At 45.2% G+C, this 57671-nt stretch carries 59 protein-coding genes, 1 tRNA gene and 3 pseudogenes (2 of these 63 running past the window's edge); 34 read left to right on the forward strand and 29 right to left on the reverse strand.

Annotation, left to right across the window (positions count from 1 at the left end):
- From C1A10_RS10200 to nagA (C1A10_RS10235), 8 genes are all read left to right on the forward strand, one after another.
- On the forward strand, positions 1–208 hold the end of the coding sequence (locus C1A10_RS10200) for a sensor histidine kinase (protein ID WP_101910164.1). It extends 1259 nt beyond the left edge of the window; only the last 208 of its 1467 coding nucleotides appear in the window; its start codon lies beyond the left edge, outside the window; the stop codon is at positions 206–208.
- Between the two features lie 207 nt (positions 209–415).
- Positions 416–1261, forward strand: a complete 846-nt coding sequence (gene licT / locus C1A10_RS10205) for a BglG family transcription antiterminator LicT (RefSeq protein ID WP_101910165.1) — start codon at positions 416–418, stop codon at positions 1259–1261.
- A 24-nt stretch (positions 1262–1285) separates the two neighbouring features.
- On the forward strand, positions 1286–1777 hold the full coding sequence (locus C1A10_RS10210; RefSeq protein WP_101910166.1) for a PTS sugar transporter subunit IIA: 492 nt from the start codon (positions 1286–1288) through the stop codon (positions 1775–1777).
- A gap of 35 nt (positions 1778–1812) precedes the next feature.
- Complete coding sequence (ptsP, locus tag C1A10_RS10215; protein WP_101910167.1) at positions 1813–3465, forward strand: phosphoenolpyruvate--protein phosphotransferase; 1653 nt, start codon at positions 1813–1815, stop codon at positions 3463–3465.
- Complete coding sequence (locus C1A10_RS10220; protein WP_101910168.1) at positions 3462–3719, forward strand: HPr family phosphocarrier protein; 258 nt, start codon at positions 3462–3464, stop codon at positions 3717–3719. Before ptsP ends, C1A10_RS10220 begins: the two co-directional genes overlap by 4 nt.
- 85 nt (positions 3720–3804) lie before the next feature.
- Positions 3805–5247 carry an N-acetylglucosamine-specific PTS transporter subunit IIBC gene (nagE, locus tag C1A10_RS10225; RefSeq protein WP_180951089.1) on the forward strand — a complete coding sequence of 481 codons (1443 nt, stop codon included), beginning with the start codon at positions 3805–3807 and terminating at the stop codon, positions 5245–5247.
- A 78-nt stretch (positions 5248–5325) separates the two neighbouring features.
- Positions 5326–6072, forward strand: a complete 747-nt coding sequence (nagB, locus tag C1A10_RS10230) for a glucosamine-6-phosphate deaminase (RefSeq protein ID WP_101910169.1) — start codon at positions 5326–5328, stop codon at positions 6070–6072.
- Complete coding sequence (gene nagA, locus C1A10_RS10235; RefSeq protein WP_101910170.1) at positions 6069–7190, forward strand: N-acetylglucosamine-6-phosphate deacetylase; 1122 nt, start codon at positions 6069–6071, stop codon at positions 7188–7190. Before nagB ends, nagA (C1A10_RS10235) begins: the two co-directional genes overlap by 4 nt.
- A gap of 196 nt (positions 7191–7386) precedes the next feature.
- Here the strand turns inward: nagA (C1A10_RS10235) and C1A10_RS10240 are convergent, their stop codons facing one another.
- Entirely contained in the window at positions 7387–7725 is a 339-nt protein-coding gene (locus C1A10_RS10240; RefSeq protein WP_101910171.1) for a hypothetical protein, read from the reverse strand.
- Between the two features lie 4 nt (positions 7726–7729).
- Positions 7730–8212, reverse strand: a complete 483-nt coding sequence (locus C1A10_RS10245; protein WP_145997724.1) for a hypothetical protein — start codon at positions 8210–8212, stop codon at positions 7730–7732.
- 298 nt (positions 8213–8510) lie between these two features.
- On the opposite strand from C1A10_RS10245, the gene C1A10_RS10250 reads away from it, so the two are divergent.
- From C1A10_RS10250 to C1A10_RS10260, 3 genes are read left to right on the forward strand one after another with little or no spacing between them, the layout of a single operon-like run.
- Positions 8511–8939: an ArsR/SmtB family transcription factor gene (locus C1A10_RS10250; protein WP_101910173.1), complete on the forward strand. Its 429-nt coding sequence runs from the start codon at positions 8511–8513 to the stop codon at positions 8937–8939.
- Positions 8940–8942: 3 nt separating this feature from the next.
- Complete coding sequence (locus C1A10_RS10255; RefSeq protein WP_101910174.1) at positions 8943–9422, forward strand: permease; 480 nt, start codon at positions 8943–8945, stop codon at positions 9420–9422.
- Positions 9419–9961, forward strand: coding sequence for a permease (locus C1A10_RS10260; protein ID WP_101910175.1), 543 nt, complete (start codon positions 9419–9421; stop codon positions 9959–9961). Before C1A10_RS10255 ends, C1A10_RS10260 begins: the two co-directional genes overlap by 4 nt.
- Before the next feature lie 92 nt (positions 9962–10053).
- Here C1A10_RS10260 and C1A10_RS10265 read toward each other — a convergent pair whose 3' ends face one another.
- From C1A10_RS10265 to C1A10_RS10285, 5 genes are all read right to left on the reverse strand, one after another.
- Entirely contained in the window at positions 10054–11340 is a 1287-nt protein-coding gene (locus tag C1A10_RS10265; RefSeq protein ID WP_180951090.1) for an O-acetylhomoserine aminocarboxypropyltransferase/cysteine synthase family protein, read from the reverse strand.
- Positions 11341–11742: 402 nt separating this feature from the next.
- Positions 11743–13026, reverse strand: a complete 1284-nt coding sequence (locus C1A10_RS10270) for a TRAP transporter large permease (protein ID WP_101910177.1) — start codon at positions 13024–13026, stop codon at positions 11743–11745.
- On the reverse strand, positions 13023–13526 hold the full coding sequence (locus tag C1A10_RS10275) for a TRAP transporter small permease (protein ID WP_101910178.1): 504 nt from the start codon (positions 13524–13526) through the stop codon (positions 13023–13025). Before C1A10_RS10275 ends, C1A10_RS10270 begins: the two co-directional genes overlap by 4 nt.
- Before the next feature lie 73 nt (positions 13527–13599).
- Complete coding sequence (locus C1A10_RS10280; RefSeq protein WP_101910179.1) at positions 13600–14676, reverse strand: C4-dicarboxylate TRAP transporter substrate-binding protein; 1077 nt, start codon at positions 14674–14676, stop codon at positions 13600–13602.
- A gap of 31 nt (positions 14677–14707) precedes the next feature.
- On the reverse strand, positions 14708–15727 hold the full coding sequence (locus C1A10_RS10285) for a zinc-binding alcohol dehydrogenase family protein (protein ID WP_101910180.1): 1020 nt from the start codon (positions 15725–15727) through the stop codon (positions 14708–14710).
- A 286-nt stretch (positions 15728–16013) separates the two neighbouring features.
- On the opposite strand from C1A10_RS10285, the gene C1A10_RS10290 reads away from it, so the two are divergent.
- Positions 16014–16679: a GntR family transcriptional regulator gene (locus tag C1A10_RS10290; protein ID WP_101910181.1), complete on the forward strand. Its 666-nt coding sequence runs from the start codon at positions 16014–16016 to the stop codon at positions 16677–16679.
- Between the two features lie 60 nt (positions 16680–16739).
- Here the strand turns inward: C1A10_RS10290 and C1A10_RS10295 are convergent, their stop codons facing one another.
- A complete protein-coding gene (locus tag C1A10_RS10295; protein ID WP_101910182.1) occupies positions 16740–17825 on the reverse strand; it encodes a mandelate racemase/muconate lactonizing enzyme family protein in 1086 nt (361 codons plus the stop codon).
- Positions 17826–18159: 334 nt separating this feature from the next.
- On the opposite strand from C1A10_RS10295, the gene C1A10_RS10300 reads away from it, so the two are divergent.
- On the forward strand, positions 18160–18435 hold the full coding sequence (locus C1A10_RS10300) for a metal-sensing transcriptional repressor (RefSeq protein WP_101910183.1): 276 nt from the start codon (positions 18160–18162) through the stop codon (positions 18433–18435).
- A 121-nt stretch (positions 18436–18556) separates the two neighbouring features.
- A complete protein-coding gene (locus C1A10_RS10305; RefSeq protein ID WP_101910184.1) occupies positions 18557–20428 on the forward strand; it encodes a heavy metal translocating P-type ATPase in 1872 nt (623 codons plus the stop codon).
- Between the two features lie 89 nt (positions 20429–20517).
- Here the strand turns inward: C1A10_RS10305 and C1A10_RS10310 are convergent, their stop codons facing one another.
- On the reverse strand, positions 20518–21489 hold the full coding sequence (locus C1A10_RS10310; RefSeq protein WP_180951091.1) for an ROK family protein: 972 nt from the start codon (positions 21487–21489) through the stop codon (positions 20518–20520).
- Between the two features lie 776 nt (positions 21490–22265).
- Between C1A10_RS10310 and C1A10_RS10315 the strand changes: the two genes are divergently transcribed.
- The 3 genes from C1A10_RS10315 (at position 22266) to C1A10_RS10325 (ending at position 25628) form a co-directional block, all read left to right on the forward strand.
- Entirely contained in the window at positions 22266–24338 is a 2073-nt protein-coding gene (locus C1A10_RS10315; protein ID WP_101910186.1) for a HelD family protein, read from the forward strand.
- 430 nt (positions 24339–24768) lie between these two features.
- Positions 24769–25161 carry a hypothetical protein gene (locus C1A10_RS10320; RefSeq protein ID WP_101910187.1) on the forward strand — a complete coding sequence of 131 codons (393 nt, stop codon included), beginning with the start codon at positions 24769–24771 and terminating at the stop codon, positions 25159–25161.
- Between the two features lie 161 nt (positions 25162–25322).
- The gene (locus C1A10_RS10325; protein ID WP_145997725.1) at positions 25323–25628 is read left to right on the forward strand and encodes an RHS repeat-associated core domain-containing protein; all 306 of its coding nucleotides are present in this window, start codon (positions 25323–25325) and stop codon (positions 25626–25628) included.
- 18 nt (positions 25629–25646) lie between these two features.
- Here the strand turns inward: C1A10_RS10325 and C1A10_RS10330 are convergent.
- Positions 25647–25757 (reverse strand): annotated as a pseudogene (locus tag C1A10_RS10330) (transposase); the annotation flags it as partial.
- Positions 25758–26043: 286 nt separating this feature from the next.
- On the opposite strand from C1A10_RS10330, the gene C1A10_RS10335 reads away from it, so the two are divergent.
- From C1A10_RS10335 to C1A10_RS18970, 7 genes and pseudogenes are all read left to right on the forward strand, one after another.
- A complete protein-coding gene (locus C1A10_RS10335; RefSeq protein WP_101910189.1) occupies positions 26044–26817 on the forward strand; it encodes a DeoR/GlpR family DNA-binding transcription regulator in 774 nt (257 codons plus the stop codon).
- Positions 26818–26968: 151 nt separating this feature from the next.
- The gene (locus C1A10_RS10340; protein ID WP_101910190.1) at positions 26969–27505 is read left to right on the forward strand and encodes a xylulokinase; all 537 of its coding nucleotides are present in this window, start codon (positions 26969–26971) and stop codon (positions 27503–27505) included.
- Positions 27506–27576: 71 nt separating this feature from the next.
- On the forward strand, positions 27577–28461 hold the full coding sequence (locus C1A10_RS10345; protein ID WP_145997726.1) for a xylulokinase: 885 nt from the start codon (positions 27577–27579) through the stop codon (positions 28459–28461).
- 13 nt (positions 28462–28474) lie between these two features.
- The gene (locus tag C1A10_RS10350) at positions 28475–28846 is read left to right on the forward strand and encodes a mannitol dehydrogenase family protein (RefSeq protein ID WP_101910192.1); all 372 of its coding nucleotides are present in this window, start codon (positions 28475–28477) and stop codon (positions 28844–28846) included.
- 105 nt (positions 28847–28951) lie between these two features.
- Entirely contained in the window at positions 28952–29095 is a 144-nt protein-coding gene (locus C1A10_RS18490) for a hypothetical protein (RefSeq protein WP_180951092.1), read from the forward strand.
- Positions 29074–29328 carry a hypothetical protein gene (locus C1A10_RS10355; protein ID WP_145997727.1) on the forward strand — a complete coding sequence of 85 codons (255 nt, stop codon included), beginning with the start codon at positions 29074–29076 and terminating at the stop codon, positions 29326–29328. The genes C1A10_RS18490 and C1A10_RS10355 overlap by 22 nt, the downstream gene beginning before the upstream one ends.
- Positions 29321–29758, forward strand: a pseudogene (locus C1A10_RS18970) (mannitol dehydrogenase family protein); the annotation flags it as partial. The gene C1A10_RS10355 and the pseudogene C1A10_RS18970, both read left to right, overlap by 8 nt.
- Positions 29759–30106: 348 nt before the next feature.
- On the opposite strand, the gene C1A10_RS18975 reads toward C1A10_RS18970, so the two are convergent.
- The 5 genes from C1A10_RS18975 to C1A10_RS10380 all read right to left on the reverse strand — a co-directional run bounded on the left by C1A10_RS18975 (position 30107) and on the right by C1A10_RS10380 (position 34949).
- Complete coding sequence (locus C1A10_RS18975; RefSeq protein WP_423241418.1) at positions 30107–30313, reverse strand: IS3 family transposase; 207 nt, start codon at positions 30311–30313, stop codon at positions 30107–30109.
- Positions 30314–30766: 453 nt separating this feature from the next.
- Positions 30767–32071, reverse strand: coding sequence for a TRAP transporter large permease (locus tag C1A10_RS10365; protein WP_101910195.1), 1305 nt, complete (start codon positions 32069–32071; stop codon positions 30767–30769).
- Positions 32068–32640: a TRAP transporter small permease gene (locus C1A10_RS10370; RefSeq protein ID WP_207654725.1), complete on the reverse strand. Its 573-nt coding sequence runs from the start codon at positions 32638–32640 to the stop codon at positions 32068–32070. Before C1A10_RS10370 ends, C1A10_RS10365 begins: the two co-directional genes overlap by 4 nt.
- Before the next feature lie 100 nt (positions 32641–32740).
- Positions 32741–33784 carry a TRAP transporter substrate-binding protein gene (locus C1A10_RS10375; protein ID WP_101910196.1) on the reverse strand — a complete coding sequence of 348 codons (1044 nt, stop codon included), beginning with the start codon at positions 33782–33784 and terminating at the stop codon, positions 32741–32743.
- 100 nt (positions 33785–33884) lie between these two features.
- Positions 33885–34949, reverse strand: a complete 1065-nt coding sequence (locus C1A10_RS10380; protein ID WP_101910197.1) for a LacI family DNA-binding transcriptional regulator — start codon at positions 34947–34949, stop codon at positions 33885–33887.
- Between the two features lie 238 nt (positions 34950–35187).
- On the opposite strand from C1A10_RS10380, the gene nagA (C1A10_RS10385) reads away from it, so the two are divergent.
- A complete protein-coding gene (nagA, locus tag C1A10_RS10385) occupies positions 35188–36384 on the forward strand; it encodes an N-acetylglucosamine-6-phosphate deacetylase (protein ID WP_101910198.1) in 1197 nt (398 codons plus the stop codon).
- Between the two features lie 24 nt (positions 36385–36408).
- Positions 36409–37149 carry a glucosamine-6-phosphate deaminase gene (locus C1A10_RS10390; protein ID WP_101910199.1) on the forward strand — a complete coding sequence of 247 codons (741 nt, stop codon included), beginning with the start codon at positions 36409–36411 and terminating at the stop codon, positions 37147–37149.
- A gap of 96 nt (positions 37150–37245) precedes the next feature.
- On the opposite strand, the gene C1A10_RS10395 is transcribed toward C1A10_RS10390, so the two are convergent.
- Positions 37246–37587: an integrase core domain-containing protein gene (locus C1A10_RS10395; protein WP_278309136.1), complete on the reverse strand. Its 342-nt coding sequence runs from the start codon at positions 37585–37587 to the stop codon at positions 37246–37248.
- Between the two features lie 458 nt (positions 37588–38045).
- Between C1A10_RS10395 and C1A10_RS10400 the strand changes: the two are divergent.
- Positions 38046–38558 (forward strand): annotated as a pseudogene (locus C1A10_RS10400) (TrmH family RNA methyltransferase); the annotation flags it as partial.
- A gap of 853 nt (positions 38559–39411) precedes the next feature.
- Here C1A10_RS10400 and C1A10_RS10405 read toward each other — a convergent pair.
- The 4 genes from C1A10_RS10405 to aroA all read right to left on the reverse strand — a co-directional run bounded on the left by C1A10_RS10405 (position 39412) and on the right by aroA (position 44496).
- Complete coding sequence (locus C1A10_RS10405) at positions 39412–40107, reverse strand: DUF554 domain-containing protein (RefSeq protein WP_101910201.1); 696 nt, start codon at positions 40105–40107, stop codon at positions 39412–39414.
- 16 nt (positions 40108–40123) lie between these two features.
- Entirely contained in the window at positions 40124–42028 is a 1905-nt protein-coding gene (locus C1A10_RS10410) for a TRAP transporter permease (protein ID WP_101910202.1), read from the reverse strand.
- 82 nt (positions 42029–42110) lie between these two features.
- A complete protein-coding gene (locus tag C1A10_RS10415; RefSeq protein ID WP_101910203.1) occupies positions 42111–43160 on the reverse strand; it encodes a TAXI family TRAP transporter solute-binding subunit in 1050 nt (349 codons plus the stop codon).
- Positions 43161–43191: 31 nt separating this feature from the next.
- Positions 43192–44496 carry a 3-phosphoshikimate 1-carboxyvinyltransferase gene (aroA, locus tag C1A10_RS10420; protein WP_101910204.1) on the reverse strand — a complete coding sequence of 435 codons (1305 nt, stop codon included), beginning with the start codon at positions 44494–44496 and terminating at the stop codon, positions 43192–43194.
- 126 nt (positions 44497–44622) lie between these two features.
- Here aroA and C1A10_RS10425 point away from each other — a divergent pair, with 126 nt between their 5' ends.
- Positions 44623–45519: a LysR family transcriptional regulator gene (locus C1A10_RS10425; RefSeq protein WP_101910205.1), complete on the forward strand. Its 897-nt coding sequence runs from the start codon at positions 44623–44625 to the stop codon at positions 45517–45519.
- 883 nt (positions 45520–46402) lie between these two features.
- Here C1A10_RS10425 and C1A10_RS10430 read toward each other — a convergent pair.
- From C1A10_RS10430 to C1A10_RS10450, 5 genes are read right to left on the reverse strand one after another with little or no spacing between them, the layout of a single operon-like run.
- Positions 46403–47272 carry a protein NO VEIN domain-containing protein gene (locus C1A10_RS10430; RefSeq protein ID WP_101910206.1) on the reverse strand — a complete coding sequence of 290 codons (870 nt, stop codon included), beginning with the start codon at positions 47270–47272 and terminating at the stop codon, positions 46403–46405.
- Positions 47269–49065, reverse strand: coding sequence for an SNF2-related protein (locus tag C1A10_RS10435; protein ID WP_101910207.1), 1797 nt, complete (start codon positions 49063–49065; stop codon positions 47269–47271). Before C1A10_RS10435 ends, C1A10_RS10430 begins: the two co-directional genes overlap by 4 nt.
- Positions 49055–50350, reverse strand: a complete 1296-nt coding sequence (locus C1A10_RS10440; RefSeq protein WP_101910208.1) for a hypothetical protein — start codon at positions 50348–50350, stop codon at positions 49055–49057. Before C1A10_RS10440 ends, C1A10_RS10435 begins: the two co-directional genes overlap by 11 nt.
- Before the next feature lie 14 nt (positions 50351–50364).
- Positions 50365–50823: a BglII/BstYI family type II restriction endonuclease gene (locus tag C1A10_RS10445; protein ID WP_101910209.1), complete on the reverse strand. Its 459-nt coding sequence runs from the start codon at positions 50821–50823 to the stop codon at positions 50365–50367.
- Positions 50820–51782: a DNA-methyltransferase gene (locus C1A10_RS10450; RefSeq protein WP_101910210.1), complete on the reverse strand. Its 963-nt coding sequence runs from the start codon at positions 51780–51782 to the stop codon at positions 50820–50822. Before C1A10_RS10450 ends, C1A10_RS10445 begins: the two co-directional genes overlap by 4 nt.
- A 296-nt stretch (positions 51783–52078) precedes the next feature.
- Here C1A10_RS10450 and C1A10_RS10455 point away from each other — a divergent pair, with 296 nt between their 5' ends.
- From C1A10_RS10455 to C1A10_RS10470, 4 genes are read left to right on the forward strand one after another with little or no spacing between them, the layout of a single operon-like run.
- The gene (locus C1A10_RS10455; protein ID WP_101909147.1) at positions 52079–52423 is read left to right on the forward strand and encodes a DUF6809 family protein; all 345 of its coding nucleotides are present in this window, start codon (positions 52079–52081) and stop codon (positions 52421–52423) included.
- Positions 52398–52748, forward strand: coding sequence for a carbonic anhydrase (locus tag C1A10_RS10460; protein WP_101909146.1), 351 nt, complete (start codon positions 52398–52400; stop codon positions 52746–52748). The genes C1A10_RS10455 and C1A10_RS10460 overlap by 26 nt, the downstream gene beginning before the upstream one ends.
- Positions 52749–52750: 2 nt before the next feature.
- Complete coding sequence (locus C1A10_RS10465) at positions 52751–53056, forward strand: DUF960 family protein (protein WP_101909145.1); 306 nt, start codon at positions 52751–52753, stop codon at positions 53054–53056.
- Positions 53057–53072: 16 nt separating this feature from the next.
- Positions 53073–53600, forward strand: a complete 528-nt coding sequence (locus tag C1A10_RS10470; protein ID WP_180950989.1) for a DUF1643 domain-containing protein — start codon at positions 53073–53075, stop codon at positions 53598–53600.
- 3 nt (positions 53601–53603) lie between these two features.
- On the opposite strand, the gene C1A10_RS10475 is transcribed toward C1A10_RS10470, so the two are convergent.
- The gene (locus tag C1A10_RS10475; RefSeq protein ID WP_101910211.1) at positions 53604–53984 is read right to left on the reverse strand and encodes a helix-turn-helix domain-containing protein; all 381 of its coding nucleotides are present in this window, start codon (positions 53982–53984) and stop codon (positions 53604–53606) included.
- 190 nt (positions 53985–54174) lie between these two features.
- Between C1A10_RS10475 and C1A10_RS10480 the strand changes: the two genes are divergently transcribed.
- Positions 54175–54366, forward strand: coding sequence for a helix-turn-helix domain-containing protein (locus tag C1A10_RS10480; protein WP_101909142.1), 192 nt, complete (start codon positions 54175–54177; stop codon positions 54364–54366).
- 26 nt (positions 54367–54392) lie between these two features.
- Positions 54393–54668 carry a hypothetical protein gene (locus C1A10_RS10485; RefSeq protein ID WP_101909141.1) on the forward strand — a complete coding sequence of 92 codons (276 nt, stop codon included), beginning with the start codon at positions 54393–54395 and terminating at the stop codon, positions 54666–54668.
- A 331-nt stretch (positions 54669–54999) separates the two neighbouring features.
- Here C1A10_RS10485 and C1A10_RS10490 read toward each other — a convergent pair whose 3' ends face one another.
- The 3 genes from C1A10_RS10490 to C1A10_RS10500 all read right to left on the reverse strand — a co-directional run.
- Positions 55000–56403 carry a DUF4417 domain-containing protein gene (locus C1A10_RS10490; protein ID WP_101910212.1) on the reverse strand — a complete coding sequence of 468 codons (1404 nt, stop codon included), beginning with the start codon at positions 56401–56403 and terminating at the stop codon, positions 55000–55002.
- A gap of 315 nt (positions 56404–56718) precedes the next feature.
- Positions 56719–56805 (reverse strand) — tRNA-Leu (locus C1A10_RS10495).
- Between the two features lie 80 nt (positions 56806–56885).
- Positions 56886–57671, reverse strand: partial view of a cofactor-independent phosphoglycerate mutase gene (locus tag C1A10_RS10500; RefSeq protein WP_101910213.1) — the 3' portion only. The gene runs 441 nt beyond the window's last position; only the last 786 of its 1227 coding nucleotides appear in the window; the start codon falls outside the window, past its right edge; it ends in the stop codon at positions 56886–56888.

Below are 57671 nucleotides of genomic sequence, written 5' to 3' on the forward strand. Positions count from 1 at the left end.
GTTTGCCCCGGAAGATGCGGCGCATCTGTTTGAGCGTTTTTATAAAGGAAAAGACGGGAATTTTGGGCTGGGGCTGGCAATTGCCAAATCCTCCGCCGAATATATGGGCGGAAGCATCCGGGCATTTAACGGTTCCTGTGGCGCCGTGTTTGAGCTGAAGCTGTTGCTGTGCGGCTCAGACAACAGGGAACGATTCGGCCGTCCATAAATTCATAACGTTCTATATATAATTAATGTATGAAATTCATACGCAAAAAACAAATTTTATATTGACATCATATAAGTCCGATGCTATAGTTAAGACAATAGATGTTGGGTTGTTACTGTTAAGTCAGGCAAGACCAAATTTTGCAGGGATGTGTATCTCTGTGAAATTTGGTCTTTTTGTTTTTTAAGGAGGTGAGCTGGGACGCCTATGAAAATTCTCAAACCGATCAACAATAACATTATCAGCGCATACGACGAAGACGGACGGGAAATTGTCGTAATGGGGAAAGGAATCGGTTATCGGGCCAAGGGCGGCGGAGAAATTCCCCGGGAGCAGATTGAAAAGATTTTCCGCATGGACAATCAGGATGAAACGGACCGGCTTAAAACTTTGTTCGCCAGCCTGCCGATGGAGCATGTGCGGGTTTCCGACAGCATTATCACCTATGCGAAAAACAGCCTGGACAAACGTCTGAATCAGAGCATCTACATAACGCTGACCGACCACATCAGTTTTGCGGTATACCGGTATCAGCATGGAATGGAGTTTCACAATGCACTTCTGATGGAGGTGCGCAGATTTTATCATCCGGAGTATCTGATTGGCGAATATTCACTGGACCTGATGGAAAAAGAGTTGGGAATCCGTTTTCCCGACGATGAGGCGGCATCCATCGCGCTGCACATTGTCAATGCGGAATATGACGCCTCCATTAGCGAGACAATCCATATTACCCGGTTGATTCAAACAATCCTGGAGCTTGTCAAGGGTACGCTCGGTGTGGTGCTGAACGAGCAGTCCTCCAGCTGTGAGCGGTTTGTAATCCATTTGAAATTTTTGGCGCAGAGGGTGCTCAAGTCCGAAACGCTCAAAGTGCATGACCCTGATCTGGTAAGGATCACTTCGAGCCAATACCCGGAGGAGTTCCGCCACAGCGAAAAAATTGCCGATCTCATCGAACAGCGGTACAGCCACCGCATTTCCGATGAGGAAAAAGCCTATCTGGCCCTGCATATCAGAAGAATCAGGACTGAGGAGCAGGAGAAAGAATAAACAATCAAAAGGGCAGGTTATACCATGTTTCAAACACTCAAAAAAATATTTGCAAATCCCAAACAAGAGAAGATCTGCGACCCTGTTGAGGGGGAAGCCGTTCCGATTACGGACGTCAGTGACCCCACCTTCGGCGAGGAGATTCTTGGGAAAGGAATCGCGATTAAGCCTTTAAAAGGGCGGGTGGTCGCTCCGGCTGACGGAACGGTGACGGTCCTGATCGAAAGCAGCCATGCAGTCAGTCTTTTGACCGACAAGGGCGCGGAGATTTTGGTGCATGTCGGACTGGACACCATTCAACTGGAAGGGCAGTTTTTCACCGCGCATGTCAAGGTCGGTGACCGGGTCAAAAGGGGGGATCTGCTGCTGGAATTCGATTTGGATGCGATCCGGAAAGCCGGCTATGATACCATTACGCCCGTTGTGGTTTTGAATTCCAATGAGTATGCGTCCATTGAACTGTTCCATGGCGGCCCGATCAAAGAGCTGGATCTTCTCATGCGCCTCATGAAATAATCTGCGCGCAAGAGCAACATAAAGGGGTACGGTGAATGATAACAGGAAAGGGCCTGCCGGTATTTTCCGGTATTGCCGAGGGCAAAATTTTTTATTTACGAAAACACGCTTTCAAGACGGAGCAGAATCTTTCCCTTCCGGACATGGAATCGGAGAAAGCACGGTTTTCAGCGGCTAGAAAAGCGGCGGACGAGCAGCTGTCGGCCTTGTTCGAAAAGGTACGCTCGGAAGTCGGCGAGCAGGAAGCGATGATCATCGATGTTCAGCGGATGATGCTGGACGATCCGGATTTCAATGATGCGGTTATTTCGAGACTTGAGGCCGGAAGCAGCGCCGAACAGGCGGTTGACAGGGCCGGACAACAGTTTGCGGAATTTTTCGGCAACATGGAGGATGCCTACATGCAGGCGCGTTCCGCTGACATTCTGGATGCGGCGAACCGGCTGCTGCATATTCTAAACGGCGGGACAGCCGCTGATTTCCAGCTGACAGAGCCCTGTATCGTGGCTGCGGATGACATTACTCCCAGTGAAACGGTTCAGCTGGATAAAAGCAGGGTGCTGGGGATTGTGACACGGCTCGGTTCCAGCCATTCCCACGCGGCGATTCTGGCACGTACGCTGGGAATTCCCACGCTTGTACAGGCAAAACTGCCGGACGGACAGCCGCTCGATGGGCGAATGATGATCGTCGACGGCTGTGACGGGCAGTTTTACATAGACCCGGATGAGCAGACATTTGACCGGATGCGGCAGAAGAAGCTTGACGCGGCCGGCAGGCGGTACGGCCTGGAAGAACTGCGGGGGATGGAAAGCGTCACCGCGGACGGCAAAAAAATAGAGCTGTACGCGAATATCGGAAGCGTCGACGACGTACAAATTGCTTTGGCGAACGACGCGGAGGGGATCGGCCTTTTCCGCAGCGAGTTCCTCTTTCTGGGCAGAACGGCCTGCCCCTCCGAGGAAGAGCAGTTTGCCGCTTACCGCGAGGTGCTCGAGGCAATGGGCGGCAGACGAGTCATCATCAGGACGATGGACATCGGCGCGGATAAAAAGGCAGATTATTTGGGCTTTGCACCGGAGGAAAATCCGGCGCTCGGATTTCGGGGCGTTCGCGTTTCTCTCGACTATACCGGATTGTTTAAGACCCAGTTGAGGGCGATCTGTCGGGCGGCCGCATTCGGTACCGCCGCTGTGATGTTCCCAATGATTATTTCAGTGGATGAGGTAAGGCGGTGCAGAGAGATGCTGCGGCAGGTTCTGCATGAACTCGCGGAGCAGGGGGTTCTGGCCGGTAATGTGGAAGTCGGAATTATGATTGAGACGCCCGCCGCGGTCATGCTCAGCGAGGAACTCGCATATGAGGTGGACTTTTTCAGTGTCGGTACCAACGACCTTACGCAGTACACACTGGCGGCTGACCGCCAGAACCCAAAGGTGGAAAAACTTTACGACGCCGCTCATCCTGCGGTGCTGAAAATGTTGTCGCTTGTCGCACAAAGCGCACGCGGGGCGGGTATCTGGGCAGGAATCTGCGGGGAGCTGGCGGCGGATACGCGCTTCACCGAGACCCTGCTGCGTATGGGATATACGGAACTGTCTGTTTCTCCGGCATATCTGCTGGAGTTGAGAAAAACGGTCAGGGAAAGCACAATGGACCTGATTTCAAAAGGAGGCGAAACCGAATGAAAACAGTTCTGCACATTATCCAGGATAAGCTGGGGATTCATGCCAGGCCGGCGGGGCAGATTGTAAAGCTCGCGTCGCAGTATTCCAGCGATATTAAGTTCACCACTGCCTCCAAAACGGTGGATGCGCGGCGTATCATGGCACTCATGGGACTGGGCGTGCATCAGGGCGACCAGTTGAAGGTCACCTTTGAGGGCACTGATGAAGCGGCGGCGGCCGCCGCGTTTTCGGCATATCTGAAAGAATCCCTGTAATTCCGTATCAAACCCGACCATTCGGCGGGTTTTATAAACCGTGCGGTATGAGGTTGCCGCACAAGAAAAAGAGGAGGAAAATCGTATGATGAAGCACCTGCAAAAGCTCGGCAAATCCCTGATGCTTCCAGTCGCCTGCCTGCCTGTCGCCGGCATACTCATGGGCATCGGCTACTGGATCGACCCTACCGGCTGGGGAGCCAACAACATCATAGCGGCGTTTCTAATCAAAGCTGGCGCAGTCCTGATTGACAACATGGCAATTCTGTTTGCGATTGGTGTAGCGGTCGGCATGGCGGATGATAACGACGGGACAGCCGCTCTGGCCGGTCTGGTTTCGTGGCTGTCCATTCAGACAATGTTAAATCCGGCTACCATCGAGATGTTTACCGGCGCCGAGGCAAACGCGGCGTTTGGAAAAATCAACAATCAGTTTATCGGTATCCTCACCGGTCTGATTGGCGCAATTTGCTACAATCGGTTTAAACACACCAAACTGCCCGATGCTCTGGCTTTCTTCAGCGGAAAGCGAAGTGTTGCAATTGTAACGGTTCTGATCACGCTTGTGGTTTCGCTGGTTCTGTTCTTTATCTGGCCGGTAATCTATACGGGGCTGGTCATCTTCGGCGAAAGCATCGTCAGCACCGGCGCTCTTGGAGCGGGTATTTACGCGTTCTTCAACCGGCTGCTGATTCCTGTGGGCCTGCACCATGCGCTCAACTCGGTATTCTGGTTTGACGTCGCGGGCATCAGCGACCTGACCAAATTCTGGGATGGTTCCGGCGTTTTGGGACAGACTGGCATGTACATGGCGGGCTTCTTCCCTGTTATGATGTTTGGTCTTCCGGGCGCGGCTCTTGCAATGTACCATACCGCAAAGACCAAAAAGAGAAAGATTGCTGCCGGTTTGCTGGGCGCCGCGGCGCTCTGCTCCTTCTTTACCGGCGTTACCGAGCCGCTGGAATTCTCGTTCATGTTCCTCGCGCCGGCTCTGTACGTTGTTCATGCGCTGCTGACCGGTATTTCCGCGTTTATCGTCGCGCTGCTGCCTATCCGTGCGGGCTTTAACTTCAGCGCCGGATTTGTTGACTGGCTGCTGAGCTTCAAGGCACCGATGGCGGTAAATCCCTGGCTGCTCATTCCAATCGGTCTGGTGTTCGGCGTAATCTACTATGTCGTATTCCGCTTCCTGATTGTCAGGATGGATCTGAAAACGATCGGCCGTGAGGATGATGAGGAAGACGAAATGAATATAAAACTCGCCAGCAATAACTTTACAGCAATCGCGCAGACGATTCTGGAGGGACTGGGCGGTATTGACAATCTTACAAGCATTGACAGCTGTGTAACCCGGCTCCGCCTCGAAATCAAAGATTACACGCAGGTCAACGAAAAGAAGATCAAATCCGCAGGGGTAGCGGGCATCATCCGTCCGAGCAAAAACAGTGTGCAGGTAGTTGTGGGCACACAGGTACAGTTTGTCGCGGATGAACTGAAAAGGCTTGTTGACCAGTATACCGTAAGATAAGCTTCCGCATTGAAATCGCGGGCAGGTATCTGCCCGCGATTTCAGAACATTTTGATCTGGCACAAGAGGGGGATTTCATTGAGAATCTATAAAGCGAAGGATTACGCCGACATGAGCAGAAAAGCGGCGAATATTATTTCAGCACAGGTGATCATCAAGCCCAATTCGGTTTTGGGACTTGCAACCGGCTCCAGTCCTATTGGAGCCTATCGTCAGCTGATCGAATGGTATCGGAAGGGCGATGTTGACTTCAGAAAAGTTACCTCCATCAATTTGGATGAATACAGGGGCCTGCCCCAAAGCGACCCCCAGAGCTACAGCTATTTTATGCATCAGTATTTCTTCGATCATGTCAATGTCTGCCCGCAGAATATTCACATTCCGGACGGTATGGCACCCGACCCGCAGGAGGAGTGCCGGCGCTACGACACGCTGATTCAAGCGTGTGGCGGCATCGACCTCCAACTGCTTGGAATCGGCCACAATGGGCACATCGGCTTTAATGAGCCGGGCGAAGCATTTGAGAAGCGCACCCATTGTGTCAGCCTTTCCTCCAGTACAATCGAGGCAAACAAGCGCTTTTTTGACAACGAGGAAAGCGTGCCGCGACAGGCGTATACCATGGGGATGCGTTCTATCATGCAGGCAAAGCAGATTTTACTGATTGTCAGCGGGGAAGAAAAGGCTGAAATCGTGAAGGAAGCGTTCTGCGGCCCTGTCACACCGCAGGTTCCCGCTTCCGCCCTCCAGCTGCACAACAATGTGACGCTTGTGGGCGATCAGGCCGCGCTTTCCCTGATTCCGGACGGAGGAATCGACGAATGAAAATTCAAAATGCAAGGGTTTTTTCGGAGAATGGAGCCTTTGAAGAGCGTGACCTTTTTATCACTGGCTCTTATATCACTTCGTCGGGAGCGGAGGACGAGCTGATTGATGCGCAGGGGTGTTATGCGATCCCCGGACTGGTCGATATCCATTTCCACGGATGTGTCGGCTACGACTTCTGTGACGGTACCATAGAGGCGGTGTCCGCCATGGCGGACTATCAGGCGGGCAACGGGGTTCTCGCGATCTGCCCCGCTACCGTCACCCTGCCGGAGGAAACGCTGGCCCGGGTCTGCCGCTGTGCGGCGTCTTTCCGGGCCGCGGATGACAGCGCCGAGTTGGTAGGGATTAATCTGGAGGGGCCGTTTATCTCTGAGGAAAAAAAAGGCGCGCAAAACCCTGCCTATATCCGAAAGCCGGATACGGGAATGTTCCGCAGGCTTCAGACGCTTTCTGGCGGCATGATCCGGCTGCTGGATATTGCTCCCGAACAGGAGGGCGCAATCGAATTGATCTCTGAGCTGAAAGGGGAAGTGGTGCTGTCCGTTGCCCATACAACCGCGGATTATGATACCGCAGCCCGGGCGTTTGCGGCGGGGGCAAGCCACGTAACCCATCTGTTTAACGCCATGCCGCCGTTTTCCCATCGCAGTCCCGGGGTGGTCGGCGCAGCGTTTGACGCACCCGGCTGCCGCGTGGAGTTGATTGCCGACGGCGTACATCTGCACCCCAGCGTGGTGCGCGCAAGTTTTTGCATGTTTGGGGACGATAGAATCGTGTTTGTCAGCGACAGTATCGCCGCCACGGGTATGCCGGACGGTGATTACGAGCTGGGAGGCCTTGCAATCCGGGTAAAAGGCAACCGCTCTGTTCTGCGGGACGGCGGGGCGATTGCCGGTTCCGCTACCAATCTGATGCAGTGTGTCCGCGTGGCGGTCAAAGAGATGGGCATCCCTCTTTCCAGCGCGGTAAAATGTGCCGCAGTCAACCCCGCCAAAGCAATCGGGGTTTTTGACCGCTACGGCAGTTTGGAGGCCGGAAAATACGCGAATGTGGTGCTTCTTGATGAAGCTTTGAATATCAGGCATATTCTTTGCAGAGGCAAAATCATCGGCTGACTGAAACGCCGGCCTGCTAACGTTGCGCACATATTTTCCAAAACCGGCATAGAATAAAATGTAATCAGCCGAGGAGAAACGAGAGATTATTTATCCATAGTGAACCCGCCCTGCTGCATAAAACAGCAGGGCGGGTTCTTTTTCTTATATCCAATAGAAAGAGGAAAGAAGTCTGCACCCTAAAAAAATAAACCGGTCAGACATAGGCTCTTAATCCATCATAGATATCGCCGTTGTTCCACTTTTCGCTTTGATTGTTTTCAATCTTCAGTTTGCGCTTACGAGCAGAAAGCACGATAAATAACAGCATTACGTCTGCGAGGTGTTTTCTGGCCAGCTTATATGCATCACTTCCGACATCTTCCGAATTTCTCATGAAATAACACCAGATACAAAAGTATAAGCTGAATAACGGGGCGATCAAACTAGGCAGGAAAGCATGGCTGATTTTCTTTGCGGTCATGACTCTGGCATACATACCAATACAGGTGCCAAGATATAAACTCAATAAGCCATATAACAAAACCATTGCCAAAACGTCACCTCCTTTTTATGTATTGGTTAAGAACTGTTTTGTCAATTCTTTCAGGTTTTGAAGCCTTTAAAATAATAGGAATCGGTACAATTAATACCATTGAATAGGCAAGGCCGCTTTTTGACAGTGACAGCCCGCTTTGGATCAGGGTGTTGTCAGACATTACATAATATGCACCTTGATCCATTAGAGAACCGGCAATTATCAGAAAACAAGCCATCACAACGACAAAAGCATAAAACAGGAGAAAACATTTGATGCAGAACAGAAAACTGACCGGCATTTTCTTAAAGCATAAATCGATCACAGGCGGAATGATGTATAAAATGACAGCTAAGGGAGTAAAGCTGGAGGCAGAGGTTGCCAGCACCGCATAGGCAATGAATAAAAATGCGCTTTGCGTCATGCTGTTCGCCCAGCCACTTTCCAAAACACATTCCTTATACGGGCAGACCCGCTTTTTGACTTTTGCCATATTGGTGTTCATCTTCATCCTTCCCTCTGTAATTTTTTATATAGTAATTTATATCGGAGGCTTGTACAGAATATAACTTTCTGCAAAGATAAAGAATGATTCTTTTCAAACGTCGTCGGCTCGAGGATCTGGAAGTGGGGCGAGACAAACTTGCTACAATTAAACAGAGAATGCTGTTTTTGAATGCATTTGATCTGCTGGACGCGTGTGAATGTTTTGTATGTGCAGTGACGGTAAACGACCGTTGACTTAATTTGACATATGTGCTAAACTTTGATTAAGCAAATGCTTAATCAAATGGAGGCTACCTATGAAACAGGCATTGGTCCTGAAAGCAATAGCAGATGAAACCAGGATGAACATTCTCAAACTGCTTTTGCAGCGCAACTATTGTGTCCGTGCACTGGCCCGGAAGATTGGCATTTCGGAAGCGGCCGTCTCCCAGCATTTGAAGGTTCTGCGTGAAGCGGATTTGCTGGTTGGTGAAAAGAAAGGCTATTTCATGCATTACTTTGTCAACAGAGGCGTGCTTCATGAATTGGCCGCCGGCATCAAATCGCTCGCTTCCATTGAGAGCCAATCCTGTATGCCGGAACACGACGTCCCTCGCACAGGCAGGTTTGAAAATTGTTCCAAAGGCGGCTGCATGAATGAAGCCAAGGATTACTGCCGTGAAAGCCAAATGCATGAAGGCCAACAAAGCCACCGGTGCAATCATCACAAGAAAAGCGGGGAATGACAGATGTTTACCTATTTCCTATACGGTGCGGCCGGAGGACTGCTGCTTCTTTCTTTCACCAAAGACAAACAGAAAACCTTCATGGTGCTGAAAAAGGCATGGAGGTCTTTTGAAAACATTCTTCCACAGTTTCTCTGTATCCTGCTCATTATAGGAATGATGCTGTCGGTTTTGGATGCCGATGCCATCTCTCATCTGCTTGGCAGGGAGTCCGGTGTGCTGGGGATGGCAATTGCGGCTGTATTTGGCTCTATTACGCTGATTCCGGGATTTGTGGCGTTTCCGCTGGCCGCCTCTCTGCTAAAAGCAGGCGCGGGATATGGCCAGATAACCATGTTTATTACGACGCTCATGATGGTCGGCATTGTGACGCTGCCTGTGGAAATGAAATTCTTTGGCAGGCGCACAACAATTAAGCGCAATCTGTTTGCATTTATTTATGCCGTCTGCGTCTCCTTGATTATCGGGGGTGTCATCGGATGAGAAAGATCTGGATGCTGATTCAGCGATATCGTTTTTTTCTGATTCTGTTTGCCGTCAATATTCTGCTGCTTTTTGCCGCGCCGGAAATTGGGAAAAACTCTTTTACTGTTACCAAAGAGAACTTTTTGGAAATGATCTCGATTTTACCGCCTATCTTTGTTCTTCTTGGCTTATTGGACGTCTGGGTAGAGCGTGAAACAATGATGAAGTATATGGGCAAGGACGCCGGAATCAAGGGGGCCGTGATCGCATTTATCATGGGATCTGCCGCCGCGGGGCCTCTCTATGTCTCTTTTCCGATTGCCGGCATGCTTTTGAAAAAGGGTGTCAATCTGAAGAACGTATTTATTTTTGTCGGTGCGTGGTCGACTACGAAGATCCCAATGATACTGTTCGAGGCCTCCAATCTCGGGTGGCGTTATATGCTGCTGCGGCTCGTTTGTAATGTAATCGGCATTGCGGCTATTGCTGTGATTCTGGAAAAATCGACACCCGACGCCGAACGTGACGCAATCTATGAGATGGCGAAGGATCAGTGACTGTGTACCTCAAAGCCATAGGATGCCAAGCCGTCTAGAAACAAATAAGCCTGGGGCTCTGCCCCAGGCTTATTCTCATAAACGATATGCAATTACTGTCCCTGAAAAGCGCCCTCAAGATCTGCAATAATGTCATCGATATGTTCCGTACCGATAGAAAGCCGGATGGTATTTGGCTTGATGCCCTGCTCCAGGAGTTCCTCCTCCGAAAGCTGCGAATGGGTGGTGGAAGCCGGATGGATTACGAGCGATTTGACATCGGCCACATTTGCCAGTAGGGAAAAAATCTCGAGCCGGTCAATGAAATCCTGCGCTTCTTTAGCGCCTCCCCGAATCTCAAAGGTGAAAATGGATGCACCGCCGTTTGGAAAGTACTTCTGATACAGCGCGTGGTGGGGATGATCCGGAAGGGACGGGTGGTTGACCTTTTCCACCTGCGGATGACTGCTTAAATACGAAACTACTTTCAGCGTGTTTTCCACATGGCGTTCCACGCGGAGGGAAAGTGTCTCCAACCCCTGCAGGAATAAAAACGCATGCAGCGGGGCGATGGTCGCGCCGGTATCCCTGAGCAGGATTGCGCGGATCTTTGTGACAAACGCCGCCGCGCCGACCGCTTTTGTAAAGCTGATGCCGTGATAGCTCGGGTTAGGATCGACAAGGGAAGCAAATTTTCCGCTCTTCTCCCAGTCAAATTTTCCGCTGTCTACGATAACGCCGCCGATGGCTGTACCGTGCCCGCCGATAAACTTGGTTGCGGAATGCACGACGATGTCAGCACCATATTCGAAGGGCCGGACCAGATAAGGCGTTGCGAACGTGTTGTCCACCACGAGCGGGATGCCATGCCTGTGCGCAATGTCCGCAACCTGCTCAATATCAATCAGCGTTGCGTTGGGATTCCCGATGGTTTCAATAAAAATTGCCTTTGTATTTTCGCTGATCGCGTTTTCAAAAGCGCCTTCCTCATCAGGGTCAACAAAGGTTGTGGCAATACCGTATTGCGGCAGGGTATGGGCGAGCAGATTATAGGTGCCGCCATAAATTGTTTTGGCAGACACAATGTTATCCCCCGCCTGCGCCAGATTCAAAAAAGTATAGGTAACTGCTGCCGCACCTGATGCCACACCAAGCGCCGCAACGCCGCCTTCGAGTGCCGCAATACGCTTTTCAAATACATCCTGAGTGGAATTGGTCAGGCGTCCGTAAATATTACCGGCATCGGCGAGCCCGAAACGGGCAGCGGCATGGGCTGAATTTTTAAAAACATAGGAAGTGGTCTGATAAATGGGAACGGCGCGGGAATCGGTAGCGGGATCGGGCTGCTCCTGCCCAACATGGAGCTGCAGTGTTTCAAATTTATAAGAATGTTTGCTCATTGTAAGTACCTCTTTCATTCAAATGATTTATGTTAAGTCAGCACCGCTTACAATGGCACATTCGCCCGTTTCTAAAATTGTGTCTGAGCATTTTGTAAATGATGGAATACATTTGCAGATGCCTCCTTTACAGATTTTAAAATTACAGGCCGCATTCTATATAATTCATATAAAATTAATATGATTATAACTGTGCAAAGGATTCTTGTCAACTGGAGATTGTATTTTTAAAACAGTCCAAAGGGATAGCGGAGTGTATCCGTAACGGTTACCTTCTATCAGCGAACTGGACAGTAATATTTTCTCTTTTCAAAAAAATAGGGGATGGCATTCCATTTCTGCCATCCCCTATTTTTTTGTACCTGTATGAACGTAGCAATTGAGGTTTGCTAAAGCTACTATTTAATACACCAATGAAACCAAGCCGGTGGACATGAATGGGATAAAAGTAAGAATCATCAAACAGATGAACAACATGATGTAAAAAGGGACCGCTTCGCGAATAAAGTCTTTAATTTTACATTTCGTTACGCCGCAAGTGACAAACATCAGTGTGCCCATTGGCGGAGAAAGGGATCCAATTGCCATATTAAAGATGAAAACCATCGCGAACTGGATTTCGTCTATTCCGTAGGCCGCTGCAATCGGCGCCAATAAAGGCACAAGAACGATCATTGCGGCATTCCCCTCAATGAACATGCCGACAATCAGCAGGAACAGGTTCACCACCATCAAGAACAGATATTTGTTGGTAATCACTTGTACAATCAGTTCTGTCAGTCTTTGAGGAATTCGTTCCCGTGTCAGGACCCATGCAAATGAGGATGCCGCCCCGACAATCAGCATAATGGAAGCTGTGGTGATAATCGTTTCTTTGATACCCTGCCAAAAGGAGCCCCAGTTCAATTCACGGTAGAGGAGCCCAAGCAAGAGTGCATAAACAATCGCAATCGAACCTGCTTCTGTGGGTGTAAAGATACCAAGGCGGATGCCGCCGATGATGATAATTGGCAGACAAAGCGGCAGAGAAGCCTTTTTCAGTACACCTGGGAATTCTCCTTTTGGAAGAGGGCCTGTACGCAAAGGAAGGTAATTACGCTTTTTTGAGATACGGGACACCAGAATCATCATTGCCGCACAGAGTAAAAGACCCACGCCGATTCCTGAAACAAACAGTTTGCCGATAGAAACGTTTGCAATTGAACCGTAGAGAATCATTGCAATTCCGGGAGGAATCAAAGGCGTAATCATAGAGGATGTTGCGGTAACCACTGAAGAAAATTCTTTGGAAAAGCCCTGGCGTTCCATTTCCGGGCAAAGCATTTTTGCCTCCATCGCGGCGTCCGCAAGTGCCGAACCGGACAGGCCGCCCATCAGTGTCGACAGCAGAATGTTCACCTGAGCGAGGCCTCCGGACATCCGGCCTGTAACAACGCTGCAGAAGTCCATAACGCGCTTGGTAACGCCGGAATAGTTCATAAACACGCCTGCGGCAACAAAAAACGGAACTGCCAGCAGTGTAATACTTTCCATTCCGGACGAGACACGCTGAGAGAAAATCTGCGCCGGAACACCTGAAGCCAGCATGAAATAGGACATTGATCCCGCCAAAACTGAAATAAAGACCGGGACTTTCATAAACAGTGCCACCAAAAGAACAACAGTAGCAATTATAATTGGATTCATTGTTCATCCTCCCCGGCATCAGTCTGCCTTTTAAACAGGTCCCGCCATTCAACAATGGTATAATTGATGATCATGAGCACACATCCGACGGGAACCACAGAGTATATTAAGGAGCTTGGGACACTTAATACAAAGGTTGACTTATTTGTGGCAATAAATTGCTGTATCATCATCATTCCTTTAAGGCACAGATAACCAAGCACAATAACAACCAAGGCATAAATCAGGATTTGGATCACTTTCTGTATTTTTTGGGGCAGAAGTTCCACGATCACATCAATTTCGACATGGCTCTTCTCTCGAAAAGCGGCGCTTCCTCCAAAAAATGCGATCCAAAGAAACAGCCAAAGCTGGATTTCCTCCTGCCAAACAAAAGGATTACTGAAAAAATAACGCATAATAACGCCCACAAATGTGATACTCACCAAGATGATCAGGCACACGCCTGCCAGCAGGACATCCACATTTAGAAGACGCTGAAGCAACTTTTTCCCAGGCATTTCATACCCTCCATTTCTAAAAGAAAGGGGGAAAAGCAAAGTGCTTTCCCCCCTGATAGTCCCCCAGGGCGAATTACGCCTTTAAAATTGCGTTTACGGTATCATAAAGTCCGTCGGTCCAAGCTCCGCAAATTTCCGGATCTTCATAGAATTTAAGCGCAGCTTGACGGAACAGTTCTTTTTCTTCCGCGGTGGGCTCGTAAATGGTCACACCGTCGGCGATCAGCTTCTCCCGCACTTCCTGCTCTGCAGCCGCCTGGAAATCATTGTTTTTCACGCCGGCTTCTTCAGCGGTTTCCACCAAAAGTTTCTGCTGTTCCGGAGTCAGGCTGTTAAAAAAGTCTGTGCCCACTGTCCAGGTTGTAAAATTCTTTACATGTCCGTCCAGAACAAGATATTTTGCAACTTCCTGGAATTTTCCGTTATAAAGAACCGGCAGCGGATTTTCCAGCCCGTCAATGGTTCCCTGCTGTAACGCGGTATAAACATCTCCCAGCGCCATAGGGGTAGGGGTTGCACCAAGAACATCGAAGCCCTTTATGAAGATAATGCTGTTCGCAACACGGATCTTCATTCCCTTTAAGTCATCCGGAGTATGTACCGGCTTTTTCGTCAGGGTGTGCCGTTCGCCATAAACCCAGTTGGATGCCAGTATTTTCAGCCCCGCATCCTCGAGCTTTTTACTTTGCTCCTGATACCAGTCGCTCTTTGTCAGCTTCCAGCATTCGTCCCAGGAATCGAAAAGATAAGGGCCAAAGACGATTCCGAAATCAGGAACGCCACGCTCTGCGTAAAACGCACCGTCCGCTATGGTGCATACCGGTGCACCTGCAAGCATCTGGTCGATCAGATCGGTTTTACTTCCCAGCTGGCTGGAAGGAAACAGCTCGACTTTCATGGACCCGCCGCTTTTTTCTTCCAGAAGCTTTTTCCACTCGTTGCATGCAAGGTCAATCGGTTCGCCAGGATTATTCTCATACGCAATTTGCAGCAGGACGGGCTCGGCCCCTTCCGCCGCCGACTGGCTGGCAGAGGATGGCTGCTGCTGTGAAGAAGACGCGGAGGATGCCGGCTTGGAACCGCAGGCACTCAATAAACCGGCAGTCAATGAGATTGCCAAAACAGAAGACAAGAATGCTTTTAATTTCATAGTTTCTCCTCACTTTCAATAGCTGGTGATGTCATTCCATGGTTATAACGGCTTTAAAGACTTCTCCTCCTTTAGAAATCCATTCTTCAAGAGCTTCTTTTGATTGATTAAAAGAAGCTTCATGGGTAATAAATCGTTCCGGGAACAGCTTTTTCTGGGCAATGCAGTCGATCACATATAAGAAATCTTCCCTGCGGGCACCACGGCTCCCAACCAATTCTGCCTCACGCTTATGAAAATCCAGATGGCGGAAGGTCAGATCAGCCTGCCAGATTCCAACATATACCATGCGTCCGCCCTGGCAGAGGTTTTGAATGTTGGCCTCCATTGAACGGTTGTTTCCTGTTGAATCAATAATTTTATCAGGGAAATCACCGTTTGTTAACTCGGCAAGCAAATTGCGATAGTCAGATGCAAGCGGATTGAGCGGCTGTTCATATCCAAAGCGTTCTTTTACAAATGCTCTTCGCTTTTCATCTGTATCAGCGATTAACACACGGGCGCCATAGGTTTTCGCTATTTCTGCCGCGCCCAGACCAATTGGTCCGGCCCCTGCTACAAGCACCGTTTCTCCCGGGTGTATTTGCGCTCTCCAGACCGCATGCGCGCTGATTGCAAGAGGCTCAATCACAGCCGCAGCACGCGCATCCATTCCATCCGGTATTTTAATTAAGTGCGAAATGGGGGCAGTGATATATTCTGCCATTGCGCCGTCCTTATGAACACCGTAAACAGTCAGATCTTCACAGCAGTTGCTTTTTCCTTTTCGGCACGCTATGCAGTGTCCGCAATTTAAATATGGTATCAGTACAACCCGATCACCCGGCAGAAATCCACCATCGGCAGGAGCTTCAGCAATTTCACCGCAAACTTCATGCCCCATCACGCGCGGATAGGTAAGAAGTGCGTTTTCTCCTTTATAGGAATGAATATCGGATCCGCAGACACTGACTGCGATTACACGAATCAGGGCTTCCTGCTCTCCCCTGACTGGCTTGTCATATTCCGCCATTTCAAGCTGATATTTCTCTTTCAGCAATAAAGCTTTCATTTTTTCCCTCCCGATTGATATATTTGATTCATTTTTCAAAATGTTAAAAATTGTAACATTATAGATGATTCGCAACCTGATTTGCTGCAAAATGCATAAATTATTCTGGATTTACTAAGTTTTAAAAATATCTGATATATTAGATTGCCTCTATTCTATCATCCCGTTTATTCAAATTCAATATCCAAGTTGCTGTTTTTTCATTTCTCTTTTTGTTTATGATTGCTATTTTATCAATTTCTGCTATACTATTCTTATCTGATATATTTGCCGGAGGGGATCAGTTATGGAGGCAGCTGCCAATCTGAAAGATACCGCTTATAAGTTTATAAAAGACAAGGTGCTTAACTGCGAGTTCTACCCCGGACAGGAAATCAGTGAAAAACAGATCGCCGAGACTATCGGGGCTGGCCGTACGCCCGTAAGGGAAGCCCTGCTGATGCTGCAAAAAGAAAACCTGATCGAAATCTATCCGCGAAGCAGCACCCGTGTAAAACGAATCCTCCCGGAAGAGACTGCTCAAACCTATCAGATACGCAAGCTGATTGAGCCTACTGTCGCAATAAAATATAAGAACCAAATGAACAGCATCATACTTTTGAATTTTGAAAAACGATTCGATGAAATGAAGCATCGCACAAATCTGGAGGATGAACGGCAGTTTTATTCGTTGGATATAGAATTTCATCAATTTATCGTAGACACGCCCGGTAATGCCCGCCTTTCGCGTTATTTCCATGAGCTCATGCAGGATACCTATCGCGTAGGAATTTTAAGCATGCTTCAGCACCGCAACTCGACCCGTCAGGAAACCCTGTCTGAACACCGGCGCATCATCCGTGCAATCCTTATGGAAGATGACCGCGAGATTGAGGCCGCCTTTGCAGAACATATTAACCATTCCTTACTTTCGTCTCTCGAAACCCTGAAGTATGAGGAAAATCCGGATTAAGTTTCTTGAAAAAACCACGGTGGACAAGTTCCACCGTGGTTTTTCATCATATGACTCTTTTTATTGGATCGGATTGAGACATTCCTCTTTAAAGCTGAATCCCCAACCGGCGCCATCGCGCAAGATTGCATAACCATTTTCAATACGCATGGTATTGTCGATGATTCCGTCGATCCAATCAAAGCTTTCTGCGCCGCATGGATTTGCAATTGTTGCAAGCAAAGGCACATCATAGTCCTTATAATAATGCGGCAGGCAGGGGATATGATAGGCATTTGCAAGTGCCGCGGATTCACGCCATGCCTCCACACCGCCAATTCGGATGATATCCGGCTGCCAAAGATCAAGCGCATTGCGGCGAATGAGGTCAAGCAGGGCGGTATCGCTGTATTCGCGTTCGCCCATTGCCAGACTGATGCCGGTTTTTGCGCGGACTGTTTCATAGCCGGCAAAGTCTGTATTTGCGACTGGCTCCTCAAACCAGTGGATGCCGATGTCTTTGGCAAGGTTCGAGAGTTTAATTGCGCTTGGAACATCCATTCCCTGGTTGGCGTCGATCATGATGCGCATGGAATCTCCAATCGCTTCACGCACCATACGCATCCTGCGCAGATCGCGCTCCATATCAGGGCTCCCCACTTTTACCTTAACTGCGGTGAAACCGCGTGCTTTATACCGGCAGACCTCGTCAAGCAATTCTTCGTCGGTGTAATTGAGCCAGCCGCCGCTGCCATATACCGGGATTTTTTTTCCGTTGCTTCCGAGCAGCTTCCAAATCGGCTGACCCAGCGTTTTTGCCCATGCATCCCACATTGCAACATTAGCGGCGGCCTGCGCCCAGCGCAAAAGACCGGGATTCCCAAAGTATTCGCATTCCGCCTCGTACAGCTGCTTCATGCGGATCACTTCATTCACTTCAAACCGGTTTTCTGTTAAAAAGCGCTTCAGGTCTTTGAGAGCTCCCTCAATTGCTTCGGGAGAATAATGGAAGCTTAGCAAATATCCCTGACCTTTGATTCCTTTTTCCGTGACCAGTTCCACGACGTAAAATTTGATATCTGAAATCTCATGGGTCGCATCGGCGATTGGCCGGCTCATTTTTGAAACCGCACTGTAAAGATGAATGTCTTTAATATAATTTGACATATGAAACCCCTTCTTGCTGTATAATCCAGTTCCTTTCCTTCTAATATATCAGATGATTGTATTATAACATGGCGTTTTCAAAAAAACAAGCTATATTGAGCGGGATAATTGCAATAATGTGATATTTGATTCTCTTTTTCAAAATAAAAAGCCAAAATCAAATATATCAGTGAAATTTTCTTGATTCAGGTTACTTCACCGTAAAATTCACCGCATAGTATTCTTATCAGAATAAAAATTAAGGAAAAAGACAGGGCTTTAAGAAACCTTGACAAAAAGCAAGGCCTGCATGATAATATACTTGTACCCCTAATGGTATATGGAGGCATCAAAAATGAGACAATGCATGGACACTGAAAATCTGCATCGCCGCTTGAAAAAAATCATCGGACAAGTGCAGGCGATTGACAGAATGGTGGAGGAGGATATTCCCTGTGAAGATGTGCTTGCTCAGATCAATGCGGCAAAGTCCGCATTGCATAAGGTGGGACAGGTTGTTTTGGAGGGACATATCAACCATTGTGTCAGAGATGGGATCGAGCATGGCGACGCGGATAAAACGATAGAGAACTTTACAAAAGCTGTGGAGCGTTTTGCCAATATGACTTGATCTTTATATGGTAAAGCCAGCCGTGAACTCACGGCTGGCTTTTTTGTGTTCACTTGACAAGTGATACCCCTATAGGTATAATGTACCTATACCCCCATGGGTAAAATAAAAGGAGGCAAAAATGCAGAAATTAGAGAAATTTTTGGAATGGGGCGGTACCCCGAAGAAGATTTTCTGTTTGGCGATTTCCGGGCTTGCATTGCTGGCAAGTATCTTTGATCTTGCGCCGCTTCCGTTCGACGCGGCGTGGGCCGCTATCATTTTGTGCGGCATTCCCATTATTTTAGAAGCAATCATCGGTTTGGTAACCGCCTTTGACATCAAGGCAGATGTTCTGGTTTCCGTTGCGCTGATTGCCTCCGTCGTGATCGGAGAAGACTTCGCCGCGGGTGAAGTGGCCTTCATTATGCAGCTGGGCGCTTTGCTGGAGGATTTGACAGTTGCGAAGGCACGGGCCGGAATTGAGAAACTGGTTCATCTCACGCCGCGCACTGCCCGGAAAATTGACGGCGTAGCCGAACAGATCATTCCCGCAGAACAGGTGAATATCGGAGATATACTTCGCGTGCTTCCCGGCGAAACAGTTCCTGTGGACGGGGTGATTAAATCGGGGCAGACCTCTATCAATCAGGCTGTTATGACGGGTGAATCGTTGCCGGTGGACAAGGGCATTGGGGATGAAGTATCCAGCGGCACAGTCAATCAATTCGGTTCTTTTGATATGCGGGCGACGAAAGTCGGAGAGGATAGTTCCATCCAGCGCATGATTCGGCTCGTTCAATCCGCAGACGCAGGAAAAGCGAAAATCGTAGGAGCAGCGGACAGGTGGGCCACCTGGATTGTTGTGGCCGCCTTGAGCACAGCCGCGCTGACCTGGCTGATCACAGGGGAAGTTATTCGGGCGGTTACGATTTTGGTTGTATTTTGCCCCTGTTCTCTCGTTCTGGCCACCCCCACCGCTATTATGGCCGCCATAGGAAATGCCACGAAACACGGTTTTCTTGTCCGGGAAGGCGACGCATTGGAGCGATTGGCATCTGTAGCGAAAATCACCTTTGACAAAACGGGGACCCTGACTTATGGAACACCGCAAGTCGTTGCAGTCCACAGCTTTCTTCCCGATATTCCGGAACAGGAGATTTATACTTACGCGGCCTGTGCTGAAGCCCGTTCGGAACATCCGCTTGGGAAAGCAATTGTCCGCTGTTACCGGACTTTAAACCAGAAGGATATTATACAAGCGGAGCAATTTCAGATGCTGCCCGGGCGCGGCGTGCGGGCTATTGTAACAGGAAAAGAAATTGTTGCCGGAAATTTTGAACTGCTCTCTGGCCAGAACATCGCTGTGTCCCCGCAGGATGCGGCAGAGGCGAAAAAGTATATAGACGATGGCTGCACGGTCATATATCTGTCCATCGGGCAAAAGCTGTCCGGCTTTCTCGCACTGGCAGATACATTGCGGCGGGAAGCCACAGAAATGATCGCCGCGGTGAAAACAGCGGGTGTTGCGCCTGTCTTGCTGACCGGCGACCATGAGAACGCGGCAAAACATATCGCGGGACAGCTTCAAATCAACGAAGTACACGCAAACTGCCTGCCGGAAGATAAGCTGAACTGGATCGATGCATATCAGCAGGAACACAAGCAGGTTTGCATGATTGGAGACGGCATCAATGACGCACCTGCATTGAAAAAAGCCTTTGTCGGAATTGCGATGGGTAGGATTGGGAGCGATATCGCGATAGACGCGGCGGATGTTGTGCTGGTCAGTGATGATATTAAAGAACTCCCGCATTTGATGTACCTTGCAAAGAAAATGATGGCGACAATCAAGTGCAACCTCACGTTTTCCATGACCTTAAATTTTGCTGCAATCATTTTGGCTATGGTCGGGATTTTAAACCCTGTCGTAGGCGCACTGGTACATAACGCGGGTTCCGTTCTTGTTATTCTCAACTCGGCTTTTTTATTAAAATGGAGAAAAAAGAAATGATGATCACAGCGGGGCATTGTTCAATCCACTGTTTCAATACGATAATAATAGCGAAAAGCTATTACGAATGACTCCTTTACCAACGGAAGTTAATCAAGGAGCCGGTTTCCAAAGACAAATAACCCCCGTTTGTAATCTTCTTCAAATTCATAAGATATTTCTATCTGAGGAACAGTATGTGGCGGAAAATTTTTGACGCTCTCTTTTCGGATTTCATCGATTTTTCCGGCTATAAGATCATTGCTATAGAGAATCATACGATCCGGATTTAAAATCGCTATATAAGAACCTAGTATTCTTGCATAATAATCAACAATATCCACATCTTTAAAATGAGTCTTTGCATATTCCAAATTATGTTCAATAGGGAGGTAATGCAGTTCTCCTGCAAAGGCAGATGTACCGTGCCAGGCGTGGCCGTCTATTACGACTCCGCCGCCAATTCCCATTTTCCCGAGATAAATGCAGACCACCGCCTTTTTCGGGGGACTACATCTCGCCCAGAACCCTGTAGATACAATTTGCATGTCTCCTTCCACCGCACATGGCAGACCTGAAATATTATTAAGATATGTGGACAGGTTTACGCCCCACAGCTCGCTGTATCCAAAGGATTTCTGAATAATGCCTCCGCAGACATTCGCAGCCAAACCCATTGTGATCGCTCCGAGCTGTGGGTAACGCGCCTGTATACGCCATATCAGCGTATCTATAGTTTTTAAAATTTCTGCTGCACAGAATTCATTCCCCTGTTCCACATTTTTTCCTGATAAGTCGCTTACAAACCAATGCAACTCTTCCGCTTCCAAGTATAGAGACATTATCACCCTGTAAAGGGGATTTATCGCGTAAAGCTGTGCACAACGGCCTCCGGTTGAAGTCCCTACGCCTTTTTCTAACAGTTCCCCTGCGGAAAGCAAAGAATCTACAGCTCGGCTAATTGTCGGAAAGCTCAGCCCGGTTTCTCTTGCCAACGCGTTTTTACTCATAGTTCCTTTGGCTTTCAAAGTATGCCGGATGACGCTTGTGTTGATATTTTTAAGCTCTCCTGCGTCTGCCATAACCGCTCCATTTACAATCATAGTTTTTAATACTATGTTAATAAGTATCTGTTTTTATTATACGCCATTGAAAAAAGAATTGCAAGACTTCAACCATCTAAAAATTGATGAAATAATTACAACAAAAAAAGTAACAACTAATGAGGCTGCTTTGTATGGCCGTAATGATTTATTGCAGCCGAATTTTGACCACATATCGGAGGGACGGTCGACTGGATGGCATGATGGGCAAGCCCGGCAGTTCGGCGGTTGACATGAGTTGCACATTATGATTAGAGAATTATTTGCGGTCAGGCGTGAAAAAAGGCAGCTTGTGATACGTTCACAAACTGCCTGATGTTGGATAATCCCATAGTGCAGAGCCGCTGTCTATGGGAAAAGTATCATTGCTCTTGCTTGATTTCTGGCAAGTATGACATCCGCAAAACTCCCGCAAATCAAGGCTTCCGCGTATGGGGGAAAAAATTATATTTTTTGATATAACAAGCCCCGGCATACTGATATGGAATGCCGGGGCTTGTCCCGTTAAAGCCGACGAGTCCGTCTTTGGTGACTTTTCGGATTTGTTATAGAATTTGTCACGGACAATTTTTTTAAAAGAAGGCAAGAACCTCTGTTTGTACATTTGCGACATAAATTTAATGAAATTTTATGAAATAATTACAATTGTTCACTGAGCCCACTGTTACAGTATCATACCTTATCTCAAAGAAAAAGTCTATACTTTTCTAAAAAAGTCTCTATAATATAAGTTACTTCAAAAGGAGGGTTATCGGATGTTGAATCAAAGTGAAGCTGAAGAACAGCGTTATCTTGAAATGATTTTGATAAAGCTCAGAAAAGCATTTCAGGATATAGATGACAAGATTATGAACTATGCTCACGAAATCCGTGAAAAGAAAAAATACATCTGGGAAAACCTCTCCCAGCTTGACTCGGTGGAAAAAGCGGACAACCGGATTGCTGTGAGTAACACGATCGCTTTCGGAGAAAAAGCGATTCTACAGAGGCAAAAACTTTCCAAACTGATCAACTCCCCCTACTTCGGAAGGATTGATTTCGTCAGGGATGATGAGATCAAAGAAAACGCTTTTTACATTGGGATTCACAATTTCGCGGAAGAAAACGAAAATAAAATATTAATTTATGACTGGCGAGCCCCGGTTTCCAGCCTGTTTTACGATTTTGAAGCCGGGCGAGCCAACTATTTAGCGCCAGCAGGGAAAATGGAAGGGAGAATCACCTTAAAACGGCAATACAAAATTAAAGACAGCCAAATGCAATACATGATCGAGAGCGCCCTTAATATTGACGACGAGGTTCTGCAGAAGGAACTGAGCCAGACTTCCAGCGAGCGCATGAAAAATATCGTTGCAACCATACAGAGGGAACAAAATGCAATTATTCGAAACGAGCAGGCAAGAGTGCTGATCATACAGGGCGTAGCGGGCTCCGGCAAAACCTCCATCGCCCTGCACCGAGTGGCCTTCCTGCTTTACCGCTTCAAAGATACGCTGAACTCAAAAGACATCCTGATTATCTCTCCGAACAAAGTTTTTGGAGATTATATCTCCAATGTCCTGCCGGAGCTTGGAGAGGAAGAAATCACTGATATCGGATTCGAAGAAATCGCAGCAAAGGAAATCGCCGGCAAGATAAAATTTCAGACTTTTGAGGAGCAGGTATCCGGGTTAATTGATGACCCTGACCAAAAACTGACCCGGCGTATCCGATATAAAGCGTCGACAGATTTTGTAAATGCGCTCAAATCTTTTCTGGCACATGCGGATGCAGAATACTTCCATCCGACAGACCTCCATGTTGATTCGGTTGTTGTTTCCAAAGAGGAACTGCAAAAGGGTTATGAAGCGATGAGGAGGCTGCCAATAAGGCATCGGCTCGAAAAGATAGCTGCCAGCGTCATCGTCAAAAGTAAAAATAAGATGGATGGCAAAATGAAAGGTGCGACCACAAGGAAGGTGAAAGCAGCCATTCTGGAAATGTATGAATTTCAGGATGCGCTGTCTCTCTATCGGCATTTCTTCAATGTGATCGGGAAACCGAATCTTTTTCAGCTAAAGCAGAAAAACACGCTGGAATACGCCGACGTCTTTCCTTATGTTTTTGTTAAAATATTCATTGAGGGAGCAAAAGGAGACTACCGGAAGATTAAGCATCTGCTTATCGACGAAATGCAGGATTACTGCCCTGTCCAGTACGAAGTTCTGACCAAACTGTTCCACTGCAAAATAACGATTTTGGGCGACGCCAGCCAGTCGGTCAACCCATACAGTTCTTCGACATTGGAGTCAATCAGAAGCATCTTTCCGGATGCCGACTGTGTGGAGCTCTGTAAAAGCTATCGTTCCACGACTGAGATCATGAATTTTGCCAAGAAGCTGAAACGAAGCAGCAAATTGATTCCTATCGAACGGCACGGTGACGAGCCAACGATTGAGAGGTGTTTCTCTGCGGACGACCAACTCTGCCTGCTTCAGAAGAGGATTCTGCAATTCGCCGACTCCAATTACCATACTCTTGGGATCATCTGCAAGACACAAAGTCAGGCAGCCGAGCTTTACGAACAGCTCAAGGATCAATTCCATAAAGTCAGTTTATTGAGTTTCAGCAGTACAGAATTTCATGACGGTGTGATAGTGTCAACAGCCCACATGGCAAAAGGCTTAGAATTCGATCAGGTGATCGTCCCATTCGCGGATGCTTCCACCTACCGGACAGAAATGGATCAGAGCATGCTGTATATTGCCTGCACCCGGGCCATGCATAAGCTGGAGCTCATGTATTTCAATAACCTTTCGCCGTATTTGAACAAGGGGAAAAGAATGTAAAACGGGTACTAATGAGAAGAGTATGCAGAATAAGATTTCCTTAAGGATGTTTACCGTAAAGTATGATTTTGTTTTGGGTATACCGCAGGAGATATAATCTGAAATTTTTTCAGTCTACTGTGAAGCTCAAACAGCCCCTTAACTTAGCATGAAGCCGGTTACTGTATACTTGCAAATTTTGCATTACGTTGATATTGCTGAAACAGATTGTTCAGTCATATGTTGATATGGTAGAAATTTTCCGGAGCATGTGACGGTGAAATTTAAAGTTGCTTTTGACTTTGATGCGTCCCAGCCAAACAAAATTGAATATCGCTTTGAAAAGACTGCTGACCGGACAGAACTGAAAGCAAGCTAAATACCGGATACGCAAAACAACCACCCAGCAATGGGTGTGGTTGTTTCTGTTAATCAGGGAGATGAAAAGTTAATGAGTCTTAGAATTTTTTTAATAATTCTTGGAGCCTTTTTATTCTTTTCAGGAGTAAGAGGTTGGGTAAAACAAACTAGTATTCTTAAAAATGGAATACGGAAAACAGGAATTATTATAAGATATGAATGGTATGGGCCACCATTTAAAAAGAGCCTATGGCCAATCATTCAATTTGATTTTGATGGACAAACTTTAGAGTTGAAGCCTGAGACGATACCAGTAAATTACTGCAAAGAAGTCGGAAGCCAAATAAAAATTATATATTGGAATAAATACCCGGAAACTGTTGCATTACAAGATCAATACTATTGGTTAATGTACGTACCAATTATGTTATTGGGTATCCTTACCCCATTAATTGGCCAATTCATTAATTTGAGTAGATCTTAGTTTAAGAAATTATAATAATTATAATAAAGTGATTCAGTATCGAAATTGAACGCAACGCAGAGATCACATCTACTGTACAGTCGTGGGACGGCCAAAACATCGTGGCGGAAGTCGTCACGACGGAACTATGACAGCGCGTTATCTGCGCGGAATCAATCTCATTGCGCGCGAACAGGACGGCACCAACCAGTATTACCTGTTCAATGCCCACCGAGACCGTTATCCAACGCACGGACGTGTGGGGCAATGTGCTTAAAACCTGCCGCTACGATGCGTTCGGCAACGAGCAGAACCCTGAAAAGTTGGATTCTAACCCCTTCCGCTACTGTGGGGAGTACTTCGACAGAGAAACCGGTGAACTCTATCTCCGTGCGAGGTATTATAATCCGGAAATTGGAAGGTTTAGCGAAGGCATTACAGGCTATAACTTTTTGACAGACCAGTATAAACGCCGAATAGCCGTCTGAAAAGCGGCCTGCTACTCAGATTTCCTGGTTCAGCCGCTCAATGACATTGTTGGTACGGGTGCGCGTCAAATGCTCGGGTGAGAAATCTACATAAGTGAGCGCCTCTTCAGCACCGTTTTCCACCTTTTTTCAGTCACATCCCCTGCCGTTCGGCTACCGCAGCCTTGGCTTTCTCCCTGAAGAGATAGTATCTTGGTAAGATTCCTGCTGTAGTGGCCGCTACCGCAACCCTGGTGGTGAACTTCGGTAAATACACAAGCTGGTGTTTTATGGTTGATGAGAAAAACAACAAAAGAAGTTTACACTTAAAAATGTTGCATCGTTATTATGTTTATGTTAATGTTAATATAATAAATAGTAATATGTGATTTTGAAAGGCAGGGAAAGATGTACACGGCTGTGTGCGCGATTATATATGAGAGCAGTGCGATTAAAACAAATAGAACAGTATATCTCTGAACGAGAGTTTGTTACAATCAATGAATTGTGTGAATATTTTGCTGTCCACAAGAATACCATGCGGGCAGATATTAACGAGTTGGCTGAACGTGGGATCGTAGAAAAACGATATGGCGGGGTATCCTACAAATCTTACTATCTACCTACTTCATATGATGAACGAACTGCTTTGAACGTGGAATCAAAAGAGATTATTGGACGCTTAGCTGCTCCACTTTTGGACGATGATGATGTGGTTTATGTAGACTCTGGAACAACAGCACCGATGCTGTTTCGAGAGCCTGCTCAATTGCCAAAACGACTAACGGTAATTACAAATAGCCTTTCTGTAATCAATTGGTGTTTTCAGAATTCAGATTATAATATTTTTGCCCTGCCGGGAAAGGGTGACCGGCAGCTAAACTCATTTGCCAGTCTGGAGACAATAGAGAGTGTACGTGCCTATAATATCCAGAAAGCATTTCTTGGAATTCGTGGAATTTCAAGAAATGGGGATCTGTCATCAGCTTCTCCCGTTGATGCAAAATTGAAGACTACAATCCTAGAGATTAGCCAACAATGCATTTTAATGGCTGGCGCTGAAAAGCTCAACAACCCGGCAATGCTGAATTTTGCGCGTATGGACGCAATGGATATGTGGGTGTGTGATCAAGCGACTAATGCGGTGAAACAGTTGGCTGAACGAATGCATGTGCAGTTGATAAGTCCGGCCATTGCGGGGAAAATATAAAAATAACACTGATAAGAAATAATAATATGACAATAATATAACAAAAACAAAACAAAATCGTATTGACAAAGCGCTACCAATGTGCTAATATGACCACAGTCAGTTAACACATTGGTAGTTTTTTGTGATATTTGTGAATACGAGGTGTAACATGGTTCCAAGCATCCTGGCAATTGATATTGGCACGTCCTCCTGTAAGGCTGCAGTATTTTCTGAAGATGGACAGTTGCTTGCTTTGGGTAAGGGACGTTATTCCCTACTCTTTCCAGAGAAAGGGCAGGTCGAGCAGAATCCAAAGGAAATCTTTGAAGGAGTTGGGCAGGCGATCCAGGCGCTAAATAAGGGTGGAAGTGATCTGTCGCAAGTTCAAGCGATTTCTTTCAGTGCGCAAATTTTTGCACAATGCTTGGTGGACAAAGCGGGAGAGCCGCTTACAAATCTGATTTCCTGGATGGATGGGCGCGCGCGGAAAGAAGCGCAGGTGTTTACTCAGAAGTTTTCGGCAACGCGGGTGGAAGAACTGACTGGAATGGATATGGTGGTAACACCGGCCTACGGTGTTACTAAACTGTGCTGGCTCCAAAAACATCAGCCTGAACCGGTACGCTGTGCGTACCGGTTTATTCAGATCAAAGATTATGTGATTTATCGATTGACAGGCAATTGGTATCGGATCCCACCAGTTTAAAAGGATTGGTACACGCACACACTGGCCGCCCGGTTCCGGAGATTTTTTCCTTTACGGGCACATCAGAATCGTTGCTGCCGCAGGTAAAGCAGCCTTACGAAAGAGCGGGGGAACTTCGTGCAGGTGTTGCGGGATTTGAAGCCCTTCCCGTAGGAATTCCAGTTGTTGTTGGCTGGAATGATATGAATGCAGCCTTTCTGGGAATGGGGGCGCTTACAAATGGTTTTGTGGGTTTGAATTTGACCGGGACTTCAGAACATCTTGGGTGCGTGGGTCCCTGCGTTCATGTTGCAAGAGAAGCATATCTGGGTGTCAATCGTGTGCTGTTTTTAGATGACCGGGAAGCCTTCTATGGGGTTACATCTTCTGGTGGTCAGGCGGTAGAGTGGTTTGTAAAGGATCTGATGGGGGCAAAAGATGTCCATGATTACTTCAACAAACTGTTTGAAAATCAGGATGAAATCCCGCTGGCAAGCAATGACAATCTGCTCTTTCTGCCTTATATCGAAGGTGAACGCAATCCGTGGAATAACCCGGAAGTGCGCGGGGTCTTTTTTGGACTCAGCCGTAGCCATCGGCAAATTTATTTAGCAGTCGCCGTGTTGGAAGGCGTGTGTTTTGCCCTGCGGGCCATTTATGACCAGCTGCCAGTGAAGCCTGAACAGATGATTGTTTCTGGTGGGGCCAGTACGGATGATTTATGGAACCAGATGAAGGCAAATGTGATGAATGCCCCTTTTGTCAAGCTGAATACCACCGAGGCCGGCTGTACTGGAGCAGCTATTCTAGCATTATCGATACTTCATCTGGGAATGTCGTTTAAAGAAGGCACGGCTAAGATCGTGCGTCCCATACAGACTTATCGACCGGATGCGGATAGATGTGCACGGTACGAAAAAAATATCAGCAGTTTTTGGCGCTGTATTATCACTTGGAAAAGCCGTTGTTTAACATGAAGGAGGAGTAAGCATGAATGCAATGATTTTTGGCGGTGGAAAAATAGCACGCGGATTTATTGGACATTTGCTGAGCCGCAGCGGATTTCATATTACATATGTCGAGTTAAATGAAGAACTGGTCAGAAGTCTCAACCAATGCGGAAAGTATTATGTGAATGTGATGGGAAATCCGGACGCCTGCCAGTGGGTTACGGACTTCGACTGTATTTCGCTGCGGGATGTTCCGGCTATTGCTAAAGCCCTTGTTAAAGCTGATATCGTATTTATGGCGGTTGGCGGAAAGAATCTGGACAGTTTAGCGGCTACGATTGCGGATGCATATAAGTTGGCAGAACCGGAACTGGGTACGAGAGAGAGAACAATTATTACCTGCGAAAACTGAGAAGAACCCGCCAGCCAGCTCCATGCAGCAATTTTACGGAACTTGAGAACTCCGGAGACGAAAGAATCCTTTGAAGCGCATATGAGCGTTTCAGAAGCGGTTATCATGCGGTCAGGTGTTGAAGCGACAGACGAAATACTGCAGATTGATCCCAATGCGGTTTCGGTTACTGATTTTTGGGAACTGCCCATCGACCGCAGCCGCATGAAGGGGGAATTGATCGCATTGTGGGGACATTGCGCCTTGTAGAGCGCCATAAAATGACCTACACGGCACTTGCTACGACGTTGGCGGCTGCAATCTATTACCCGGCGACCAATCCGAAGGACCCAACGGCCGAAGAACTGCACAGACTGCGTGAGGAACAGGGTATAGACGCTGTGTTAGAGCGGGTCTGCCATATTATGCCGAGTGAGCCGGCAGCAAAGATTGTAAAAGAACAAATTTCGTTTTTAAAGAAAAAGGGGTGGCTGCATGTCTGAACGTGTAGTTATCATTGGTGCTGGCGGAAGTGGCCGCGGCTTTTTGGCTCGGCTGTTGCAGGCGGATGGGGCGGCCCTGTGTTTTGTAGATCAGGATGAGCGCTTAATTCGTGCATTGCAGAAAAACGGCTGCTATCGAATTCAAGTGGGAGAACAGACGCCTCGGACTGTAATCAGGGACTACGAAGCGTTCCCGGTTTCCAGTGAAGCAGCTATTCAGCGTGTGGCGGAGACCGACTGGGTTTTTACCTCGGTGGGCGAAGAACATCTGGCGGAGTTGGCCCCTTTTCTGAAGCAGGCCAGTCAAAAACGGGGAGAACGGTCGCTGCCGGTGATCGCGTGTGAAAATGGGATTGCACCCAAAGTCACGCTGCGAAAAGCACTGGGGGAATCTGCTGAGCAGAACATCTTGGTGACACAGGGCGTCATTTTTTGCACCAGCATTCCGGTGTCCAACGGCAGTTTAGATATTTTATCCGAAGATTATTCGGAACAGCCGTATGATGTGGATGAAGCACTGTTCCAGATGCCTTTTGCGCATTTTCCGGCAACACGGAATTTTGCACAGTTACTCCAACGGAAAATTTATACCTATAACTGCTTGAGTGCCTGCATTGCTTACCTAGGTGCCTATTTGGGATATACTGTCTATTCTCAGGCGGCCAATGACCCCCAGGTGAGGCGATATTGTGACCATCTAAGTGTCGGACTCAATCGTGCACTTTGTAAAAATATGGGGACGGCGCCGGAGGAACAGAAAGCATTTGCAGAGCAGGCGCTAAAAAAGTTTTCTAATCCTGCCGATTTTCCGACGCGAGAGAATAATCCCTTGCTTTTTCAAAGCGACCTTGATTTTACGACTTCCGTAGACTTTGCGGCTTTCATTGAAAACGGTTTCCACAGTATCCTTAAGTTCGGTTTTAGCGGAAGTCCTTGTTGATTCATAATAGTAGGTGCTGCGAGCAATGCGAAGGATTCTGCACATCGCTGATATTGAGTATTTGTGAGCATTGCTCCGGATTACTTCTACTTTTGTGCGAATATTAGCGCTGCTTGTTTTAGAATATCATTCTCCATTTTGAGCTGCTGATTTTCCTTGCGCAACCGGATCAGTCCTTGTTCCTCCGGGGTTCTGTTATCGCACTCTTTGGCAGAACCGGTGGCATTGATCCGTTTGATCCAGCGTTCAACTACTGTAGGAGCCAGATCGTACTCACGGCAGATTTCAGATTTGGGTTTGCGTTATACAGCTGGACAATCTGGTGCTTGAATTCATCATTGAAAGATCGGCGTCGTCTTTTTCTGTTCATGCTATTAATCTCCTTTTCAACTTGATATTAGCATAGAACTAAAATTTCTGTCTAGTTTAGTGTAGCCGATCCACTCCACCGCTCCCAAAGGGCGGCTTTTTTTATGCTCTTAGAGTATATTGGGTTACTTATGCACTATAACCCATCACACGAGGTAAGAAAAGTGCAATACTTGGGAATGCAATAATAATTATTAAAACTGCTAGGTAGGTAAAATAAAATGGAAGAAACCCTTTTAAGGATTTTTCAATTGGGATATTTGCAATTGCACACCCAGCCCACAGCGAAGTTCCTACAGGTGGGGTCAGGAGCCCAAGGCCCAGAGCGAGAACCATGACTAGGCCGAAATGATAGGGATTAAAACCAAACGACATAGCAACAGGATATAGAATTGGAGTCAGAAGGATAATTAGTATTCCCATATCCATAAAACAGCCGAGAATAATCATCAGCATTACCATGAGAAACATAACAATGGCAGGGTTGCTAGAAACTGTAGTCAATGCATTGGCCACTCTGGTTGGAACTTTTAAGTAGGAAAGAACATAGCTGAATGCACTGGAAGTTGCAATAATAGCCATGATGGTGCTCAAGGTTTTAAGGGATTTCATGAAACAGCCTATTAATTTTTTGAAGTTCATAGTGCGATAGAAGAAAACAGTGACAATTAACGCGTAAACTGCTGCAATCGCACCAGCTTCGGTAGCAGTAAAAATACCACATACAATTCCAACCGCAACAATGAGAATTGTAACAAGTCCAAGCAGTGCTTCACGAACAATAGAAATATTCTCTTTCCATGTCTTTTTCTCGGAAATAGGGTATTTCTTCCTTACCGCAATCGCATAGGCACAAATACAAAGTGCAGCTGTTAACAGGACGCCCGGTATGTATCCGCACATGAACATTGTACTTATTGATAGCCCACTGCCAGCAGCTACAATATAGAATATCATATTCTGGCTTGGAGGAATGATAACTCCTTCAACCGAACTAGTACAAGTAACAGCCACGCTATAGTCGGCATCATAGCCTTCTTTTATCATTGCGGGAATCAGAAAGGAGCCAATTGACGAAACGTCAGCAATCGAGGACCCAGAGATTCCCCCAAAAAACATTGAAACTACGCAGTTTACAATCGCTGTGCCCCCGCGCATACGACCTACAAGAACATTACAGAATTTTGTGAGTCTATCTGATATGCCGCCGTCGGTCATAATCTGTGCCATGATAATAAAGAACGGCACACACATAAAAGTAAAACTAGTGATGCCGGTCGACATTTTCTGAAATAAATTCAAAAAAGGAATATCAAGATAGACAGCTGTAAATAGTGCAGAGAGACCGAGACAGAATGAAATTGGAATACGGATACACATCAGAAAAATCAATGAAAAGATCAAAATAAAAGTTCCAACTACGATTTCATTCATACGGTACCACCTCGTTCAATGTTCAGATCATCTATCGTTTTTTCCTTTTGGGATTCTTTTTGATATTCACTGAGCGGTTTCTCTAGCACAATGATAAAATTGAGTATAGAATAAACAACCATTAGAATGCCACCGACAACAAGTGGAGCAAATAACCAGCCTTGGGAAAACTGGGTGGCTGGTTGTCGCTTTGCCATGTTGAGCTTCGTAATTTGTCCGCCGTATTTGACCATTTCAACAAACAACCAAGTTAGTAAGCCATGGCGAATAAGATCAGCCGCTTTTCGGATTGGCGCAGGCATCTTATTATATAAAAAATAAAGTGCGGCGTGCGAGTCAGTATGGATGTCCAAAGCCATACACAAATAACCAAACCAGACAAGAAACATAAGAGTAACTTCTTCTGCCCAGCTAAATGGAGAGTTAAATAAAAAACGCATGCAAACCTGGGCAAATGTTATTAAAACTAGAATAATTAGCAGATAGCAGCAAATAAAACTCTCCAACGAAGACAATTTGTTGAAAAAACTGTTTATCTTTTCTATTCCAGTGCGAAAAGTATTCTTCAATTAGTATACCCCCCTATAAAGTAACTAGAGAGTTTCCCGTGCCGGTTTTAAGGCACGGGATACTCTTTGAGGATAATCGCGTAAATTAAAAATTCTATTTCTATGCTACATTTTTGATTGCTGCGATTATGTCAGCGTACTGGGGATACATATCATAAATTGCTGAAACTGAATTTTGGAACTCTTTCACATCAACGTCAAAAACTTCGCATCCAGCTTCCTCAACTTTCTTCCGTGCTTCTTCCTGATAATCATTCATCGCCTGGCGCTGCCATGTGCATGCTTCCAATGCAGCCTCAGTGACAGCTGCTTTTTGATTGTCACTTAATTTATCCCAGGCAGTCTTGCTCATCAAAACCATTGCAGGAGGAGCCATATGTCCATCGAGCGTATAGTTTTTAGCAACTTCATAATGTCCGGAAGTATAGTAAGAAACGAAATCATTTTCTGCGGCATCAATAACACCCGTTTGTAATCCCTGATAGACCTCGCCATATGACATAGGTGTTGCAGCTGCGCCTAACAATTCAACCATCTTGATTGCCACATCAGATTGCTGAACACGGACTTTTAGTCCTTTCATGTCTGCAACCCCTTTTATTGGCTTCTTTGTGGAATAGAAACTTCTCGAGCCGGATTCCCAGTAACCGAGACCGATCATATTATACTTCTCAAGTGAGTCGATAACGCCTTGACCGATCTTTCCGTCTAAGACTTTATATTTGTGCTCAGTGGAAGTAAAAATGTAAGGCAATGTAAAGACACCAACCTCATCGGCTGTAGATGAGAGCGCAGAAGTATTGATACGAGCGAAATCAAGCGTACCAGCCTGAATCTGATCAATGGTTTCGTTCTCTGATCCAAGCTGCGCATCCAGGTAAACTTCAATATTTACCGTTCCACCAGATTTTTCTTTTGCCAGTTCAGCAAATTTTTGCATTCCTTTAGATATTGGGTTATCAGCTGGTTGGTTCTCCGCCAGCTTAAATTCAAATACCTCATCAGCGGAAGCTGATTCAGAGCTGGCAGGGGCAACGACAGGTGGAGTGGTGCTAGATGTAGCTGCGGGGGAAGCTCCTCCACATCCGGATAACACGCTGGTAAACATCGCCGTTACAAGCATTGCCGATAGTACTTTTTTCATTTTCATTCTCCTTAACATTTATTATTATTTTCCTTTAAAAGAAAATAAAAATTCAGGAACGACCAAGGCGAGAAGGGCTTATTATCTAATTTTATTAAAATCAAATTCTTTCTTCGAAATAGCAAAGATTATTCTTCATAATAATACTAATTGGTACAGTTACTGATTCTGCAGGCGGATCAATTTTTTTCACAATATAGGAAAACAATAGTCTGAAGCCACGCTTCCCTTTGTCATACGCATTTTTATAAATCAATGCTTGAATAACATCATCTTTAAGTAGTTGTGCGCTTTGCTTGTATAGGTCACTTCCAACGCCTCGAATTTTTCCTGCAAGGCCGTAATCAACAACGGCTTTTGCAAGCGGCAGCGTTTCGCGAGCCGTTACAGAATAGAAAGCGACTATATCATCTGTTGATTTTAATATTCTTGTTGCTTCTTTATAAACCTGTTCACAGTCCTGATAATTATAAATAATCAGTGGTTCAAGGGGACTGTTGTGTTCATTCAGATAATCCTGAAAACCACGCAGATTATGCACATGAGAGGCTCTTTCTTCAAAACCGCCGGCAATTAAAATACGCCCCGGTTCATGAGTCAGATAAGAAAGAACTTCCGCGCCCAGACGCCCCGTCAATGTATCATGCGGGGCGACACAACAGAGCCGGCCAGAATCCGGAATGTCATTATCAATAAGAACAACTGGTATGCCACTATAAGTAAAACGCTCAATTGCGCGGCGCATGGCTTCGTCCTGCTTGGCCGGCATAGTCAATAATCCGGAAAGATTCCCGCCACTACTGTTATAAAGATTTTCCAGAACCGCTATTTGACTGTCAGAAGTTTCATCAAAGGCATAGTAATTAACATGGACATTTAAACTATTTGCCTCTGCTTCACAGGAACTTATTGCATCCCAAAAATACTTATTATAATATTGTCCATTGCCAGTTTTTAATGGGAGAACAACCGCCACCTGCATAGCATGACGTTTAAGAGAAGAGGCCACATAGTTTGTTGTATAGCCTAACTCTTTGGCTCTTTGCAGGATTGTTTCGCGCATAGCAGTACTCACGCCATCTTTATTATGGATAGCGCGATGCACTGTTGTCATGGAAACACCTAATTCATCTGCAATGTCTTTTAATGTTACTTCTGTACCCATATTAATCCCTCATGATCTAGATTATCGATTACGTAAATGTTAACGTTATCGTTTACTTAATTCTAACATCAAGGTTCACTAAATTACAATTGATTTAAGTGACAAATATGTCATTATTTGTTTGTATGAATTGACATTCCTTTCGAAAAATAAAGTTATTTGTCGTTTTCGAGTTGACAATTGTGTTCGGACTAGTTATATTGAAAATAAAGTTACAAACCGAAAGGGGGTATCCTTTATGAAAACTTTTATAAACGCGAAGCTCGTTTTAGTTGACTCAATCATACTACATGGCTATTTGAAAGAAGACCATGGCAAAATTGTGTCTTTTGGACATATGGACGATTGTATTATTGAAGGCAATGCAATTGACTGTGAAGAAAAGTATCTTGCGCCTGGTTTTATTGACATTCATTCACACGGCGGTGGCGGGTTTGATTATATGGATGGCACTGTTCAAGATATAGTAGGTGCAGCTCGAGCACATTTACATTACGGTACCACCAGTGTATTGCCTACTACAATGACAAGTAATGATGAAGATCTTTTTCGTACGATCTCAAGCTTTAAAGAAGCTTGTAAAGTTACCACTGATATGCCAAATTTATTAGGCTTGCATTTGGAAGGCCCATATTTTAGCAAATTGGAATTAGGTGCTCAGAGCAATAATCATATACTGAATCCATCTCCAGAGCATTACATGAAAGTGATGGAGCATGCCGATGGTTGTATTAAGCGTTGGTCGTTTGCACCAGAACTACCTGGGGCGCTTGAAATGGCAGATCGGCTAGCTCCTATGGGAGTTGCGCTTGCAGCAGGACATACTGCGGCGACCTATGATCAAATGAAAGAGGCATTTGATCATGGAGTCCATCATTTGACCCATTTTTATTCCGGCATGTCAACTATTGTACGCAAAGACGGATTTCGTGTTTTAGGCGTTGTTGAAAGTGGCTATTTAATCGATGGACTTACTGTTGAATTGATTGCAGATGGGCTGCATTTGCCACCTTCCCTTCTTCGTATGATCTTAAAATGTAAAAGCCATGACGAAATTTGCTTATGTACAGACAGTATGCGTGGTGCAGGCATGCCAGAAGGCCCGTATATTCTTGGCCCTTACAAAGGTGGTCAGGAAGTTATTGTCGAGGACGGAATCGCCAAGATGCCAGATCGTGCTTCTTTTGCAGGAAGTGTCGCTACTTCTGACCTATTAGTGCGTGTAATGGTTTATGAGGCCGGGCTCTCTATTTGGGAGGCTGTGAAAATGATAAGCATTAATGCCGCAAAAATTATTGGTTGTGACAGCTCAAAAGGCTCTATCCATGTTGGAAAAGACGCTGATCTTGTAGTATTTGATGATAGTATTTCTATTTCATCAGTGTATGTGAATGGTATAAAGTGCGCGTTTAACGAAACGCAATCTAGTATATAATAGAAAACAGGAGGTTCTATATCCATGAATATTAATGTAAACATATCACCAAATCCCGAAACCCTAGGTGCACATGCTGCAGCTTCCATTGCCCAATTGCTACGGGAGGCTGTTGATAAGAATGGTTCTGCCCGTATTATTCTTTCAACCGGTGCATCTCAGTTTGAAACAATTGACGCACTAGCTAAAATGGACTTGCCTTGGAACAAAATTGAAATGTTCCATTTGGATGAGTATGTGGCGCTACCTGAAACTCACATTGCATCTTTTCGCAAATATCTTAAAGAACGCTTTGTTAACAAAGTTGAGCTAAAAGCCTCCTATTTTGTTAATGGAGAAGGTGATACTGCCGCAAATATTGCAGAGCTAACAAAGCAACTTCGTAGTGCACCTGTAGATGTAGGTGTTATAGGTATTGGGGAAAATGGCCACATAGCATTCAATGACCCACCGGCAGACTTTGATACAGATGAAGCTTATAAAGTTGTCAACCTTGATGAGCGCTGCAAGAAACAGCAGGTTGGGGAGGGTTGGTTTGCGACTATAGATGATGTTCCGACGCAAGCTATTACTATGACAATCAAACAGATTATGGCTTGCCGCCATATTGTAACTGCCGTGCCCCATTCTGTGAAGGCAAACGCAATTTATGATACGGTAACTCAACCTGTGAATCCTATGGTTCCCGCAACTATCTTGAAAACTCATCCAGATTGGAAACTATTTATCGATGATGCATCAGCACAAAGTCTGTTTAAAATATAATTACTTATATTATTTTGGATGCGACAAAAGCCGACCTATAAAGAAATTAAGGATATTGAATGCTAAAAGCCGCCTATGTGAAGTGACTCCAAGAAGTTAAACAAATATTAAAATAAAGCAGTTTGAAAGGTCAAGAAAAACTGACACAGAGTTAAACATTTTAAGAATATTGTATTTCAAACTGAACAGGGCTAAGCCAGCCCAGAGTAGAGTAGATGCGCTTCGTGTTGAGTAGATTTCAATATACTTGAAAATATCCATGTGAGCTTGTTCGGGATCGTCATAACTGGCATCCTGAACAAGCTCACTTTTTAGAGTGCTATAGAAGGATTCCACGACAACATTGTCGTAAGGATTGCCTTTGCGGCTCATGCTCTGCCGGCATCCATACCGAAGCAGCAACGCTTGAAAGCGTTGTAAATGTATATTGAGAACCACGGTCGGTATGTACAACCAGTCCTTTGTCAGGATGCTCTTGTAAATGCGGGAAACCGTCAATCACTCATTCATACTCGGCTAAGCCAAACAGCTCCTTTAGTTCTATTTCAACCAAACGCTCTGTAATACCTCGCTTTTAAGCGGCCTCCCGAATAGTTCCTGTTAGCACATATAAAACAGTGTATTGGGCTGCTTGTTAATACCATTTACAAGTGGGCCGAGCAGTATAAATCCGATTCGGAAATCTTCCGAAAGCAGCACAAGATTTTCTATCATCATTTTTCTACATATGGTGTAGTGTATAGTCACAATGCCCCAATATTTAATGATATTGTAAACCATTAGGCAGAGGATGAAATATTGTTTGTGACTAATCGGGGGCTTCTAAACGGCACTGAAAACGGACAATTCAGCCCAGACATGACAATACTCGGAGAACGCTTGTAACCACACTTGGCAAACACCCCCAACTACCCAGTGTTGAGGAGCTGTGTGCCGGAGCACGTCGAGTGGCTATACTGGAAGGTATTGCTGACTCTACCAATGTAGGTGCTATTTTTCGCTCGGCTGCGGCGCTCAATATTGATGCCGTGCTGGTTACGCCCTCATGCAGTGCCCCACTGTTACGGCGTGCGGTGAGGGTCAGCATGGGCACCATCTTCCAGGTGCCATGGACCCACATTGGCAATAAACCCTCGGAGTGGCCGCAACCAGGCATCGAACATTTGCGAAGGCTGGGCTTTAAGACCGTTGCCATAGCTTTAAGTGATACTGCTGTTAGCATAGATAATCCGCAGCTTATGGCAGAGGAGAAGCTTGCTATCGTACTGGGTACAGAAGGCAATGGACTAGCACCCTGCACGATTGCCGAATGTGGTTATATCGTGCGCATCCCCATGTCCCACAACGTGGACTCTCTGAACGTTGCTGCAGCCAGCGCTGTCGCCCTCTGGCAACTCAGAGCCCGGTAACCTTTCATATGATAGTGAGAGCCGCTTTGTCGGGGTAACACAGATTCTCATAACATAGATATGTGCAAAACTAAGAAAAGTTATGGACATTCAGTGTGATTTACTACCTATGCTACAAAGTGCAGATATTTTGGATAGTGTTGTTTGTTTACTAGCTGCAAAAGATTTTTTAAATAGTGATGATTATTTCCCCAGTGACTCTAAAAAAGCAAAAAAAAGAAGGTTGGATTTGGGTAGAGAAAATTGATCCCTAATAAACTTCGCATAATGTTTATGACCAACCTAAGCATTTAAAATGCATTATCTATATGATAAGCAGATGAACAAAGATTTGGAGGCAATACCATGAGAATTTGTCAACAATGCCAATGCCAGATGGACGAGGGGTATAGGCTTAAAGTAAATACTTATGGCGCAATCAGAATCGAGTGCGGAATACCAAAAGCAGATGAAATAAAAGTAGCGATATGCCCTTCCTGCGGCGAAATGTCAATGTATCATGACAAGGGTATGAGAAAGTGAATTTCGATTCCACGAACAAGCCAACATCTTATTATGAGAGAGAATTATCCGAGGTCAGGCGTAAAAAAAGGCAGCTTGTGGCACTGCACAAACTACCTGACTTTGGATAATTCCATAGCACGGAATCACCGGATATGGGAAAACTACAATTCCACTTTTGCAATTGAAGAAGTTGAAATGGATGGCGTAATTATACTAATGTGGATTTTCGGTGATGTGTTCCCTTCAAAGCTTTAGCTGGATAACTTTTTGAAACATAAAAATGTAAAAACGACCAAAGAGCTAGCCTCCATCCACTGACGCACGGACTGAATCTTTGGCCGTTTTGTTGTTAAAAAATTGCGTTGAACAAAAAAGAAATTGGCATGACCGCAAGGAGGGACGGCAGCATATTGACAATGGAAATTTTTTTAATTTCCGCAATGCGGATACCCGTAGCCAACATAATCATTCCCCCACAGGCTGAGAAATCTTGTAGCATCTCAGCGGAGGTGTAAGGCGCAATCAGTCCGGACAGAAGGAATATGGTACCCAGAATGACAAATTGGGGGATGGCAATCCAACAGACCACGCTGCCAAGAACCATTGCAAAAATCATGGAGGTAAAGAAGTCCAGCAATGATTTAGTGAACAACAGCGTATGGTCACCCAGAAGCCGGGATTCCATCGCTCCGAAAATTCCCGTACCGGAAGCACAGAACAATACTGCCACACCCATAAGAACACCGATGTTTATTCTGTGGGCGCGGTACCGGTAAATTCGATGTATCAGGCGTTCCGCCCAGGCGTAAAGCCTGTCTTCCAGCCGAAATAGTTCCCCCAGCAAGGTTCCTGTCAGAAGGGACAGCGCCACCGAAGGCAAATGATGCACTTTAAAAATGCCGATGATTCCCATAGCCATGGAAATAATTCCAAAGATGAGGGGAAGGGAGGTTTTTAGCCTTTCCGACATCCGGCTGCGAAGCAAAAGTCCGATCAGTCCTCCGGTTACCAGACTCAAACAGTTTGTAATAACACCAATTGGCAACGGCTTGTCCTCCAGTTTACAGGGTATCCGCTTGGGCAGAATCTTTGTGCTTATTGCGCGTCAGAATCATCATCAGCGTGCCGGCTCCCAGGACAATACCCGCCAGATCCAACACCCATCCTGTCTGCATAAACATCATGGCCACGCTGGCAAACAGAAAAATGCGCGTCGGCACGGAAATCTTTCCCCGAAGCCATCCCATAATGGCCACGGACATCAACAGCACCGCAAAGACGGTAACCGCCATGACATACAGAACTTGGCCGACATTACTGTTTACCATCAGCATGGCGGGGTTGTAAACATAGATGTATGGAATTATAAAACCGGTGAGACCAAGCAAGAATGCCTCTACGCCTGTTTTGGTGGCATTAGCGCTGGAAATACCGGCCGCCGCATAGGCTGCCAGTGCAACCGGCGGGGTAATAAAGGACATGATGGCAAAATAGAACACAAACATATTCGCCGCAAGGGGATCGATGCCGGCCTGGGTCAGAGAAGGTACGCCTACGGTGGCTGCAATGATATAAGCCGCGGTGGAAGGAAGCCCCATGCCCATAATGATGCAGGCGATCATAATCAGGAACAGCATGGCGAAAATATTACCGCCGGAAAGCTTAAACACGATGCTGGTAAACTTGACGCCGATACCTGTCATGCTGACGATGCCGATGACAACACCGGCGCAGGCGCAGGCCATAGCCACGGGGATGGTGTTTTTCATGGCGGACACCAAAGCGTCGTAGATAGTGCACAGTGGGAATTTCTTCTCCTGCATCAGGCTTTTGATGGTGCCGATTACCAGCAGGACGGCAATGGCAAAGATAGCCGCGAAGTTGGCGGAAAGTCCCCGGCCCAGCAGTGCCACAATCAGGACAACGATGGGAATAGCGTAGTACCAGCCTTCTTTGAGTACCCTTTTGATCTGGGGCAACCGGTCGGCAGGCTCCGCCTTGATCCCCACTTTGTCAGCCTCCAGATACACAGAAATGCCAAGGCTCAGATAATAGAGGATTCCAGGAATAATTGCTGCAATGATAATGCGGGAATAGGGAATACCGGTGACGTCGGACATAACAAAGGCGGCGGCTCCCATCACCGGAGGTAGCAATTGTCCGCCGGTAGAGGCCACTGCCTCCACCGCCCCTGCAAAGGTGGGGGAATAACCTACCTTTTTCATCAAGGGGATGGTAAAGGTACCGGTAGTGACTACATTGGCCACCGCGCTGCCATTGATGGAGCCCATCAGCGCGCTGGACACTACGGCAGCCTCGGCGGGGCCGCCCTTCATTCGACCTGTGAGGGCATAGGCCACATCGATAAAGAACTTACCCGCTCCGAATTTTTCCAAAAGCTCGCCGAAAATAATGTACAGCGCCACAAAAGAAACCGATGCGCCGATGGGGGTGCCGAAAATACCCTCCATGGTCCAGGTTAGATAGTTGGTAATGTAAGGAACTGTATACCCCTTATGGGCAATAATATCCGGCATATAGGGGCCGAGCAAGGCGTAAAGGTAAAAGATTCCGGCAATAATCGTCAAGGAGAGCCCCACTACCCGTCTGGCAATATCCAGAACCAGCAGGGTCAGAATAACTCCAAAAACAATATCCATTTGGGAAGCACCCGTTACACTGCGCTGCATCATGGCCTTGGTACCGGTATTCATCAGAAAATAGATACCCGATACCACAGCCACCGCGGTGATAAACAAAAAGTATAACAAACTTTTTTTGTTTTTTTGCAGCCGGTCGACGGATTGATACAGCCCAAATATGGCAATCAGCATAAAGACGTGAAAAACACGCTGCTGAATAACACTGATCGAGGTGCTGCACGCAATGTAGATCTGAAACAGTGCCAAAGTCAGGGACAGCGCTGCAATCAGGCTCTTACTGCCTTTTATGACACTTTCCTTCATATGAATCCCAACCCTTTCCGTTAGATACGAGAGCAATCGCAGCCTGCATAGGGACTGCGATTGCCCGCTATATCATTGATTCTTATTGACGCAGTGCGTCGGGGATTTCCATTCCAATTTCTTCAAAGTAGCGGATGGCGCCGGGGTGGAGGGGAATATCGATTTCTTCCAGTGCATGCTCCAGTATAACCTGCTTTTCCACGCTGGCATTAGAGCCTTTCCACTCGTCACGGTTTTCCCAGATGACCTTGACAATGTTGTAGTAATCATCGTCGGATAGGCCGGAATTGGTAGAACCACAGACAATGATTCTGGAACGGGGGATGACCACGTCCACATCAATACCGGTATAGGTGCCGGCGGGAACAGTGTACTTGGAGTAGGCGGAGTAATTAGCGTAGAATTCGTCATTTTCAATAGGGAGCAGTTTGGTATCCATAGTGGAGGTAAGTTCAGTCAGCGCGGCCGAGTTGATAGGATGGGTTACAATTATCGCCGCAATCTTGCCGTCCTTCAGGGCACTGGTCGCTTCGGAGTCGGGCATAAATTGGGGACTGACATCATCGTAGCTCAGACCGTAGGCTTCCAGAAGCGCCCGGGCTGCCAACTCGCCGCCGCTGCCAGCCGCGCCAACCGCTACGGTCTTGCCCTTCAGATCGGCTATGGTCTGAATGTCGCTGTTAGCCGGCGCAAAAACCTGGAGGTAGTTGTAGATGGTGGAAAAGAGAGCACGGATGTCGGTAAAGGCATTTCCCTCATAGTCCAGCTTTCCGTAGTAGGCGAAGGAAGCAACCTCGGTCTGGGAAATGGCAAGTCCCATATTGCCTTGGTGTAGGCCTCGCAGGTTTTCTACCGAGGCAGCGGTAGCTTCGCCGGTTGCGGCAATGCCATTCGCGTGGTTGGTGATGGTTTCGGACATGGCCACACCCATGGGATATAGTGCACCGGCGGTTCCGGCTGTACCAAAAGTGATACGTTTTATATTGCCGGATTGGGCAGGCTGCTGTTCAGCTGGAGCGGAAGCTCCTTCACCCTGGGATGTTTGCTGTTGGGAATTGCTGTTGGATTGGCCGCAGGCAGCCAAGCTGAATAAAAAAATGACAGCAAGTAAAATGGCAAGACTCTTTTTCATGATATCCCTCCGTTATTATAATGGTTAGTGTCTATTCCTCGATCAAACGCGTAATGTTCGCGCCAATACCAGACATTTCTTCATAGAACCGGGGGAAGGAAACGCCTACGGTTTCCGCGCTGTCGATGAGGGTTTCCCCTTCGGCAGCCAGAGCGGCGCAGGTGGATGCCATGACAATCCGGTGGTCGTGGTGCCCACTGAGGGTAGCCCCATGGAGCTTGGAGTGGTGAATGGTGAGGCTGCCGTGGGTTTCCTCAAACTTACCACCCATTTTGGTGAGTTCTTCCACAATTGATTTGCACCGGTCGGTTTCCTTCAGGCGGCAGGCTTCAATGTTCTTTAGTACCGTTTTGCCCTGAGCATAACTGCCCAAAACCGCAAGGGCGGGAATGGCGTCGGGCATGTTTTTGCAGTCGATCTCAATGCCGGTCAGGGGCTTGCGGCCCTCGATAATAATGCCGTCTTTACCGCCGTTGAGCACCTGCACTGATCCGCCCATGTCGCGGATAATATCCACAAATACCCGCTCTCCCTGAAAGTCGTTGACATCCATATTGAGCAGCTTGATTTTAGAGCCCTCGGTAATGGCAGTTGCTACTATGGGATAGGTGGCGCCACACCAGTCGGAGGGAGCCATCTTGGTAAAGGGTTGGTAGGTCTGACCGCCCGGAATGATGAATTCCTCAAAGTTGTTATTGATTACCGTAACGCCGGCGGCCTTAAGCCAATCGATGGTCAATTCCGCATAGGGGCGTTCGCCCAGGTTGTCCACCCGCAGGACAGTGTCCTTTTCCAGGCTCGGGCAGCAGACCAGCAGGCCAATTAACCATTGAACGTTGACACCGGGAAAATTCACGGTGTGCCCACCCTGAATTTTTCCTTCAATCGCAAGGGGGGCAAGCTCATTGTCCCGTGTGGAGATCGCCTTGCCACCCATTTCCCGGATAGCCTTGAGCAGTGGAGCAATGGGACGGTAGCATATCTGGTAATCACCGGTGATGACAGTTAGACCCTCGATAATAGAAGCCAGAGTGGTGAGCAGGTAATAGCCGGTACCGGAATTTCCCACATCCAAAACAGCGGCCGGAGCTTTCAGGTTTTTCACACCAACACCTTTGATAATCCATTCATCGTCGCTGTTACAGTCAATTTCCGCACCCAGTGCCTTGCAGCAATCAATAATGGAGTAACTGTCAATTCCGGGCATAGGGTTGTAGATACGGCTAACCCCTTCCGCCATGGTCCCTAGCAAAATGCCTCTTGCCGTTCCCGACTTGGATCCCGGAATCTTGACGTCACCCTGCAGACCGTTGGTGGGCTTGACGATATAGTACATGTTTTTTCCTCCTATAGTAATCTTGGATAATTATATAGTATCGTCGGCATTTACTTTTGTAAAATAGCAATGTATAATATCATTTATAAGCAGTGGCTATAAATTGCAGAATCAACGGGGGATTTTATGGATTATAACCAAATTCGATATGTGCTTTCAGTGGCACAGACCAAGAATTTTTCCCGGTCAGCTGAGCAGTTGTTTATCACCCAACCCGCTCTGTCGCAGCAGATCAGCCGACTGGAGCTGGAACTGGGCGTGGAGCTGTTTAATCGCACCACTCGTTTCGTGCATCTCACGCAGGCGGGCGCCGCTTTTGTGGACAATGCCCGGGCTGTGGTTGTGGCATGGGATCAACTGGAGAAAACGACAAAGTACTATAAGGAAATCGGAACGGTTCGGATCATTGTGGGACTGCTCCCCACTCTGGGCAGAACCAATTTGGTGGAATGCATCTCGGAGTTTACAACAAAATACCCAAATGTGAACATTGATTTGGTGACATCGTATAGTTATGACCTTTTGGTGAAACTGAATAATCACAAAATTGATGTGGGAATCATCAATATCCTGCCGTTCCCCACTCCAAATACTGATGGATGCGATATTTTTCCATTGGAGGAAAATCCCATTATGGTCATTATGAACAGGAAGCATCCCCTGGCTGACCGACAGAGAGTTACACTGGAGGATATTCGTACCCAGCCGGTCGTTGCATTGGGAAATAATGCCAGTGTACGTGTGTGTATGGATTATGTATTTAAAAAGTACCACATTCAGCCCCACATTGTCTGCGAATGCGATATCGAAACATTGGCCGATCTGGTATCGGCCAATATGGGAATTTCATTTTTAACGGCAAGAGTGGCCAAAAATCAATGCAACGTGTGTGCCCTGCCGCTGTATCCGCCTGTTGCCACCTATACCTCAGTTGTCACCAAAAAAGGAATAAACAAAAAGCCCGTTATTGTGAAAATTAAGGAGCACATTCTGTCTTCCTTCCAGACTGATGTTACCCCCTAGCAAAGCATTTGCCGGACTGTTTCTGCCTGGTGCATCTATAACGACTCTGCCCTGCATGCCGTTTTGTATTCGGTATTTCATCAGAAGCTAAGGCTAAAACATTAAGAATGGAAAGCACTGATTCATGGTGGAACACAAGTCATCAATGCCCCCAGCATTTATAATGCTGGGGGCAAAAAGTTATTGCAAAATTTACCAGCGCGTGGTATATATATCCCTATAGAGTTATATTATGACAACAAAAAAACTCCCACAGCATACCGATTGCTGACAACAACCGGTATGCATCCGCCTTAAAGATGTGTTACACGCTCGTCTTTAGGTTCTCTCTTTTTTTGGTGTTAACGTCTGCACGGCGTTTTCACATACATAAAACTGAATTACCCATACAAAATGGATACAAAGTGCTTTTGCTCAGCGTGCATTCTGCCCACCAAAAGCTAAAATGTTATACGGTAACGACTGTGCATACGCTCTAAGATGGCCATAACCTGCTGTATTGCTAATTTAGGCTGAGGAGTAGGAACAGATTTTGAGCTGGATGGGAAATCATATTCTACGTATGTATCTATGAAACGGCAGGGCGTTGTTTGCCCAATGCCCTGCCGTTTACATACTGAATTCAATAGAAAATTGGTGCGGGTAAAACGAACCAGTTTGAACCCTCACACTCTAGTAATTTTAAATCACTAAATAAATTGGGCCAATAATTAAAAAATTCGGGAGTTACTATAGTTTTATTGAACACAACAAATTTGCATTAAGTGTTTAGCCATGACTATATATGTAAAATAAACTTACTTAATTTGTATAATAAAAGTTTAGACGTTAACATGAAATCGCATTCTATGATTGATAAGTATCACATAAAAAGTAAAATCGATTATAAAATTTCTATAAAATTACAAAATGCAGAAAAAGGGACAATTACTTCCTGCCAATTTCCTCTCCCATGATTCTTTGGTATATGTTTACTCATTTCATCGACAGAAAGAATGCACAGTTTTTTAGCGCTTGAAAACGACCATAAATGAAACTGAAAGTGCTTAGCCGATGTCGCAGTATTCCATTCATTTTTTGATAACCGGAGTACCGCTTTTCCTATTGGCAGAGATGAAGCCTTAACTTCAATTAAAAGCCTGTCATGATTTGAAGGAGAAACAACTGAAATAATATCATATCCAGTCAAGTTCGTTTCAATCGATTCCCATATAGGCTTGAATGCAGTGCGCTTATGCTCAAAAATAATAGATTCATATTCTCCTTTTCTGCCTGTCTCGAGCACTTCAACCCCTCTTTGATAGCGAATACATTCAGCTAGGTTATCCCACCATAATATACAAGATTCTGTAATATCATCAGATAACAATAATGCTTCCAAGAAACAACGGCGTTCATCATTTGACATAAAAATAGAAGCTTCTCGACGACCACTTGGAACCCTATAGACCCATGCTGGTCGACACTTTAAAGAATATGTCATTAACATACGCCGGAGCAAATCCATAGTTAATTGATTTTCGTTAAAAGAAGCCTTTAGTAAATTACCATCCTCAGTAATGGTAATATTTGAAGTTTTTTCATTAAGGATTATCCATTCGCAATTTAATGCCAATTCTATTACATCTTTTGCATTTGCATTAGAAATATATGCATATTCCTTGATTTGAATTGCAGTCTGTAATTGCAATTTACTTATTTGATCTAAAAGACTTAAAACAGCAGAAAACATTCCTAACGAAGCACGTGTCATGATTCATCACCGCTAAAAAAATAGTTAAGCACGGCTTTGGCGTCTTCTGGAGTAATATCAGAAGATTCATCGCCAAATCCTTCAAAATCATAAGGTATAGTATCTACGATTAGTGAAGGATCATTTAGTGCCTCAGACATTTTAGCAACTTTATCTTGTAGCCTCCTGCGAACAACTTGATCAATAGTACCACTACATTCTACAATTTCAACAATTGGATGTTGATTTTGTTTTAGTCCTAATCTATGAATCCGATCTTCAGATTGTAAATAATGTGCCGCATTGAAAGATCTATCAACATAAATGGCATATTGACACACTTTATGAAGACTTATTCCTTCCGATGCTGCAGATGGATTGGCCACTAAAACCATTGCATTGGGATCGTTATGAAAACGCTTAATTTTTCCTTCCCTTGTATCATCTATGTTTTCATCACCAGTATCAACTCCACCATGTATATAATCTGCTCCTAAATCTTGCAAACGCTCAGAAATCAATTCAACATTTTCCACAAACGTTGACCAGATAATAACTTTTTTCCCCTCAGAAGCAAGTATTCGAGCACGCTTACATGCATATTCAATTTTAGGACCGTTACATGTTAAGAGTAGCTGCCCCATCCTTGGATCAAAGGCGTAATTCATATCATTGGCTAAAAGCGCTGGATTAGAGACAAATTGTAATATTTTCATAGAGCTTTTCCCAATATGGCGAAGGGCGTATTTAGAATCATCACTTAAAGCACTGTTGAGTTGTCGTTTTAACTCTGATTTTAATACGCCATAAATTTTTAGCTGTATTTCATCCATATTAAGCAAAATTAGCCGATGTTCCAGCTTGGGAATACCTAGCTGATCTTTTGTTGTGCGCACAAATATTGGCTGCATTAGATTTATCGCTGTATCTTCTGTTACAGCTTTCTCTGGATATAAAAACTTAAATTGCGGCACCAAGTCTTTAGCGCTTTGCGGCATTGGAGTACCACTCATAATAAGTTTTTTTGTCGGCAAGTAGGACACTTCTAAAATCGATTCAGCAGTTACTCCAAGTTTTCCACTTTTAATACGATGGCTCTCATCTAAAAACATATAGACAGAACTTCGGGTTAGTTCTTGAGAAATTAATTTTTTTACCTTAAGGAATTGTTGGTAAGTAATAAGCATAAATCTAGGATTTTCAGCAAGTAAATTTCTAATTCTTGATTCTCCACCTGTAAGTCTTATGAATTTATCAGTTTCAGATGGAACACATATTTCCAATTGCTCATCCCAAGCACCGAAAGCATTTTTAGGTGCAACCACTAGCAATCGCTCTTTAAGATTGGAATTGCAATAAAAATATGCTAATGCTTCTGTTGTCTTACCTGCGCCGGGTACAGAAAAAGTTGCTCCAGCAGGTAATGTTATTAGCTTTCGAAGATTACTTAGTTGATTAGATGTCAAATTTCTTGCAAATCCAGCTGACGCCAAGTGCATCTTAACAAATTGCTCGCTTGCTAATCCTTTTTTAACGGCAACATTATATGATAATGTTTGAGCATTTTTTAGTAATTCAGTGGCTTTTTGTGAAATGCTTAAATTAACTTGATGAACCTGTACAAAGGATGCGACATCTCCTTTTATACTTAAGAAATTTCGCCATGCAAATTGCATTGATACACGGTTTTGTATTATTTCTGGGATATAATCACCAATAATACGCTTTAACGATTTCCATTCTAATGACTCTGGCGTATCAGTGTATATTACAACATTACCTTGATGCCAATTATAATCAATTTCAATTTTCATTTAAATTATTTAACCAAGCCAAAATAATATTAACTTTTTGTTGAATAGTTTTTAGATGCTTAGCCACACCTTGAGTATTTATATCTGAGGCGTCTAGCCCAATGGTAGCCGCCTCTGTAAGCAACGAAGCAGCTTTGCTTACTTGATTCAACAAAAAATTACCGGCATCCCTTTCTTGTTTTATTTGTTGTTGTGTTGTAATAATATTTGTAGTTATCTTCCTAACAAGATCAAGATTATTGCTATTCTTTATAACTGACGCAACAATAGCTGGCTTATCAATAGGTATATCTCCGGGATCAGCTAACAAAGAAATTTCTTCAGTTTGCAAAGTAGTTGGTGTTATGTTAAGTTTTTCTTCTAAACCCTGAGCGATCTTATTCAGATTTTCTGCGATGTTTGGTATGACTTCATATAAACGCCCATCATCTTTTGATCCTTCAACAAAAGCAAAAGACAATGTTTCAAATAATTCTTTTTCTCCTGAGGTGTCAAGCCTTTTTCTGCCTTTAACAATCTTTTCAAATGCATAATAATCTTTATCTACCAAAGACCATTCATCAGGATGACCTTTCTTTTTTAAATAAGTTTCTGCATATTCGCGACATTCAATTAGTAAATTCATGGCTTGAACACTTTTATCAAGGGACTCAGCCACATCTTTTGAAGGAATACCTTGTGCGATATCTTCGCTTGCCATTAATGCTATAGCGTGCCATCTATATTCCGCACGCATCGAGTTTTGAACTTGAAGCCTTTTTTCTAAGTCTCTAATCGCTCTTTCATCACATTCGGGCAAAATAGCCATTTTAATTGTTTCGAAGTGTTTATATTTTATCCTGTCTGAATAATAAAGTTCACGCCAAGCACAGAGCCTGCGATTCCCATTTACAACTACACCGGAATTAGTTGAAATAATGGGTTCTGTCTGATGCAGATTATCTGACCGAAAGGCTTTTAACAAGCCTTCTTCTTCAACAAGTTGTTTGAGTATTTCATGCTGAGCGTATTGGGCGTCTATTGAATCATGATCTTTGATAAAAATATCTCGTTCAATGTCAGGATTTTTGACAAGATACTCTTGTTGGAATGGTCTAGTTCTTCCATTTGCCAATCTATAGACGGCAAATTCTATTCTAACTTCAATCACAGGAAGTGCACGATATTCACCCATAAATTCAACGTAATGTGATGTTTTAGTTTCATCACATTTTTTACGAATCTCTGATTTTCTTTTAAGAAATGGTGCCCCAAAATTATTCAATTCTTTAACTTCAAAACCCATATATTTTACACTCCTTATTCATAAAATCCAACCAGTAAAATAGGCATAGTTATTACTTGTTTGAAAATAGGGAGTTCCCGTGATAGTCGTTCAAATGATGCAAGATTGCCACCAAGCTTTTTTGCAGCACTAGACATGGGGACGATTATTATACCTACACGAACAATCTCTTTCATATAAAGCGTTTGCAATTTTAAAAGATCTGCATATGTACGGCTTACATTGCCTGTTTGTAAACACAGACCTATACCGTGCAACATAGATGTTATTGATATTTTTGAAGAGTTGTCAAGCCTGACTGAATCTGACCATCCAAATTGTTTTAATTTGGAAGATAATGACTTGTTAATAGCGGATGCAGCATAGGATTTTACATCTATATTGGTTGACTGAAAAATGTCCTTAATATCTTCAACTATGCCATGTGGTACTACATCTAGTCCACTTCTATAACTTTTAAGTTTGATCATCATCCGTCAAGCCCTTCTTTCTTCCACTCGTCGGGAACCTTGGATAAGCCGCTTTTTGTATGATCATAAATTGGTTTATTAAATGGTCGGTATTTTATTGTACCAGCAATTGAATCATTCAAACGCTGCTCTCCAATTTTTACGTAGCTATTGTCCAATTCACATCCCCAAAAAGACCGGTTATGTATTATTGCAGCTACTCCTGAAGATGCAACACCACAAAATGGATCAAACACAAGCTGCCCTTCATTAGTTAATGCCAATACTAAACGTTCTATTAGCCCTACCGGAAATTGACACGGGTGGGCAGTCTTTTCTATATGGTTTCCCTTTACATTAGGTACTTCCCATACATCTTCTGGGTTTTTCCCTTTAGGATTACCAGAAAGTTTACCTTTGTTTTCTCCTTTAAAACTTTTCTTGCCTGGATATTTTGCGGGGATGCGAACAGGATCAAGATTAAAAACATAACTGTCAGTTTTAGAATACCACATTACTACCTCATATCTACCGCTAAATCGTCTTTTAGTATGCAATCCATGTCCAAAATGCCACACGATGCGATTTCGCATTTTCATGCCTAATTCCTTAAAGATAGGTGCCATTTCTATGTCTAGAGGTAATATGCTTCCATTATCTACATAATTTCCCACTTGCCAGCAAATACTTCCAGTGTCTTTTAATCGAATAAAAATTTTATTAATAATTCTCTTTTGCCATTTTAAATACTCTTCAAGTTGCATTGGTCTTTCGTACTCTTTTCCGATATTATATGGGGGAGATGTAACCACTAAATCAAAAATTGGCTCTTGAGGTAAGCAGTCTAAAAAGGTTTCTACATCTCCGTTAAAAATTATATTTTTTTGATTATCAATGTTTATTGCATTAATATTCTTATTTGGCAAAATATTTACAGAAGAGAATTCGAATTCACTTTTGGTTAACTTATTAATATCGCTCATTTTTTAATATCTCCTTATACTGAGCACCTTTAATATCTTAAATTTGATACATCATTGCATTTAATCAATATTATTTTAACACAGATCATTGTCAAGTAAAAGGGGATTACTTACAACTTAAGAGCATATTTAATAAGAGTTACAATGCGGTGAAAGGAAAAGTGCCGATATCAAACAATAGACCAAGCCAGTTGTATCCGTTTCTACATTTTTATAAAATGCAACGCTATGCGTATCAACAAGAAAAATAAATCTATATTCTAACCTTGAATCTAAATTCAAGGAGGTTAACCCCTATGTCAAAATCTATCCTGCACCAACTTTATTACGGCGACCTTAGTCCATCCCAGACGATCACGCCCCCGGACCCCCAATATGAAGAAGCGCAAACCAAGGCCAGCAAACTTCTGTATCAGCTGCACAAAGAATTATCAGACGAGCAGTTTCAACTGCTGGAACGCTATTTGGAATACCGCTCGGATTATTCTGACATGGAACTGTCCGAAACGTTTGCGGAAGCATTCAGGATGGGGGCTCAGGTGGCATTCGAAATACAAAACAGAGATGTTTCCAACTTCGGAAGCATCTCTGTTTCTGTTTGCGGGAGGAATGAGAATGATCAGGATCAGCACATGGAGTGACGTGCAATCACTCAAGCCGGATAATGACCCCGGCCTGTATTTATTGCTGTCAAACCGGTTTAAACAGCTGCATCAAATATTCTGCTCCAATAGTTCTGTACCATTGGAGCGGTTTTCATTGCAGGAATATGGGGAACTGTTTGTCGTAGAAAACGGTTCGGAACTCACAGGCAAACTGTTTGAACAGGTCACCAAGCATACGTTTAGCCAGAAGAATTATTATGTTGCTGTTTTCCTCTTTAACAGTGAGGTTTGCAGCGACTTTTTGATTCCTGCGGAAAACTTGAACGACCATCAAATTCAACAATTAGAACAGGAGTTATAACCATGTTTCAAAACCCACGCTACATGACCAGAGGTATTGCAGAAACACTTCCCCTCTCACTCCAGATCATTCTATGGAGCATGATAGACAGCCTCAAACAATCGCAGGAGCTGGACTACCTCCAAGTGTTCAGCCTGTCTGCTGAGCGCAACCCTGACGGTGTCCTGCAACAGCGCATTGTACATTCGCAGGAGGTACCGCCGTATCAAAAGACGATTATGGTTGCCTGTAAATCGCCTGTGGACTGCAAGGTGTTTTGCATCGACGATGAGACGCACGCCACCATGCTCTATGCAGATGAATATTAGAAAGGAGCTTGATACTATGAACGAAAAAAGCATCATCCGAACGGAAGCATTATATAACGATGAAAAGACACACCGTTTCAGCCTGAAGAAATCCTGGGATAATTCCAAACCCTCAGCCAGCATTATCATGATCGCTCCGTCTGTACGGGCCAATGAGATTGCTATGGACATTACCAGTCTATACGTGCTCAACAACTGTTATCAGCTTGGGTGCGGTTCTGTGGACATCCTCAATCTCTATTCAAAATTGGACGCAAACCCATTTGAAAATTGTCCTGAAAATGATGAATGGATTTTAAAAAGCTGCCATAAAGCGGATCAGGTAATTCTCGGATGGGGCAAGGGGCAGACACAAAAATCAGTGGATAACCGTATTCAGGAGGTTCTGAACATGCTGAAACCTTACAGGGACAAACTGTTTGAAATTGCGGATGTCAACGGGAAACGGGGTTTTCATCCGCTGGGAACCAGCGTACGGCTAAGATGGTATTTGGTACCCTATCAATACCCGGAAAAAGAAAAACAGGAGCAGAAATCCGAATGATTTCTATGCTCCTGTTTCTGTGTTCCGCAGCATGTTTTTAACGCGCAGATATTGCAGAAATTCCTGCCGGTCGGATTCACTCCATTTAGAATAGTCGGATAACAACCGCATAATCTCCAATCCATCCTCTGAATAGCATAGTTCCCGGATTATATCGGAAATCCATTGTGGGACTTTATCTGCATACGCCTCTTCTCCCATGAGATAGGCCACGGATGTGTCCAATGCATCCGCAATTGCTTCCAAGCGTTTTAACGATGGTTTTGTGCGCCCCTGTTCAATATCACAGAGGAACGATGGGGACAGCGCAGTTTTTTCTCCCAAAGCTTTCAGCGTCATTTTCCGCTGTTTGCGTAATGTTTTGATGTGTGAGCCGACTGTCAACGCTGATTCCTCCCCACAATTCGGTATGATCGTATTGATCTTAGTATAGCAAAGAATCTTTCCTGTGTAAACTGCAATGATAATACGATAATATCGTACCGAATCCGTTATAACGTAGAAAGTGTATGGTTGTCCTTGTCTAATATTCTGTATATACGTATAATTGATCTTGTGGCAGAGGTGGTGACAAATGAGTATTGGACAACAGATCAAAAATATCCGGCAGGAACGGCATCTATCGCAGAAACAGCTTGCGCAAATGGCTCAAATCTCCCCATCCTATCTATGTGATGTGGAAAAGGGGCGATGCAATTGTTCTATTAAAATTCTGAAAAGAATCTCATTGGCGTTGAACGTGGAAATCGCGGAACTATTAAAATAACAGACAGAAATGAGGAGACTACATACGTGGATTTATATGCGCTGATTTGCCTGATTCTGGGGCTTCCCATCGGGCTGTATTTTTATCACCTGATCAATAAGTACTTTACAATCTATTATTTTGGCTGCGGCGCGGTCTGGGGATTATTCTGGGGATGCCTTGTTGCGGGAGCGATTATCATGTTTTTGCTGTTGGAATTTCTGAGAGCATTGGCAATCCCTGTCGCAATATTCTTTCTGGTGCTCTGGTTGTTTACGCGCGGAAAGAAAAAGAATTCGGACGATCAGCAGCAATCCAAATAACAAACGCCCACAGCTTTTTATGGCTGTGGGCTATTATCATACGGAAAGGTGTTTATAATATGGAATTTATCCTGTTTTTTCTTGGATTTTTACTGACTTTGATGCGTCCCAGCCAAACAAAATTGAATATCGCTTTGAAAAGACTGCTGACCGGACAGAACTGAAAGAAAGCTAAATACCGGATACGCAAAACAACCACCCAGCAATGGGTGGTTGTTTCTGTTACCTCACAAACGTGAGGGTTTGCTGGTCGGAATGTAATTATAGGACTTGAAAAAATCTGATACATAAAGGCTTTATAGACTTTTGAATGAGTAGTATCTACAAAAAATCATATGGTTCGGTCGGTAACTGTAACCTCAGTAATAATTTCACGCAGTTTTTTGCCTTCGATGATATGGTCAAGCAAATCTTCGGAATTGTCGTATAACGCTTCTGTTTCAGGTTTATATGCTTCACTAATCGATGTTATACCTTCCTCTGGTTGTGTAATGGTATAAATGACGTCGTTATAAATAAACTCAACCTCGGCATTTCTTCTCATGCTTGTCTGAAAGTCTGCAATAGAGCTAAAAGCATTTTCCTCGGGGGAACCGCCTTTGATAATTCGGTCATATTTCATGCCTAATCCCTCTTTTCTACTCTTGAACACCGGCGCTTGTTCATCCCAATAATTGATAGGCGGACCAGGTCGCGGACTGCCATCTTCTGCCCATTTAATTTCGTGATCATGCGGATTGGAGTGCTTGTCAGAACGACGATGATCTGTATAATGCCGCTCCATTACGGCTCGGCCATCCTCACCAATTTTTGTGTCCTTCACATACTTATCTTCTGTACGAATAATGCTTCCCGGTTTTCCAAGATACCGCTCATCTTTAATTTTACTCGGTACCCACTTCCCGCCGTAAGCGCTCCCTGCACCTAATTGTACCACATAGCCGGTATGCTTAACAATGCGGTTATCCGATATGAGCAGAGGCGGATGATTGCTTTCAACATATCCTCCATATTTTACAATGCGATAGCTTTTTGAGGAAAAAGAACGGGCTTGCTTTGGTTCTGTATCAGCAACATCGTCGCTCATATGCTGCCATGAACTCAATTCATAATTTACATAAACAATATTACCTGCCATTTCAGGAAATGGCTCGTGGTAGCAGATAATCTTTTCCGGCTCGATGCGCCGCAGCATTTCGTTATAACCCGCCATAAAAAAGTCCTTTTGTGCTTCACGGCCTTCCTTTCCCTGAACCATATAGGTGGAAAGCGCCACAACCGAACCTTTTTCAATACCCTCGAAACAAAAGCCAAAGCTATTTGACAAGCCAAAGTTAACAGTTGGGATTACCCGTATTCCCTGTGAAGCAAAGTAAGCGCCACACCATCGGTTGCGGAATACGTTGTAGAGCAGCATAGCCTCCGGCATTTCCGTGTACATACTAAAATCAGGGGCCAGAACCGCCCGATAACCTTTGAGATTGTCCAAGTCGGCATCAGGCTTTTCCCAAACCTGTTCAAATTTGTAATCGTAAAGAAAAAAATGCACCATGCGATTTGCGTGTTTTCTGCCATCGGACTTTACCTTGTCAAAACCAATAAGCCTAAGATGATCGAAATCTTTCTCGGTAAAATTTGATTTTGGGATGATAGGAATGCCATATCTGCCAGATTGTTCAAATTGGTTTCTCAAAAAAAGTGGGTCTGTGCGATAAAGATAATGTTCCTGTGTCATTTGTAGCTCCTCCTCGATAATAGTGAAAATATCCCTTCACTAATAGGGAAAAAAGGCTGGTATTTAACTTTCAGAGGAACAAAACAGCACCTAAATGAAAGAAATTCGGAATGTTTGTACGAATGCACAAGTTTGTCCTGATATGGCTTTGATTAATTGTTGTATTTTGCATGTGTGTGGGATGATTTTTGATCCTGTCACTCAATTTCACTTTCGAGTGTCCTTATAGGATTTTAGGGCATCTTGAACTATACAAACCCGCATGGCTACAAACAATGCAAAAGACCGCCGATTAAAAATCGACGGTCTTTTCAATGGTGCGGGTAACAGGACTTGAACCTGCACAGCCTTGCGACCATTAGAACCTGAATCTAACGCGTCTGCCAATTCCGCCATACCCGCATATAGGCACGTCCTTAACGACTGTGCTTGATTATTATATCATCGGGCAGGACAGTTGTCAATAATAAGATTACAATTTTTTATGCTTCGGAATCAATGTCATGCAGCAGTTTTTGCATCATCAAATGGCCCTCCGGCACATAGATACCGGTTGCGGCAGCAAGCCTTTCCGTATAACGATCTGTCGGGCTGCCGCCTTCGCGGTTGCTGCGGTAAAGGACAAACGGGACCGGTTCGGCAGTATGCGTACGAATAGCAAGCGGAGTGGGATGGTCGGGCATCAGCAGGATGGAGAACGGCTCCCCGGATTCCCGCAGGGCAGGCAAAATTCTTCCAAGAATATCCCGGTCAATCAGCTCGATGGATTTTACTTTATTCTCGATCTCATGCCGATGTCCGCATTCGTCGGGCGCCTCCACATGGATATATACAAAATCGCATCCGCCGTGCAGCAGCTTTAGAGCAGCGTCCGCCTTGCCGGCGAAATTAGTGTCGACATTTCCGGTAGCGCCTTCCACATCTACGCTTTTCAAACCGGCGCAGATAGCAATTCCTTTAATCAGGTCGACTGCGGAAATTACGCCGCCTTTCACGCCATATTTCTCAGCAAATGGTGTCAATGCGGGCTTGGTACCTTCTCCCCAGAACCAGCAGGAGGCAGCCGGACGCTTCCCTCTTGCAATGCGTGCCAGATTGACCGGATGGTTTTTCAAAAGCTCGCGGGAGCGCTTCATCAGATCCAGAAGGAGATTGCCGTAACGTCCGGAAGGCAAGTGCTCCCGAATGGGTTTGAGAGAAATATCATGGGGAGGAGTGCAGATACTTCCGGTTTGAGCATGGTGCAGCACGAGACAGTGCCGATAGCT

The sequence above is a fragment of the Marasmitruncus massiliensis genome (assembly GCF_900186535.1).
GTDB classification, from domain to species: Bacteria; Bacillota; Clostridia; order Oscillospirales; family Ruminococcaceae; genus Anaerotruncus; species Anaerotruncus massiliensis_A.

What these genes read in the sequence shown, in the direction of transcription:
- C1A10_RS10295 (WP_101910182.1), bottom strand. Translation starts at nt 17,825, where the DNA reads ATGTCAAATTATATTAAAGACATTCATCTTTACAGTGCGGTTTCAAAA.
- C1A10_RS10480 (WP_101909142.1), top strand. Translation starts at nt 54,175, where the DNA reads ATGAGTATTGGACAACAGATCAAAAATATCCGGCAGGAACGGCATCTA.
- C1A10_RS10245 (WP_145997724.1), bottom strand. Translation starts at nt 8,212, where the DNA reads ATGAACACCAATATGGCAAAAGTCAAAAAGCGGGTCTGCCCGTATAAG.
- C1A10_RS10430 (WP_101910206.1), bottom strand. Translation starts at nt 47,272, where the DNA reads ATGACACGTGCTTCGTTAGGAATGTTTTCTGCTGTTTTAAGTCTTTTA.
- C1A10_RS10445 (WP_101910209.1), bottom strand. Translation starts at nt 50,823, where the DNA reads ATGATGATCAAACTTAAAAGTTATAGAAGTGGACTAGATGTAGTACCA.
- C1A10_RS10450 (WP_101910210.1), bottom strand. Translation starts at nt 51,782, where the DNA reads ATGAGCGATATTAATAAGTTAACCAAAAGTGAATTCGAATTCTCTTCT.
- C1A10_RS10285 (WP_101910180.1), bottom strand. Translation starts at nt 15,727, where the DNA reads ATGAAAGCTTTATTGCTGAAAGAGAAATATCAGCTTGAAATGGCGGAA.
- nagA (WP_101910198.1), top strand. Translation starts at nt 35,188, where the DNA reads ATGAAAACTTTTATAAACGCGAAGCTCGTTTTAGTTGACTCAATCATA.
- C1A10_RS10275 (WP_101910178.1), bottom strand. Translation starts at nt 13,526, where the DNA reads ATGCCTGGGAAAAAGTTGCTTCAGCGTCTTCTAAATGTGGATGTCCTG.
- C1A10_RS10270 (WP_101910177.1), bottom strand. Translation starts at nt 13,026, where the DNA reads ATGAATCCAATTATAATTGCTACTGTTGTTCTTTTGGTGGCACTGTTT.
- C1A10_RS10210 (WP_101910166.1), top strand. Translation starts at nt 1,286, where the DNA reads ATGTTTCAAACACTCAAAAAAATATTTGCAAATCCCAAACAAGAGAAG.
- C1A10_RS10340 (WP_101910190.1), top strand. Translation starts at nt 26,969, where the DNA reads ATGGTTCCAAGCATCCTGGCAATTGATATTGGCACGTCCTCCTGTAAG.
- C1A10_RS10255 (WP_101910174.1), top strand. Translation starts at nt 8,943, where the DNA reads ATGTTTACCTATTTCCTATACGGTGCGGCCGGAGGACTGCTGCTTCTT.
- C1A10_RS10350 (WP_101910192.1), top strand. Translation starts at nt 28,475, where the DNA reads ATGAATGCAATGATTTTTGGCGGTGGAAAAATAGCACGCGGATTTATT.
- C1A10_RS10410 (WP_101910202.1), bottom strand. Translation starts at nt 42,028, where the DNA reads ATGAAGGAAAGTGTCATAAAAGGCAGTAAGAGCCTGATTGCAGCGCTG.
- C1A10_RS10260 (WP_101910175.1), top strand. Translation starts at nt 9,419, where the DNA reads ATGAGAAAGATCTGGATGCTGATTCAGCGATATCGTTTTTTTCTGATT.
- nagA (WP_101910170.1), top strand. Translation starts at nt 6,069, where the DNA reads ATGAAAATTCAAAATGCAAGGGTTTTTTCGGAGAATGGAGCCTTTGAA.
- C1A10_RS10220 (WP_101910168.1), top strand. Translation starts at nt 3,462, where the DNA reads ATGAAAACAGTTCTGCACATTATCCAGGATAAGCTGGGGATTCATGCC.
- licT (WP_101910165.1), top strand. Translation starts at nt 416, where the DNA reads ATGAAAATTCTCAAACCGATCAACAATAACATTATCAGCGCATACGAC.
- C1A10_RS10320 (WP_101910187.1), top strand. Translation starts at nt 24,769, where the DNA reads ATGAGTCTTAGAATTTTTTTAATAATTCTTGGAGCCTTTTTATTCTTT.
- C1A10_RS10365 (WP_101910195.1), bottom strand. Translation starts at nt 32,071, where the DNA reads ATGAATGAAATCGTAGTTGGAACTTTTATTTTGATCTTTTCATTGATT.
- nagE (WP_180951089.1), top strand. Translation starts at nt 3,805, where the DNA reads ATGATGAAGCACCTGCAAAAGCTCGGCAAATCCCTGATGCTTCCAGTC.
- C1A10_RS10425 (WP_101910205.1), top strand. Translation starts at nt 44,623, where the DNA reads ATGGATTATAACCAAATTCGATATGTGCTTTCAGTGGCACAGACCAAG.
- C1A10_RS10310 (WP_180951091.1), bottom strand. Translation starts at nt 21,489, where the DNA reads ATGGCAGACGCAGGAGAGCTTAAAAATATCAACACAAGCGTCATCCGG.
- C1A10_RS10300 (WP_101910183.1), top strand. Translation starts at nt 18,160, where the DNA reads ATGAGACAATGCATGGACACTGAAAATCTGCATCGCCGCTTGAAAAAA.
- C1A10_RS10470 (WP_180950989.1), top strand. Translation starts at nt 53,073, where the DNA reads ATGAACGAAAAAAGCATCATCCGAACGGAAGCATTATATAACGATGAA.
- C1A10_RS10280 (WP_101910179.1), bottom strand. Translation starts at nt 14,676, where the DNA reads ATGAAATTAAAAGCATTCTTGTCTTCTGTTTTGGCAATCTCATTGACT.
- C1A10_RS18975 (WP_423241418.1), bottom strand. Translation starts at nt 30,313, where the DNA reads ATGTGCAGAATCCTTCGCATTGCTCGCAGCACCTACTATTATGAATCA.
- C1A10_RS10315 (WP_101910186.1), top strand. Translation starts at nt 22,266, where the DNA reads ATGTTGAATCAAAGTGAAGCTGAAGAACAGCGTTATCTTGAAATGATT.
- C1A10_RS10250 (WP_101910173.1), top strand. Translation starts at nt 8,511, where the DNA reads ATGAAACAGGCATTGGTCCTGAAAGCAATAGCAGATGAAACCAGGATG.
- C1A10_RS10290 (WP_101910181.1), top strand. Translation starts at nt 16,014, where the DNA reads ATGGAGGCAGCTGCCAATCTGAAAGATACCGCTTATAAGTTTATAAAA.
- C1A10_RS10380 (WP_101910197.1), bottom strand. Translation starts at nt 34,949, where the DNA reads ATGGGTACAGAAGTAACATTAAAAGACATTGCAGATGAATTAGGTGTT.
- C1A10_RS10415 (WP_101910203.1), bottom strand. Translation starts at nt 43,160, where the DNA reads ATGAAAAAGAGTCTTGCCATTTTACTTGCTGTCATTTTTTTATTCAGC.
- C1A10_RS10435 (WP_101910207.1), bottom strand. Translation starts at nt 49,065, where the DNA reads ATGAAAATTGAAATTGATTATAATTGGCATCAAGGTAATGTTGTAATA.
- C1A10_RS10335 (WP_101910189.1), top strand. Translation starts at nt 26,044, where the DNA reads ATGAGAGCAGTGCGATTAAAACAAATAGAACAGTATATCTCTGAACGA.
- aroA (WP_101910204.1), bottom strand. Translation starts at nt 44,496, where the DNA reads ATGTACTATATCGTCAAGCCCACCAACGGTCTGCAGGGTGACGTCAAG.
- ptsP (WP_101910167.1), top strand. Translation starts at nt 1,813, where the DNA reads ATGATAACAGGAAAGGGCCTGCCGGTATTTTCCGGTATTGCCGAGGGC.
- C1A10_RS10390 (WP_101910199.1), top strand. Translation starts at nt 36,409, where the DNA reads ATGAATATTAATGTAAACATATCACCAAATCCCGAAACCCTAGGTGCA.
- C1A10_RS10265 (WP_180951090.1), bottom strand. Translation starts at nt 11,340, where the DNA reads ATGAGCAAACATTCTTATAAATTTGAAACACTGCAGCTCCATGTTGGG.
- C1A10_RS10490 (WP_101910212.1), bottom strand. Translation starts at nt 56,403, where the DNA reads ATGACACAGGAACATTATCTTTATCGCACAGACCCACTTTTTTTGAGA.
- C1A10_RS10305 (WP_101910184.1), top strand. Translation starts at nt 18,557, where the DNA reads ATGCAGAAATTAGAGAAATTTTTGGAATGGGGCGGTACCCCGAAGAAG.
- C1A10_RS10375 (WP_101910196.1), bottom strand. Translation starts at nt 33,784, where the DNA reads ATGAAAAAAGTACTATCGGCAATGCTTGTAACGGCGATGTTTACCAGC.
- C1A10_RS18490 (WP_180951092.1), top strand. Translation starts at nt 28,952, where the DNA reads ATGCGGTCAGGTGTTGAAGCGACAGACGAAATACTGCAGATTGATCCC.
- C1A10_RS10465 (WP_101909145.1), top strand. Translation starts at nt 52,751, where the DNA reads ATGTTTCAAAACCCACGCTACATGACCAGAGGTATTGCAGAAACACTT.
- C1A10_RS10440 (WP_101910208.1), bottom strand. Translation starts at nt 50,350, where the DNA reads ATGGGTTTTGAAGTTAAAGAATTGAATAATTTTGGGGCACCATTTCTT.
- C1A10_RS10460 (WP_101909146.1), top strand. Translation starts at nt 52,398, where the DNA reads ATGATCAGGATCAGCACATGGAGTGACGTGCAATCACTCAAGCCGGAT.
- C1A10_RS10455 (WP_101909147.1), top strand. Translation starts at nt 52,079, where the DNA reads ATGTCAAAATCTATCCTGCACCAACTTTATTACGGCGACCTTAGTCCA.